General features: G+C 54.4%; 41 protein-coding genes and 1 rRNA gene. 7 read left to right on the top strand and 35 right to left on the bottom strand.

Annotation, left to right across the window (positions count from 1 at the left end; genetic code table 11):
• The 8 genes from ACQ4N8_RS19075 to ACQ4N8_RS19040 form a co-directional block, all read right to left on the bottom strand.
• Window positions 1-82 (bottom strand): 16S ribosomal RNA (locus ACQ4N8_RS19075); the annotation flags it as partial.
• Window positions 83-421: 339 nt separating this feature from the next.
• Window positions 422-1,609, bottom strand: a complete 1,188-nt coding sequence (locus tag ACQ4N8_RS19070) for an MFS transporter (RefSeq protein WP_430705938.1) — start codon at window positions 1,607-1,609, stop codon at window positions 422-424.
• Between the two features lie 201 nt (window positions 1,610-1,810).
• Window positions 1,811-3,310: an ABC transporter substrate-binding protein gene (locus ACQ4N8_RS19065; protein ID WP_430705937.1), complete on the bottom strand. Its 1,500-nt coding sequence runs from the start codon at window positions 3,308-3,310 to the stop codon at window positions 1,811-1,813.
• Between the two features lie 284 nt (window positions 3,311-3,594).
• Window positions 3,595-4,962 (bottom strand): radical SAM protein, encoded by a 1,368-nt coding sequence (locus ACQ4N8_RS19060; RefSeq protein ID WP_430705936.1) that lies wholly within the window; start codon window positions 4,960-4,962, stop codon window positions 3,595-3,597.
• 248 nt (window positions 4,963-5,210) lie between these two features.
• On the bottom strand, window positions 5,211-7,229 hold the full coding sequence (gene ligA / locus ACQ4N8_RS19055; protein WP_430705935.1) for an NAD-dependent DNA ligase LigA: 2,019 nt from the start codon (window positions 7,227-7,229) through the stop codon (window positions 5,211-5,213).
• Between the two features lie 1,102 nt (window positions 7,230-8,331).
• Entirely contained in the window at window positions 8,332-10,710 is a 2,379-nt protein-coding gene (gene pcrA / locus ACQ4N8_RS19050) for a DNA helicase PcrA (RefSeq protein WP_430705934.1), read from the bottom strand.
• A gap of 518 nt (window positions 10,711-11,228) precedes the next feature.
• A complete protein-coding gene (locus tag ACQ4N8_RS19045; protein ID WP_430705933.1) occupies window positions 11,229-11,927 on the bottom strand; it encodes a heptaprenylglyceryl phosphate synthase in 699 nt (232 codons plus the stop codon).
• A gap of 288 nt (window positions 11,928-12,215) precedes the next feature.
• Complete coding sequence (locus tag ACQ4N8_RS19040; protein WP_430705932.1) at window positions 12,216-13,097, bottom strand: phosphatidylinositol-specific phospholipase C/glycerophosphodiester phosphodiesterase family protein; 882 nt, start codon at window positions 13,095-13,097, stop codon at window positions 12,216-12,218.
• A gap of 202 nt (window positions 13,098-13,299) precedes the next feature.
• Between ACQ4N8_RS19040 and ACQ4N8_RS19035 the strand changes: the two genes are divergently transcribed.
• Complete coding sequence (locus ACQ4N8_RS19035; RefSeq protein ID WP_430705931.1) at window positions 13,300-14,433, top strand: acyltransferase; 1,134 nt, start codon at window positions 13,300-13,302, stop codon at window positions 14,431-14,433.
• A 41-nt stretch (window positions 14,434-14,474) separates the two neighbouring features.
• Here ACQ4N8_RS19035 and rfbD read toward each other — a convergent pair whose 3' ends face one another.
• The 6 genes from rfbD to ACQ4N8_RS19005 all read right to left on the bottom strand — a co-directional run bounded on the left by rfbD (window position 14,475) and on the right by ACQ4N8_RS19005 (window position 19,061).
• Window positions 14,475-15,350: a dTDP-4-dehydrorhamnose reductase gene (rfbD, locus tag ACQ4N8_RS19030; protein WP_430705930.1), complete on the bottom strand. Its 876-nt coding sequence runs from the start codon at window positions 15,348-15,350 to the stop codon at window positions 14,475-14,477.
• Window positions 15,347-16,369: a dTDP-glucose 4,6-dehydratase gene (gene rfbB, locus ACQ4N8_RS19025; RefSeq protein WP_430705929.1), complete on the bottom strand. Its 1,023-nt coding sequence runs from the start codon at window positions 16,367-16,369 to the stop codon at window positions 15,347-15,349. Before rfbB ends, rfbD begins: the two co-directional genes overlap by 4 nt.
• A 13-nt stretch (window positions 16,370-16,382) precedes the next feature.
• A complete protein-coding gene (gene rfbC, locus ACQ4N8_RS19020; RefSeq protein ID WP_430705928.1) occupies window positions 16,383-16,931 on the bottom strand; it encodes a dTDP-4-dehydrorhamnose 3,5-epimerase in 549 nt (182 codons plus the stop codon).
• 215 nt (window positions 16,932-17,146) lie between these two features.
• Entirely contained in the window at window positions 17,147-18,022 is an 876-nt protein-coding gene (gene galU, locus ACQ4N8_RS19015) for a UTP--glucose-1-phosphate uridylyltransferase GalU (RefSeq protein WP_430705927.1), read from the bottom strand.
• Window positions 18,023-18,197: 175 nt separating this feature from the next.
• Window positions 18,198-18,392, bottom strand: coding sequence for a hypothetical protein (locus tag ACQ4N8_RS19010; RefSeq protein WP_430705926.1), 195 nt, complete (start codon window positions 18,390-18,392; stop codon window positions 18,198-18,200).
• Between the two features lie 354 nt (window positions 18,393-18,746).
• Window positions 18,747-19,061 carry a hypothetical protein gene (locus ACQ4N8_RS19005; protein WP_430705925.1) on the bottom strand — a complete coding sequence of 105 codons (315 nt, stop codon included), beginning with the start codon at window positions 19,059-19,061 and terminating at the stop codon, window positions 18,747-18,749.
• 52 nt (window positions 19,062-19,113) lie between these two features.
• On the opposite strand from ACQ4N8_RS19005, the gene ACQ4N8_RS19000 reads away from it, so the two are divergent.
• Window positions 19,114-19,413, top strand: a complete 300-nt coding sequence (locus ACQ4N8_RS19000; RefSeq protein WP_430705924.1) for a DUF6809 family protein — start codon at window positions 19,114-19,116, stop codon at window positions 19,411-19,413.
• 469 nt (window positions 19,414-19,882) lie between these two features.
• A complete protein-coding gene (gene fucO, locus ACQ4N8_RS18995; RefSeq protein ID WP_430705923.1) occupies window positions 19,883-21,034 on the top strand; it encodes a lactaldehyde reductase in 1,152 nt (383 codons plus the stop codon).
• A gap of 704 nt (window positions 21,035-21,738) precedes the next feature.
• On the opposite strand, the gene ACQ4N8_RS18990 is transcribed toward fucO, so the two are convergent.
• From ACQ4N8_RS18990 to ACQ4N8_RS18920, 15 genes are all read right to left on the bottom strand, one after another.
• Complete coding sequence (locus ACQ4N8_RS18990; RefSeq protein WP_430705922.1) at window positions 21,739-22,404, bottom strand: hypothetical protein; 666 nt, start codon at window positions 22,402-22,404, stop codon at window positions 21,739-21,741.
• Between the two features lie 26 nt (window positions 22,405-22,430).
• Entirely contained in the window at window positions 22,431-22,715 is a 285-nt protein-coding gene (locus ACQ4N8_RS18985; protein WP_430705921.1) for a hypothetical protein, read from the bottom strand.
• 105 nt (window positions 22,716-22,820) lie between these two features.
• A complete protein-coding gene (locus tag ACQ4N8_RS18980) occupies window positions 22,821-23,816 on the bottom strand; it encodes a Gfo/Idh/MocA family protein (RefSeq protein ID WP_430705920.1) in 996 nt (331 codons plus the stop codon).
• Window positions 23,817-23,872: 56 nt separating this feature from the next.
• Window positions 23,873-24,934, bottom strand: a complete 1,062-nt coding sequence (locus ACQ4N8_RS18975; RefSeq protein ID WP_430705919.1) for a Gfo/Idh/MocA family protein — start codon at window positions 24,932-24,934, stop codon at window positions 23,873-23,875.
• A 33-nt stretch (window positions 24,935-24,967) separates the two neighbouring features.
• Complete coding sequence (locus ACQ4N8_RS18970) at window positions 24,968-25,858, bottom strand: carbohydrate ABC transporter permease (RefSeq protein ID WP_430705918.1); 891 nt, start codon at window positions 25,856-25,858, stop codon at window positions 24,968-24,970.
• Window positions 25,858-26,763, bottom strand: a complete 906-nt coding sequence (locus tag ACQ4N8_RS18965) for an ABC transporter permease (RefSeq protein WP_430705917.1) — start codon at window positions 26,761-26,763, stop codon at window positions 25,858-25,860. The genes ACQ4N8_RS18970 and ACQ4N8_RS18965 overlap by 1 nt, the downstream gene beginning before the upstream one ends.
• Window positions 26,764-26,776: 13 nt before the next feature.
• Window positions 26,777-28,351: an extracellular solute-binding protein gene (locus tag ACQ4N8_RS18960; protein ID WP_430705916.1), complete on the bottom strand. Its 1,575-nt coding sequence runs from the start codon at window positions 28,349-28,351 to the stop codon at window positions 26,777-26,779.
• A 254-nt stretch (window positions 28,352-28,605) separates the two neighbouring features.
• Window positions 28,606-30,690, bottom strand: coding sequence for a helix-turn-helix domain-containing protein (locus ACQ4N8_RS18955; RefSeq protein WP_430705915.1), 2,085 nt, complete (start codon window positions 30,688-30,690; stop codon window positions 28,606-28,608).
• A 94-nt stretch (window positions 30,691-30,784) separates the two neighbouring features.
• Window positions 30,785-32,194: an MBL fold metallo-hydrolase gene (locus ACQ4N8_RS18950; RefSeq protein ID WP_430705914.1), complete on the bottom strand. Its 1,410-nt coding sequence runs from the start codon at window positions 32,192-32,194 to the stop codon at window positions 30,785-30,787.
• 20 nt (window positions 32,195-32,214) lie between these two features.
• The gene (locus ACQ4N8_RS18945; RefSeq protein ID WP_430705913.1) at window positions 32,215-33,621 is read right to left on the bottom strand and encodes an ABC transporter substrate-binding protein; all 1,407 of its coding nucleotides are present in this window, start codon (window positions 33,619-33,621) and stop codon (window positions 32,215-32,217) included.
• Between the two features lie 380 nt (window positions 33,622-34,001).
• Window positions 34,002-34,862 carry a carbohydrate ABC transporter permease gene (locus ACQ4N8_RS18940; protein WP_430705912.1) on the bottom strand — a complete coding sequence of 287 codons (861 nt, stop codon included), beginning with the start codon at window positions 34,860-34,862 and terminating at the stop codon, window positions 34,002-34,004.
• Entirely contained in the window at window positions 34,862-35,761 is a 900-nt protein-coding gene (locus ACQ4N8_RS18935; protein ID WP_430705911.1) for a carbohydrate ABC transporter permease, read from the bottom strand. The genes ACQ4N8_RS18940 and ACQ4N8_RS18935 overlap by 1 nt, the downstream gene beginning before the upstream one ends.
• A 662-nt stretch (window positions 35,762-36,423) precedes the next feature.
• Window positions 36,424-38,976, bottom strand: coding sequence for a DUF3656 domain-containing U32 family peptidase (locus ACQ4N8_RS18930; protein ID WP_430705910.1), 2,553 nt, complete (start codon window positions 38,974-38,976; stop codon window positions 36,424-36,426).
• Window positions 38,977-39,411: 435 nt separating this feature from the next.
• Window positions 39,412-40,071, bottom strand: a complete 660-nt coding sequence (locus ACQ4N8_RS18925; RefSeq protein WP_430705909.1) for a deoxynucleoside kinase — start codon at window positions 40,069-40,071, stop codon at window positions 39,412-39,414.
• Window positions 40,072-40,074: 3 nt separating this feature from the next.
• Window positions 40,075-40,695 carry a deoxynucleoside kinase gene (locus tag ACQ4N8_RS18920; protein WP_430705908.1) on the bottom strand — a complete coding sequence of 207 codons (621 nt, stop codon included), beginning with the start codon at window positions 40,693-40,695 and terminating at the stop codon, window positions 40,075-40,077.
• 213 nt (window positions 40,696-40,908) lie between these two features.
• Between ACQ4N8_RS18920 and ACQ4N8_RS18915 the strand changes: the two genes are divergently transcribed.
• Window positions 40,909-41,454: an AbrB/MazE/SpoVT family DNA-binding domain-containing protein gene (locus ACQ4N8_RS18915; protein WP_430705907.1), complete on the top strand. Its 546-nt coding sequence runs from the start codon at window positions 40,909-40,911 to the stop codon at window positions 41,452-41,454.
• Window positions 41,455-41,506: 52 nt separating this feature from the next.
• Here the strand turns inward: ACQ4N8_RS18915 and ACQ4N8_RS18910 are convergent, their stop codons facing one another.
• The 3 genes from ACQ4N8_RS18910 to ACQ4N8_RS18900 form a co-directional block, all read right to left on the bottom strand.
• Window positions 41,507-43,810 carry a DUF5704 domain-containing protein gene (locus ACQ4N8_RS18910; RefSeq protein ID WP_430705906.1) on the bottom strand — a complete coding sequence of 768 codons (2,304 nt, stop codon included), beginning with the start codon at window positions 43,808-43,810 and terminating at the stop codon, window positions 41,507-41,509.
• A 961-nt stretch (window positions 43,811-44,771) separates the two neighbouring features.
• On the bottom strand, window positions 44,772-45,680 hold the full coding sequence (locus ACQ4N8_RS18905) for a copper amine oxidase N-terminal domain-containing protein (RefSeq protein WP_430705939.1): 909 nt from the start codon (window positions 45,678-45,680) through the stop codon (window positions 44,772-44,774).
• 385 nt (window positions 45,681-46,065) lie between these two features.
• Window positions 46,066-46,275, bottom strand: a complete 210-nt coding sequence (locus tag ACQ4N8_RS18900; RefSeq protein ID WP_430705905.1) for a hypothetical protein — start codon at window positions 46,273-46,275, stop codon at window positions 46,066-46,068.
• 353 nt (window positions 46,276-46,628) lie between these two features.
• On the opposite strand from ACQ4N8_RS18900, the gene ACQ4N8_RS18895 reads away from it, so the two are divergent.
• Entirely contained in the window at window positions 46,629-48,266 is a 1,638-nt protein-coding gene (locus ACQ4N8_RS18895; protein ID WP_430705904.1) for a nitrite/sulfite reductase, read from the top strand.
• A 195-nt stretch (window positions 48,267-48,461) separates the two neighbouring features.
• On the opposite strand, the gene ACQ4N8_RS18890 is transcribed toward ACQ4N8_RS18895, so the two are convergent.
• The 3 genes from ACQ4N8_RS18890 to uvrB form a co-directional block, all read right to left on the bottom strand.
• A complete protein-coding gene (locus tag ACQ4N8_RS18890; RefSeq protein WP_430705903.1) occupies window positions 48,462-48,575 on the bottom strand; it encodes a putative holin-like toxin in 114 nt (37 codons plus the stop codon).
• 151 nt (window positions 48,576-48,726) lie between these two features.
• Window positions 48,727-51,606 (bottom strand): excinuclease ABC subunit UvrA, encoded by a 2,880-nt coding sequence (uvrA, locus tag ACQ4N8_RS18885; protein ID WP_430705902.1) that lies wholly within the window; start codon window positions 51,604-51,606, stop codon window positions 48,727-48,729.
• 337 nt (window positions 51,607-51,943) lie between these two features.
• On the bottom strand, window positions 51,944-53,938 hold the full coding sequence (uvrB, locus tag ACQ4N8_RS18880; RefSeq protein ID WP_430705901.1) for an excinuclease ABC subunit UvrB: 1,995 nt from the start codon (window positions 53,936-53,938) through the stop codon (window positions 51,944-51,946).
• Between the two features lie 262 nt (window positions 53,939-54,200).
• Between uvrB and ACQ4N8_RS18875 the strand changes: the two genes are divergently transcribed.
• Together ACQ4N8_RS18875 and ACQ4N8_RS18870 are read left to right on the top strand one after the other, a co-directional pair.
• Window positions 54,201-55,031, top strand: a complete 831-nt coding sequence (locus ACQ4N8_RS18875) for a flagellar motor protein (protein ID WP_430705900.1) — start codon at window positions 54,201-54,203, stop codon at window positions 55,029-55,031.
• Entirely contained in the window at window positions 55,028-55,903 is an 876-nt protein-coding gene (locus ACQ4N8_RS18870) for a flagellar motor protein MotB (protein ID WP_430705899.1), read from the top strand. Before ACQ4N8_RS18875 ends, ACQ4N8_RS18870 begins: the two co-directional genes overlap by 4 nt.
• Window positions 55,904-56,524: the final 621 nt, after the last annotated feature.

Raw genomic sequence — 56,524 nt, 5'->3', positions numbered from 1 at the left:
CGAAGGAATAACTCCGCTCGACTTGCATGTATTAGGCACGCCGCCAGCGTTCGTCCTGAGCCAGGATCAAACTCTCCAATAAAGGCCGGATGACGAATCATCCGATTTATTCGAAAGAGCGATTAGCTCATTCAATGCTGACGATTCATAATAAATCGTTCAAAATTATTGACGTGTTCCATTTGTTCAGTTTTCAAAGAACTTGCTTGCTTCCTTCGACATTCGCTGATTCATCAGTTTTTGTCGAACAGTTATTTATTATACTCATCAAGTCGAATCATGTCAACTTCTTTTTCGACTTTCCCGCACGCATTTCAACAGGATATCGTCCGAAGCGACAAATAATAATTTATCACGTCGGCGGTCTTTTTGCAATATGAATGTTTTTCCAAAGAATACAGAAAGGAAAATAGTCCGCGTATTACGGATAAACCGTCTTCTTCTCACGTTCCCTGCGCAGCATTTGCCATGCTCCAAGGGAAAAACACGAGATCAGAAGAAAGCCTGCAGCCAAACGAAGCGCGATATCATAATCTCCTGTTACCGCACTGATCCCGGAGGACCCCGCTACCACCCCCAAGGAGAAAAATGCATAAAACATCCCAAACGCCTTCCCCTTATTTTCTGGACTGACATTGCCTACGAGCAAGGCGTTTAATGACGGAAACAATAATGCAAACCCCAAACCGTAAACCGCCATGACGGCAAACATTCCCGCCTGGTTCCGCACAACCGAAAGAGCCAACAACGATAGCAGGACCGTTGCGCCGCCCATCAGGCTTAATCGCAGCGGCGATACCCGATCAAAGAGACGATTGCTCGGCAGCACGAACAAGCAGATGGCTACGATTCCGAATACGCTGAGCATCATGCCTGCGGTTTGAGGCGGAAAACCAAGCGCTTCCGCTTTTAAAGGAAGACTGAACGTGAGCGTTCCCATTGCAAACATCAGCGCAAAAGCCCCGTAATAAGCCCGTGCCGCCGATTTATTCCGGATGGAAGTGAGGAATGCAGCCCATTCGCTGCCGGATCCGGTCGAGGCGGTTTTGTCGGCAATCCCTCCGCCTTCCCGAGGCGCAACAAATAGCACCAGCAGTCCACCCAGCGCCAACAAGGCCGAGGTCGCCATGAATAATGCATCCAATCCGGAGCTTGCTTTTAAAACACCCGCTGCCGCAGGACCTATGATGGCCGAAACGCCCACCGCCGCTCCTGAAAGCGCCATGGATTGTCCTTGCCGCCGATCCGAAGCATAATGCGACACTAGAGTAAACGCGCTTGGCACCAATAACCCGCCGGACAGGCCATGCAGGATTCGCACCGTCAAGAGCTGGCCCGGCTGGCGCACGCCAACGTAAAGCAGGATAATCCCGGCCGTCAGCACCAGACCGAGGATTAGGATCGACCTCCCGCCGAACCGGTCAATCCAAATGCCGGCGAGCAGGTTCCCTAACATATTGGTCAGCGAATACAGGCCCACCGCAAGCCCGATCTGAAAAGAATCGGCGCCAAGACTCTGGGCGAACGGACCCATCACCGGCAATTGAACGAACAGATCCAAAAAACAAATCATCACGATGCCATTCAGAAACCACTTTCTTCCCGACACTCCCCCATCTCCCATCCCGTTTTCGACTAGCTTACCCGCGGCCCGGCCCGAAAAACCTTCTGAAGATTATACGACAAAACCGTTTCGCCAAGCATTCCATTTTCTCATCAAATATGGCGAACCCGCGAATTTTTGATTATCGGCAAAAAAAAGGCGACTCACGCCGGAGGCGCGAATCAACCCTTTCTTGCTTAGCTCTCGTTATTCTCCCGAGGAGTCCGTCGAGCCCACAGCGGCATCTGAAGAGCCGGCATCCGTTGCGGTTCCATCGGTTGCAGCACCGTCCGTACCGGAATCCGCCTTGCCCCCCTCCGAATCCTTCGGTTTGGCCGCTTCTTCTTTCACCGCTTTGTCCAGGATGGCCTGAGCTTCGTCCTGAACGGTTTGCAGCGCCTCGTCGATCGACTTCTTCTTCTCTTGAGCCAACTTCAACTCCCGATCCATGACCGGCTGGTATTGGCTATAGAAATCTTGCGGGATTTTCTCATAGTTATTGTTAAGGTCGTTGTTCAGCTTCGGCTTCAGCTTGTAAAACGCCTCCAAGTTGACGCCGTTATATTCCCTGGAAATCCCCATACGGGACAGCAGTCCATTGTTCAACGATCTCGATTTGACTTTGGCGAATTCCTCGCTATTGATGAATTTGATGAAATCCCAGGCCGCATCCGCATTAGGCGAGTTCGCCCGGATCCCGAAGATATCATTAAAATAAATGTCCCGGGACGATTCCGGATCGCCCGGATCCACCGGCCCCGCGGCTACGCCGATTTGAAACGGCTTGTAATCCTTGAGTGAGTCTTGGGCCTGCTTCAGGTTTTGCAGCAGATAAACACCATCGATGGTCATCGCCATCCGCCCCATCACAAACACCTGACTTTGATAGTATTCCTCCATCGTTCCGCCTTGAAAGCCGTCGCCTTCGGGATTATAAACCGCTCCGGAATCGAGAGCATCCATGGCCAGCTTGTACGCTTGCTTCCAGGAGTCCGTATTGACCGTCACCTTCATCGTGTCCGGATTCAAAAACTGCAAGCCTTGGGACGAAGCGATCGACGAAGCCAGGTTCTCCATCGACATGCCGTACTGCCTGCCAAAGCCATAGACGCGGCTATCCTTATCCCCGTCCACCGGGAACCGGCGGGCCAGATCAAGGAGCTCCTGCCAGGTCATCCCGTCATGCGGAACCTCTATCCCATATTTGGCGAACAGATCGGCATTGTAAAAAATCGCGTTTCCGTAAAACGTCGGCGACAGGCCATACAGCTTGCCTCCGCCTTTTTCCTTCAGCATTTGCATCAGCGCCGGATAAATGGTTTCGGTATCGTACTTATCCCGCTCGATCAACGTATCCAACTCCATCAATTTCCCATCTGTCACGTACTTCTCATAATTGGACGAGTTCAAAACCACCACGTCCGGCTGCTCTTTCTCGATAAAATCGTCGAAGGCTTTCTCCGGATCAAAATCTTTGTCTCCCTGACTATTGTAGATGCTGTTCGTGCTGACCACTTCGATGGCTACATTCGGATGCTGAATGGCAAACAAATCCCCGTATTCCTGATAAAAATAGTTTTCGTCCATAAACATAATTTTCAGACTGGAGCTCTCCTCGTTATTCTGAGCCGGGCGGCTTGCGCAGCCCGCGAATAACAGCCCGCTGAGCATAATCAGCAGCCCCTTGCGTAACCATTTCCCCCTCATCTTTACCTCCAACATGAATATTTTTTAATGATGGCTTCAATTGGATAAACGTTCAAGAATGAGAGATAGTTTCTTTTTCTATAAAAAAAGCCAATCCGCCCAGCATTGTCATGCTGTTAGGGATTGACTTTTTCGGGCGAGCGACGCCGGTTCGATTAACTCAAATTGCCCGGAACCGATTTGGAAACCCGGCCGGTTTTCACAAGTGCAGCCTGGGCCGCGGATCGAATCACCTTCATGCAAAATCACCTCCTTCGCTTGGTTTATCGCCATCGGATCATCTATTATCCTTCTATGCCGGCACCCCATACCGCTTCTTCACGCTGGGTCTGCAGCCAAATCGTTCGCAGCGTCTTTTTGATTTGACGTTTCTCGTAAGAGCAAGGCCAGTTTCCCGTCCGCATACGATACAGCGGGCAGTGGTTCCCTTGGCAGGAAGGCCGGAAGAAGCACGCTTGGCATTTCTCGTCCGCCTCCTCGCCGGAGGTCGTCCACAGGGCCAGCTTGTCGTAGTCCAGGTCCATGGTGCCATCCTCGTAAATCCGCCCCAGCCGGTTGTTGTCCTGTTCAAGCGCCACCGAGCATTTATACAGCAAGCCGTCCGAACCGACGATTAAAGAATTCGGCTTTGCGGCATAACAAACCGCCCCCGTCGGCAGCAAAATATCCGAGATGAAGGAGCTGACCGTCAAGCCTTCGGCAATCGCCTGCTCGTTGAAATCCCAAATGCTGCGATCCTTCGTGCGCTCGTCGCACACCGGCAGGTTCAAATCGTTTTCGCCACCCATGCAGCCGACCGGACGAAAATACACTTTAAAGCGCGGATCGTCGCCGAACAAGTCGCGAAGCACCGGAATAAACCGGGATACGACCTCCAGATTGCTATTGTCGAAGTTCACGCGCAAATTGACCTCAAACGGGCGATCCACCTGTTTCAAAGACAGCAAATTGTCCACGATGGTCCGATAAGTCCCGCCACCGCCGTTAAGCCCGCGCCGGGCGTCGTGCACGTCGCCTTCCCCGTCCAGCGTTACCATGAACCGCTCTACGCGAAGATCCAGCATCTGCTCGAACCGCTCGCGCGTCAAATAGTAACCGTTGGTCGCCATTTCCGCGCCGTACGCCGCCCCGCTTCGTTCGCAAGCCGCCATAAACGAACGGGATAACCGTTCGATGATGTGCGGGACGAGCAGCGGCTCGCCGCCGTGCCAACTGATGGTCAACTGCTTCAATGTACGGGCGCGTTCTTCCATATAAGCCTCCAGACCGCGCATGACCTCCTCGCGCATCGAAGCGCGCGGGAACGACTCATAGCAGTAATTGCAGCGGAAATTGCAGGCTTCCGTCACGAGCAGCACTAAATGCATGGCGTCCTGCGCATGCATCGACTGGTGAAGGAACAAGGCCCGGCGCAGTTCGTCCGTCTCCGCGGGAACGAGAAATCCGTGTTCTATCAGCGAGTCGTACAGCGGTGGAGCCGGCTCGGGAACGGGCGCGGCCGGGGACAGCCACTCCTGGACCTGCTTCCGTTCTGTCGGCGAACAGGCAACGATCGCTCCCGTATAGCTGTTATACAGCATCAGGCCGCGGTCATCCGTTTCGCTTTGCGCATTAAAGCGCGAAGGCTTCCACTGTAACGCATCGTGATTCATGGGTATCCATCCTTTGTGTCGAAATTCAAATACGCGGACGCTCCGGTCCACTGACCTATCATGAGGAAAACTCTTCCGCCTTTCCATGATCCCCGTCACTTTGGGGCTGAAAAATTCGCAAACGAAAACAGGCTAACCCGCTTTTCAAGCGGATCAGCCTGTTCATCTTCGTATAGCCCTTAAAGTCGGTCGCGAGACAATACCGCAAGCTCGGGCTGCTCGCCTCCCTCGCTACGCGTTGCTTCGGATCAGCCGTTTTCGTTCAGCAGCCGGACCAATTCGTCCTCGTCTTCAATGACGGGAATGCCCAGCTCCTGCGCTTTGGCCAGTTTGCTGCCGGCCTTCTCGCCGGCGATGACGAGATCGGTTTTCTTCGACACGCTGCCGGTTACCTTGGCGCCGAGCGCCTCAAGGCGGGCGGTTGCCTCGTCCCGGCTGAGCTGATGCAGCGTCCCGGTGAGCACGACGGTTTTGCCGGAGAAGAAGGAATCGGTCACCGGGGCCGCCGGTTTATCCGGAGCCTTCGGCGCGACGCCTTGGCCAGTCATCTTCCGGATGCTTTCCTGCTGGAACGGGTCGGCGAAGAACGACACGATGCTATCGGCTACGATGCCGCCGATGTCCGGCAGGGTCGTCAGCTCTTCGATCGTCGCGGCCATCACTGCTTCCAGGCTGCCGAAGTAATCGGCGAGCACCTTGGTCGTCGATTTGCCGGTGTTCGGGATGCCCAGCGCAAACAGGAAGGAGGCCAGGTCGCGCCCCTTGCTCTGCTCGAGGGCCTCGAGCAGATTGTTCGCCTTCTTCTCGCCGAAGCGCTCGAGCTTGATCAGGTCGTCGAACGACAGCGTGTACAGATCGGCCGGCTCATGCACGTCCAGTTCGTCATGGAGCTGCTCGGCGGTTTTTTCGCTGAACGTCTCGATGTCCATCGCGTCCCGGGAAGCAAAGTGCGTAATCCGGGCTACGATCTGCGGCTTGCAGCCCAGCCGGTTGTTGCAGAACAGATGCGCGCCGCGCTGCTCCAGCGGGGTGCCGCAAGCGGGGCAAACCTCGGGATAAACGATCTCGCCGCCGTCCTGCTCGTCGGTCACTTTCCCGAGAATCTCCGGAATGACATCGTTGGAGCGGCGAATGAACACGCGGGTCCCCAGGGCGAACTTCAGGTTTTTGCGCTCGATATCGCCAACGTTGTTCAGCGTGCAGTTTTGTACGGTTACGCCTGCCAGCTCGACGGCTTCGACTTTGGCCAGAGGCGTGATTTTACCAGTTCGGCCGACGTTCCAGGAGACGGATTCGAGAATCGTCGTTGTCTCCTCGGCTTCGAACTTGAAGGCGACCGCCCAGCGCGGGAATTTGTCGGTGTACCCGAGAACCTCGCGCGTGCGCATATCGGTGATTTTGATAACGGCCCCGTCGATAAGGTAATCGAGCGAAGCGCGGTGCTCCACGATTTGCTGCAGCTCTTGCATTACTCCGTCAAAGCTCTCGTGATACGTAACGTAAGGGTTGACTTTGAACCGGTTGTCCCTAAGGAAGGCCATCATTTCCCGGTGATCCTGGAATTGGACGTTGTCCGAGTACCCTACGTTATAGAAAAAAGCACTCAGCTTCCGCTCCGCCGTCGTGCGCGGATTCAGGTTGCGCAAGGCGCCGGCGGCGGCGTTGCGGGCATTTTTCAGCGGCTCGGCGGCCGTTTCGTTGTATTTGGCCAACACGGACAAATTCATGATGCCTTCGCCCTGCACTTCGATGGTGCCCTCCCGGTACGGGATGCTTAGCGGCACGGATTTAATCGTTTTCACCTGGGCCAAAATACCTTCGCCCACCACCCCGTTTCCGCGGGTTGAGGCTTGCACCAGCTTGCCGTCGGTGTACGTGAGATTCAACGTCAGTCCGTCAAATTTCAATTCGACCACATACGTCGGCGCAGGCAAAGGGGTATCTGGGTTTTTGCCGTTGTAATCGGCGATCAGCTTCAGGGCCCGATTGTTCCAGGTTTGCAACTGCTCCTCGTTTTGCGCTTTGTCGAGGCTCCATAACGGAGCCAAATGGCGATGGGGCTTGAAACCTTGCAGCAGCTCACCGCCCACCCTCAGGGTCGGGGAATCCGGGAGGGTAATCCCCGTCTCCGTTTCCAGCGCGGTCAATTCATCGTACAGCCGGTCGTACTCCTTGTCGCTGATCAGCGGCTCATCCAAGGTGTAATAATGATAGTTGTACCGGTTGAGCTGCTCTACGAGCTGCTCCATTTTTTGCATTGCATCCATGCAGGGACAACCCTCCTTTGTAGGTATAAAAGCGGAGAGAACCGGAAGGGTTCGCTCCGTTGTCGAGAACGGAATTCTGCGCACGGACGCAGCGTTGGATCATGCGATGCGATTCGCCAGATGGGCGGAGTTTGCCATAGCGCGATGTAAAGGCAGTGCCCATTGGATGGCGCTGCTTGGCGAACTAAGGCGAACCCGCGACCAGAAAAGACGGATTACAGCGCAGGCGCCAGCTGCAAATTAACGTCGTTTCGCAACGAGACGGCTGATCGCGAGTCGTTGGCGCCTACGCCCATCGTGTCAATTGAGGGCGGACCCGCCGACGGTCGCGTCAACCTCGCCAACCGTCCGTTAATTCCGCCAACCGTTGCGTCAACCCCGCTGACCGCCACAACAATTCGCCTGTGGCGTGAATAAGGGTACTTTTGGGCCCTATTGGCCCGGATTGGTTTATTTTATGGACAATAAGGGTATAAAATGGCCTTATTTTTGAGAAAGCAACAAAAAACCGGCCATAATAGCGACTTCTGAGAAAAATAAGGGCATAAATGTCCCTTATTTTAAGAAATTTATGCGTACTTCCGTAAATAAGGCCATAAAAGTCCTCTATTTTAGATAGTGAAGTGAGGAGATAGCAAGGGATCGCACGGCATTTCACATAAAAAGATAAATTCTATATAGTAATAGACGCTGATATCCACACTATAAATTCATGTTACCAGAATATGATCAATATCGTATAGCGCTTCATACAGCTATTCATGCTGAGACGGATATATCAATTATCACCCAAATTGTTGAATCCAAAAAGCAAAATCATAGTTAGTCCGCCTAAAAATTCCCGCTACCTTCCACCGTTCCCGGGATCGTCGTAAATATACGCGCATAGCCACGCCGGATGTCGCGAGGACATGCGATGCGGCGTGCTGATAGATGAACGGTAAGGCGGGTGGAGAGACAGACGGGCAAATGATAGCGTGCACCTGAAAGACGAGCGTCCGATAGGCATGCATCCGAAAGGCGTGCGGCTGGAGAGGCGGGAAGAAAAAGCGGTGCCGCCCCTCCATCGCGTAGAGCCTGATCGAGCCGCGATGCTCGCCCGTTATTCGCCGTCGGTCACCTTGGCGATCGGCGCGAACCCGGCCAGCAGTCGCTTGACGCCCACCGGGGCCGGAAAAGCGATCTGCAGCTCCGTGTCGTTGCCGGAGCCCTTGATGGCAACGACCGTGCCCACGCCCCACTTGGCGTGGGCGACCTTGTCCCCGGCGGCGAACTCGCCGGGGCTCGCCGGTTTGGCGGCCGGTCCCCCCGGCACGCCGGTGGTCACGGTAACGCCGCTCCGCCCCGGAGCGGCGCTACCGCGCCCGGCCGGTCCACTCGGCGCAGCCGCGGACCGACCCCCCGGGCCTTCGGCCGCCCCGCGGTGGCCGAAGTTGCCCTCGCCGCCGGCGCTGCCGAAGCCGCGGCCGCTGTACGCGCCGCCGGCACCAACGCCGCGGCCGTAGCGGTCGCGGGGCACGCGCCCGCCGTCCTCCTTGAGTTCCTCGGGGATTTCGTCGAGGAACCGGGACGGCGGGTTCGCCGTCGTGCGCCCGAACAGCGTGCGCATCTGCGCGCACGAGAGGAACAGCTTCTCCTCCGCGCGGGTGATGCCCACATACGCGAGCCGGCGTTCTTCCTCCAGCTCCTCGTTATCCAAGAACGCGCGGCTGTGCGGGAACACGCCCTCTTCCATGCCGACGATGAACACCACCGGGAACTCCAGGCCCTTGGCGCTGTGCATCGTCATCAGGACGACGGCATCGTCGTTCGGCTTCTCGGCATCGGCGTTATCGTTCATGCTGTCGATGTCGGCGATCAACGCCAGGTCGGTCAGGAAGGAAACCAGCGATTTGTCTTCGTTATTATTTTCGAACTCCATCGTCACGGACAGGAACTCGTCGATGTTCTCCAACCGCGAACGGGATTCGAGCGTATTTTCGTTTTGCAGCTCCAACCGGTATTGGGTCATTTCCAGCAATTTCTCGGTCAGTTCCGTCACGGACAAATATTCGACCATTTGATGGAGACCGGCAATCATGTCGTAAAACTCCACCAAAGCATTGCGCGTGCGCCCCGCAAACCCGAGATCGTCCACCGTCGCCAGCACCCGGTAAATCGACGTTCCCCGTTGCGCCGCGGCGTCCGCCAGCTTCCCTACCGTCGTGTCGCCGATGCCGCGCTTCGGCACGTTGATCACCCGCGTCAAGCTGATATCGTCGTCCGGATTGGACAACAGGCGTAAGTAAGCCAGAAGATCCTTGATTTCTTTGCGGTCATAGAACTTGATGCCGCCGACGATTTGGTACGGGATATCCGACTTGATCAGGATTTCCTCGATCACCCGCGACTGGGCGTTAGTCCGGTACAGGATGGCGTGATCGCGGTACGTCCGCCCTTTTTTGATGTCATTCTGAATTTCCGAGGTCACGAAATACCCCTCGTCATGCTCCGAATCCGCCCGGTACACCTTGATCTTGTCGCCGTCGCCTTTGTCGGTCCACAGCTTTTTTGGCTTGCGGCCGGTATTTTGGCCGATGACCTCGTTCGCCGCGTTCAGGATCGTCGAGGTGGAGCGGTAGTTTTGCTCGAGGAGAATCGTGTTGGCCTCGGGATAGTCCTTTTCGAAATTCAGGATGTTGCTGATGTCCGCCCCGCGCCAGCGGTAAATCGACTGGTCGCTGTCGCCGACCACGCAGATCCGGTGATGCTTGTCCGCCAACATCTTGCACAGCATGTACTGTGCGCGGTTCGTATCCTGGTATTCGTCGACATGGATGTAAGCGAATTTTTTCTGATAAAAATCCAGCACTTCCGGCGTTTCTTTGAACAGCTCGATCGTCTTCATGATCAGGTCGTCGAAGTCGAGCGAATTGTTCTGGCGCAGCCGTTTCTGATACATGGCATACACTTTGGCCACGATGCCTTCGAAATAATCGCCGACCTTTTGCTCGTACTGCTGCGGGGTGACGAGTTCGTTCTTCGCCGTGCTGATCATCGACTGCACCGCTTTCGGCTCGAATTTCTTCGTGTCGATGTTCTGGTCCTTCATGCAGTTCCGGATGACGGACAACTGGTCCGTGGAATCAAGGATGGAGAAGTTGGAGCTGAACCCGATCCGCTCGATGTCCCGCCGCAAAATGCGCACGCACATGGAGTGGAACGTGGATACCCAAATATCGCGCCCCTCCGCCCCGCCAACCAGCCGGGAGACCCGGTCCTGCATTTCGCGGGCGGCTTTGTTCGTAAACGTTATGGCGAGGATCGCCCACGGCGGCGCTTTGCGCGTCGCGATCAGGTAAGCGATGCGGTGCGTCAGCACGCGCGTCTTGCCGCTGCCCGCGCCGGCCATGATCAACAGCGGCCCTTCCGTCGTCTCCACGGCTTTCCTTTGCTGGGGGTTCAGGCGGCTGACCGCCTCTTGTATGTTAACAGGTTGCATCTAACATGCTCCTTCCTTTTCCTTCAGCTTATTACTATCAAAAGGCGGCTCCAGACCGTTCCCGCGCCGCAGTGATCGGGTGCCTTGCCGCTGCCTTACTCTACCGCTTACACCTGTCCGCGTACCGCAGTTACCAACACCGTTTACCGCTTCCGTTACTCACGTACTTGCAACTTCGCCCAGAGTGCGCAGCTCTAACGGACTCCAGGGGCGTTATTTGCCTATTTCCCGAGTATTTCCTGGCGTAACGGACTCAGGCGACGCTATTCCGCTCCGAACGAAGCTATTGGCCTGATTCAACGTCAATAACGTCATCTCAGTCCGTTACAATTTGCGGCTCCCCGTTTTTTCGTAATATAAGGTCTCTGGTGTCCGTTAGCCCCCAAGTTCTGATTCAACGTACAGATCCGGGTGACCTTGGCGCTAAATTGAGATAAACCTAGCGACATAATTCGACGCCGCCCCCCTGTTGTAGCAGCAGCTACTCATAGCGATGATAACAACAGGAGCCCTCACCGTTATTTGCTATGCGCCCTTACGGCCCCTACCGTCTCAAGCGCCTGCTCTAATCGGTCATATATTGCATTGCCGACGACGACCGTATCGCAAACGGCGGCCGCGCGGCGCGCCGACTCGGCATCAGCAATGCCCCCGCCGTAAAATAAACGCGCTTGACCCAACGTTCGCCGTACGTCCGATACCAGTTCAAGATCGCCGGCCGTGCCGCTGTACTCCAAGTATACGATGGGCAACTGCAACAACCGGTCGGCCACCTGGGCATACGCCCGGGCTTCCGCGGACTCCAGCCTAGCATTCGCTTCGGTCACCTTGGCGACGGTGGCATCCGGGTTAAGAACGATGTATCCCTCCGGAATCAGCAGCTCCCACGGAATCAAGTACCCGTACTGTTCGATCGCCCGGGCATGCTGCCCGATGATCCAGTCCGGGTGTCCGGCGTTTAGCACGACCGGGATCATATACAGATCAAACCCCGGCACCACCGCTTCCAGTTCGGACACTTCCAACACGCAGGGGACCTCAAAGCGGCGTACGCGCGAGAGCAGCTCCACCGTATTCTCATAAGTCACGCCGCTCGACCCGCCGATCATGATCGCGTCCGTCCCGGACAGACACAACGCTTCCAGCGCCCGTTCGTCCAAAGGCCGGTCCGGGTCCAGTTTAAACACATGCCGCCAGGATGCTATCCTATCTTTCAACGTGAATTCCTCCAACAAGTCTATGCCCGGCCAGCCGGGCGGATCTTCGATCATGGGACCGCCATTTTGGCCAAAAGGCCCGCGAAAAACGGGGCTCTGCTGCTCCGCCCCGCTCTCGTTCGTCCGCCTGATTTAAGAGAATCGATTTCCCCGAATTTCTAGCTCATTTCTAGTCTATGTTACCGCGAATATCGTGTCAATGTTCGCATCCGGGGCGAACAAAAAAAGATACGTTTCGGGCTTTCCAAAAACGTATCCGCTCCCGGCTTATCGGAATTCCGGTAATTTTTAGTTATGCCATAAAGACCGCAATCCCGTGCTTTGGGCCAGGTCCGATTCGGTTAACACGTCGGTATAAAACCCGTAGGCTCCCATCTTTTTGAACTTGGCCAGCATTTTCGGATCGTTGATCGTGTGCACGTAAGAAGCTACGCCGATCCGATTCAGCTCCCCGATCAGGTCGCGGTTCGCCCGGACGTCGGACATGGTGATGGCGGCGAGATCTTTTTCCTTGGCAAACCGCACGACCTCCTCGTCGGATTCCTGCGTTTGGTACAAGGTGAATATCACCGAGTCGAACGGATAAATCCGCTCGATCGGTTCCCACATCGCCCGGGAATAGATTTGGGGCACGACGCGCTCCAGCAGCGCGGGATTCTTCGCCATGGCCTCGCCGACGATTTGTGCGAAGATCCGCTGAATCTCCTCAGCTTTGGTCTGCTTGGTGTCGGTCACGATGTACGCGTCCGGATACCGTTCCATCAGATCCAATATATCGCCCCAATCCAGCGGGTCAAACTCCCCATTGATTTTGGCCGACTTGAATTCGGCGTGGGTCAGAACCGCGCCTCGGCGGTCCGCCTCCAGCTCGTTTTGCTGTCCGAGTTGTTTCGTAAAGCTTTCGCCCCACTCGTGGCGGGCGATCAGGCGGCCGTCGCTGCTGAGCAGCAGGTCGACCTCGAACACGCGAAAGCCTTTGTCATAGTTGTCGATAAAAGCCTCGTAACAGTTCGAATACGTCAATCCTTCGATCTCGCCCATGGCGTGCGCCACCATCCGGTGGGCCTTGAAGCCTTGCTCTTGCTGCGTCTGCGGCTTAGGCAAGCTGATCAACGCGAGGATAACCATGCCGGCGATCAGCAGTAAGTTGTAGAGTAGTTTTTGTTTCATGATGATGTTCCTACCATTATGTTGTTTATTGATAGCAAGCTTTAGCTTACTAATGATCATAACACGCCCAGATTACCAGACTAGGACAATTCATAACTATACCGGCAAAAAAAGGATCCCTGTTCACGGTTTGACAACATTCTGCTCGTCCCTTTAAGTTATAATTTATATCATATCGCAAGCGATGAAGGAGATAAGTATGTTGAAAAAAGCGAGATTGGATGAAATCGAGATCCTGCGAGGCATTGCCTTTTTGGCGGTCGTACTGCAGCATGTGATCGGAGGAATATTCTCTCAGCCGGGTTTATCCTCATCCGCTATCTTGGCGGGAACCACATTCCTGGGCCTTACCCGATTTGCGGTTCCCCTGTTTGTGTTTATTACAGGCGTGGTGCTCTTCTATAATTATGACGGCGAGCTTCATTACCGGAGTTTCTTGCGAAAGAGATTTTCCCAAGTCGTCCTCCCATACCTCGCATGGACGGTATTCTACTATGTATGGGTGAGTTTTCTCAGCGGCACGGGCCCTTCGACCACCTGGGAGGAGCTATTGAACCTTCTAAAACTAGCGCTGACCGGTCGTGCTTCCTACCATTTATGGTTTATGGTCATGATCATCCCTTTTTATCTGTTGTTTCCTCTGTTCAAGAAGCTTCTATCCAAAGAGCGAAAGCCGGTCGTTAACCTGATTGCGGCCGCGTCGGTATTGGTCGTCAATGGGTTTCTGGTCTTCGCCTTGTCCAAGGGCTGGATCGTTTCGGACCATCCTTTTCTGCAGACGCTCGTGATCGATTACCTCGACCGAAACTTCCTGTTTTGGACGTTTTATTTCGTGATGGGCGGTTTGGTAGGCTTGTATTATGACAAGTGGAAAAAAATCGTGCAAAAGACCTGGCTGATCGGCCTGTTGCTGTCAGGGGTTTGCCTTTATATGATTTATGCGAAAATAACCGGGATTCTCTCGCTTAGAGACAGAGACCTTTATCTGTATGCCGCCAACGTTAGCGCACCCTTAAGGCCTTTAATGATGGGGACGATTCTTATTCTAATCGTTTTGGCGTTCGCTTTGGCGATGGGAATAGCACGAAGATCGGGTCTGTCCGTTCCCAGCCGGATCCTCATCGCCTTCGGCCGTTATTCGTTCGGGGCTTATCTGATCCATGCTTTTGTATTGCGTTCTACGAACGAGCTTGCCAAGAGCTATCTAAGCTGGCTTAACGTGTATGGCCAAGCGGCCGTTTCGTTTGTGTTGTGCGCCGCGATCAGTTTGTTCTTATGCCTATGGATCAGTCGGATGAAGCTGACGGTCGGGGAAGCGTGGGTGGGGAAAATATAACGCCGGCTTGCGATGCTTGCTAAACAACAGCCGGCAGCGTACTAGCTCTCCCGGCTATTCTTCATTTCCTGCAAAAAGTGCCGCAGCGCCTCCCGCCAAGGCCGAAACTCGCGAAACCCGTTCGTGTGGATGGCGATATGGGCCATAACGGAATTTCGGGGCCGAGGGGCCGGTCGGGGAAATTCGTCGGTCGTACAGGGTTCAAGCCGCACCGGGTAAGCTTGCCCCCCAATTCGTTCCGCTTCATCAAAAATCGCCTCCGCAAATTCGAACCAGGTGCATTCCCCGGTATTGGAGGCATGATAGATTCCGTACTTTTCCGATTGCACCAGTTCCAGAAGGAACGCCGCCAAATCCAGGGTATAGGTCGGTGCCCCTTTTTGGTCGTTAACTACCTGAAGCATCCGTTTCTCCTCCCCGAGCTTCAGCATCGTTTTCACGAAATTATGGCCGTGAAGCCCGTAGACCCAGGAGGTACGCACGATAAAGAAAGCGCTGGACAGGCATTGAACAAGCATTTCTCCCGCCCGCTTCGTTTTCCCGTACATGCTTTGAGGATTGGTGTTATCATACTCTTGATAAGGCGACGTTGAGGTCCCGTCAAAAACATAGTCCGTGCTGATATAGCAAAACTTGGCTTTGACCTGTTCGGCGGCAACGACCATATTCCGCGTCCCGACCGCGTTTACGGCATACGCTTGCTCGACATCGCTTTCCGCTTGATCGACGGCAGTGTAAGCGGCGCAGTGAATAACTGCATCGGGGCTGCATTCCTGCATGCGTTCCAGGCACAGATCATGATCGGTAATGTCCAGTGTAACCCTGTCGCTGCCAACTACCTCATGACCGGCCTTGCGAAAAAGACAAACGATTTCTTTGCCCAATTGCCCCTCGGCACCGGTAACGAATATTTTCATTGGGCGTCACCCAACCGGTTCCCATACTGCTTAGCGTAGTATTCCCGGTACGCCCCGGACTGAATGCGGGTCCACCACTCCGAGTGATCGAGGTACCAGCGGATCGTCTCCTGAATCCCCGTTTCAAAGGAATGTTTCGGCTTCCAACCTAATTCGGCCATCGTTTTCGCGGGATCGATGCCGTACCGGCGATCATGCCCAGGCCGATCCTGGACAAATGCGATCAAGGACTCTGGTTTGCCGAGTTGCGCCAAAATCGTCCGTACGATATGCAGATTGGTCCGTTCGTTATTTCCGCCGATGTTGTACACTTCCCCATTGCGTCCCTTATGGATGACCAGGTCGATCGCGCTGCAATGATCTTCGACGTACAACCAATCCCGCACATTCAGCCCGTCGCCGTATACCGGCAGCGTTTCGTCGGCCAAAGCCTTGGAAATCACCAGCGGGATCAGCTTCTCCGGAAATTGGTAAGGTCCGTAGTTGTTGGAGCAGCGCGTAATGTTTACCGGCAACCCATAGGTTTCGTGGTAGGCTCGCACCAACAAGTCTCCCCCCGCTTTGCTCGCGGAGTACGGGCTGTTCGGGGCCAGGGCCGTCTTCTCGGTGAATAATCCCGTATCGCCCAGCGTTCCGTATACCTCGTCCGTAGAAATCTGGATGAATTTTGTAACCCCGTGTTTATGGGCCGCGTTCAGCAATACCTGAGTCCCCAGCACATTCGTTCTCACGAATACGTCCGGCTCCAGAATACTGCGGTCTACATGCGATTCCGCCGCAAAATTGACAACCACGTCAATGTTTTGGCTCAGGAGCTTCTCCATCGTTAAGGCATCGGTGATGTCGGCTTTTATAAATGTATGGTTCGGGTGATTTTCAATCGATTTCAGGTTCTCCAGATTTCCCGCGTAAGTCAACGCATCCACATTGACGATCCGGTAATCGGGGTGCTGCCTGAGCATGTACATGACAAAGTTGCTGCCGATAAATCCGGCACCGCCTGTTACAAGCAATTTCATGGGAAAAGTCCTCCTAATCGAAATTCAATTCCGCTTCCGCCAATGTCGGATGACGCCGGTCTTTCTCCGAAAGCAGCGGGTCGCTGGCCGGCCAGTCGATACCTAAGGCCGGATCGTTCCATAATATGCCGCGGTCATGTTCCGGAGAGTAGCATTCGTCCACTTTGTATAGAACTTGGGTATTCGGAGCAAGGGTACAAAACCCATGGGCAAATCCTTTCGGCACCAACAACTGCCGTTTGTTGTACTCGCTAAGAATAACGCCGACCCATTGTCCAAAAGTCGGCGAGCTTCGGCGAATATCCAGGATGACATCGTAAACGGCCCCCGCTATCACCCGAACCAGCTTCGTTTGCGCCTTGGGGTTCAATTGATAATGCAGCCCCCGAAGCACTCCCGGTTCGGCTGACAATGATTGATTGTCTTGCATAAACAGATAGCGTATACCTAGTTGCTCTAGCTCGTTTTTATTGAAGCTCTCCATAAAAAAACCCCGGTGATCCCCATGGACCGCCGGCTCCAGCAATTTAGCGCCATCTAACTTAAGCGAAGTTAACTTCATACCTAATGCGCCCCCCATGAACGGCTTAGTCTCATCGCTTCATCGATAGAAACAATCTTCCCCGGCTATGCTCTTCGTTCAATATATGCATTAACGTTCCCCGTGGTTGCCGTTTCGCGGGGGACACAGTTTGAAATCAACGTATAACTATAGGGAGCGCAAAAAAAGGCCCCTCCAAGGGAGAGGCCGTCATGCCTGAAGAGGAAGACTGCTGCCTATTGCCCGGCAGTATCCGTTAAATCCTTCATATACTTGATGAGTTCGTCGCGCAGCTCCGGGTTTTCCAAGGCGTAATGGATCGTCGTCTTGATGAAGCCCAATTTCTCGCCGACATCATGCCGTTCGCCTTCGAAATGATAGGCTAGGACCCGTTCGGTCTCACCGAGTCTCGAGATGGCGTCGGTCAACTGGATTTCTCCATTCACGCCGACCCGTTGGTTCTCCAGGATATCAAAAATGGCCGGGGTCAAAATATATCGGCCCATGATCGCCAAATTCGACGGCGCCGTGCCGGTTTTCGGTTTCTCTACCAATTGGTTGGCCAGATACACGCGGTCCCGGATGGCGGTAGGATCCACGATTCCGTAACGGGAAACTTCGTCCCAACCTACCGGCTGAACGCCAACGATCGAAGCCTGATGCTCGTCGTAAACATCGATCATTTGCTTGAGGCACGGCACGCCCGATTCAACGATGTCGTCACCGAGCAGAACCGCGAACGGTTCATCGCCTATGAACTTGCGCGCGCACCAGATGGCATGGCCGAGGCCCTTGGGTTCTTTTTGCCGGATATAATGGATATCCGCCATCTCCGACGATTTGCGAACCTCTTCAAGCAATTGGAATTTCCCTTTTTCGTTCAGGTTATATTCGAGCTCGAAGGAGGTGTCGAAGTGATCCTCGATCGCACGCTTGCCTTTCCCCGTCACAATGATAATATCCTCAATGCCGGAAGCGACGGCTTCCTCCACGATATATTGAATCGTCGGCTTGTCGACGATGGGCAGCATTTCCTTGGGCATCGCCTTCGTTGCCGGCAGAAACCGTGTGCCGAGACCAGCTGCGGGAATAATCGCTTTGCGAATTTTCATGAAAGAGTCTCCTCGTTCGAAGAATAGGTTTGTTGGAGACATTATATCATAACGGTACGATAAAATAGAGCGGCCAATCTGGAGGTAACCGGGGAAAAAGGCTCGCATTGCAACAAAAAACCGCCAGCCGGTTCATCTCCGGACAAGCGGTTTCATCTATCGGACCATTGGGTAGTCACTGGATCCAGAATTTCCGCAACGTGAAGCGTTTAGGTTCTTCCTCGTTACGGATCCGATTGCCCGGTTCTGGGGTGTGCAGGAAACGTTCGGTGCCGAATTCAATTTTGCGATACTCCTGTTCGCCGTCAATTTCCAGCCGTCCATGGCCCCGGGTTACGACCGATTGCATCTCGAGGAATCCTTCAAACATCACTTTCACCCTCCTAAGGTTTTGTGAGCGATACTTCCCGCCTGCTTCTCCATTGAAATGGCTTTGAAGCGTTGGTTGAATGAGCTTCTTGAGGTATGCCTCTTGAACTGTTAGGACCGCTCTACAACTCGTTTGGTTACGCTTTCATTATAGCATATCAACGATTCTTTTATAACCGATAAAGAACGGTTATCACCCCTTTCGGCCCCCTGTTCACAAAGCCTCCACAAGTTGTCTTCCACAGAAAAACGGGTGTCTTTGCAGGGCGAAATCCGGTAGGTATCGTTCGTTGAGAGCATTCATTTCGCTTCTTTTTTCTTCAATAATCTGGAATATTTTTATTGACTTTACGTGTCACAAAATATAAGATTTACTTGTGTGGCACAGAAAGTGAGGTGATGAACGCTGAGTCCACGAACAGGACGGCCAAAAGCAGAAAAACCCAAGAAATACATCTTCAAGGCGCGTTTCGATGAAGATACGCACGATGCCTTGACTGCTTATTGCGACAAGCATCATATCACCATCACCGAAGCGATCCGGCAGGGAATCAAGCTGCTTTTGTCCGCAGAACAAAAATAAAAGGAAGCGGCGCATCTCGCAAAAGAACGACGCCACTTCCCACAAGGCAACCGCCCCAAAAGGCAGGATGCATAAATATCCTATCATGTGCAATCTATCCTTTCAAGGCGCTGCCTCTCAAATAACGAGGAGGATGAGTATGCCAAGCATTTTGGAAGAGTTGTATGCCGGAAATATTTTGCCGGATGAAGTGATCGTTTCCCGTGATCCGAATTACCGCCCGGTTTGCCGGCAAATCTACGAATTAACCGAATACTGGCGTAAGAAACTGACCGAAGACGAGTTCTGTGAACTGGAACAACTAATGGACCTGCATGCGCAGGCCAACTTCATGCATACCACGGCGGTATTTACGCACGGCTTCAGACTTGGCGCGGCCATCCTGGCGGAAGTGTTCGCCGGAAAAGAGGAGCTTGTCCGGCAATCCTCGACGCTTTAAAGGGGAAGCGTCAGAAATCGCACTTCTGTTTCCAGCCTAGACCTGCATGGGGAGTTCAGTCCGCCCTAAAGCGACTTAGCTCCCCTTTTTTGTTGTCCCTAACCGCCACAAAACAAAATAAATACACATTTGTATTGTTGTTTTATGTTGATTTACCAACCCCTAAAGATTATGATGAAGACAAACGAAGCTGCCGCAACCTGACCTGCTATCCCGGGCAAACCCGTTGTTCTATATATAATTTGAACTAAAGAAAGGAACGGAAAGAGGCAAAAGGTGAAATGATTCTGAAGAAGCGGAGCGTTCGCCTTTGTGAGCGGATTTCTACCTTATCTGAATTTAGCAAATCAGAGAAATCTGCGACTGCCACCATCCGTACAATCATTAGTTCAATCTATATAGGACAGAACGGCAGTGGATTGGCAGTTTTATTCAAGTGAATATTTTCACATTTAAGGAGGACATGAACATGAGCCAACGGATGATTTTGAATGAGACGTCTTATTTCGGAGCCGGGGCCATCGCTAACATCGTCAATGAGGTAAAAGGCCGGCATTGGGGCAAAGCCCTGGTGGTTACGGACAAGGATCTGGTGAAATACAACGTCGTCTCCAAAGTCACGGAACTGCTCGACAAGCACGGATTAGCCTATTCCGTATTCGACGAAACGGTAGCGAATCCCACCATTGAAGTGGTGCAAAAAGGACTTCGCGCTTATGCGGCGGCGGAAGCGGATTATCTCATCGCGATCGGCGGCGGATCGCCGATCGATACGGCCAAGGCGATCGGCATCATTATCAACAATCCCGAATACGCCGACGTACGCAGCCTGGAGGGCGCGGTAGCCACGGCCAACCGTTCCGTGCCGATCATCGCCGTACCGACGACGGCCGGCACGGCGGCGGAGGTCACGATCAATTACGTCATCACCGATGCCGAAAATAAACGCAAATTCGTCTGCGTGGACCCTCATGACATACCGGTCGTGGCCATCGTTGACTCCGACATGATGAGCTCCATGCCGAGAAGCCTGACCGCCGCTACCGGCATGGATGCCTTAACCCATGCCATCGAAGGGTATATCACCAAAGCGGCTTGGGAGCTGACCGACATGCTGCACATCAAAGCCATCGAGGTCATCTCCCGCTCCCTGCGCGGCGCTGTGAACAACGAGTCGAAAGGGCGCGAGGACATGGCGCTGGGCCAATATATTGCCGGCATGGGCTTTTCCAACGTGGGACTTGGGCTGGTTCATGGCATGGCCCATCCGCTGGGGGCTTTCTACGATACGCCGCATGGGGTGGCCAACGCGATCCTGTTGCCTTCCATCATGGCTTACAACGCCGACTTCACCGGCGAAAAGTACCGCGACATCGCCAAAGCCATGGGCGTGCAGGGGACAGAGACCATGAGCATACAGGAGGGGCGCAACGCCGCGGTTGCAGCCGTGCGGCAATTATCGCTGGACGTTGGCATCCCGGCTCATCTTCGCGAGGTCGGCGTGCGCGAGGACGATATCCCTTCCCTTGCCCGCTCCGCGTTCGAAGACGTCTGCACGGGCGGCAACCCGCGGAACACGTCGATCGCCGAGATCGAGCAGTTGTATAAGGCAATTTATTAAGCCGATTGGAACTTTCCGGCAATAGCAAAGGGAGCCTGCAACCGTGATAATAGCGGTGGACTCCCCAGCAAAAAAATTTCGCGACCGTGTAAATTTCATTTTGTTTGTGATACAATGAAATTAATTATGAAGGAGCCGTGCTTGCAGCGCACGGCCCCGGGCAATAGCCGCTTTTAAGGGCGGTAGGCTTTTATTGGAATGGCAGCAAATAGACCGATTCCTTTGCCGAGGGCGGTCTATTTGCGTTTATGGAAAGAAAGTATCGGGACAATTAAAGTTCAAGTTCAAAAAGTCAGGTTTTCAGGATCGAGAAGGTTGGATGAAGCTAGGGACTGAGTAGCGCAGCGTAGACGGATCTACGTGAGCAACGGAAGGCCCGGCTGAATTCAAGATTCGACGTCGAACTCTCTTCATGAACGGCTTCGTCATGGGAAGATGACTTTTTGAACAACCTCTAGTGTCGCAAATGAGATCATTAGCGTTAACGCTTGATAAACTTCCACCTGGCATCCCTCCCTTCTATGAGAATGAGAGGTAGCCGACCGCCCTTGCAAGCCTATTCTATTGCTTGTCTAAAATTATACCATAACATTGTAAAAGTATGGGATTGGGGTTACCTCAAATCTCTTATCTACGATAAAACGGGAGCCAGGTGGCGGGCGATACGCCGCCGCTTGACTCCCAAGGAACATCACTCCCAAATCTCACCCGCGCCCTTCCCGCTCGCGCAGCTCCGCCAGCCGCTCCTCGATGCGCCGTGGGATTTCCTCGCGCAATTGTGGCCACGGCACAAACTGCTCCGGCGGCAGGCGGTACTCCGCAAACTCCATCGAAGGCGTAAAGCCGTACCGCATCAACTCCGCGTTCACCAACCGGTCTTTTTCCTCATCCGACGCATACACCCCGTCGAACGCTCCGGTTACGATCAGCCCGCGTTTGGGGGCTTCCGGCTTGGTGCATTCCATTAAATCCGGGAGCAAGTAGAACATGTCCGGATCGGGCAGAAAAGCATGCTTGCCCGGCTGGGAATACAGCCGCACCTGCGTGCCGTCCAGATTGCGGCGATCCCGCAGCAGGCTTTTGAAATACCAGCCGTGAAAGCTGGCGTCGCAGTCCAGAACGCTCCCGTCCTGCCCCACATACACCCAGACATGCTCCAGCTCGTACAGATGCTGAATATCGTAATCCCAGTAGATGGCATATTCGATCACATACTTTAGTCCGGGCTGCCCGAAATCGAAGCGGCGGCGGAACGATGGCGATGCCCCGGCCTCCTCCAGTACCGTAACCCCCGTACGCACGGGAAAAAACGGCTCTTTTTTATCAAAAAAAAGATAAGGCGCGTATTTCAAAACCAATTCCCTATTCATGCTCTTTCTCCCTTTCCGCTGCCGATCTATTGGGTAATGCTCCGGTGGCTCTCGTGAATATCGTCTGGGCTGCAGCTTGCTTTCAATTCATACACCTTGATAGGAGCCGCATCGATCACGTCCAGAAACGGGTCAAACGCCTCCCGGATTCCGCTGTGCACATAGGGACAGTGATGGTCCGACAAACCGATCGTCTCATGAATATGCACGCCGACGATCGCCGAACGCACCTGCGGCAAATCCCGGCGGTTGTCGTACAAGCCCATCCGCTCCATCATCATGGCATGGCCGATGTCATACCATAAGCCCACGGGCGCGCCCCGCAACTCCCGGATCAACTCCCCGGCTTCCGACAGAGTAGGTGTTCCAGCAAGTTGAAAACGCGTATTCTCCCTTATCGTGAACGTAATCCATGGTCAGCTCCCGATCTCGTTTAAATCGTAAGCCCGCTTCGACGACGCCGAGCGGTACGCGGCTTCCATCAGCCGCGTTAAATCCACGGCCAAATCAATGTTTTCCCGCGCCGTCGTCCCGTTTTGAATATGGGAAATCCACTGCTCGAACGAAGACGGGAGCGGAGACGGCTGCTTCCATTCCCGGATCACAGGTTCGCCCAGCCTTGTACTCGCTACAATCACCTTGCCGTCCTGGGCATTGAACCACAAGCTCCCTTCCGTTCCGTGGGCTTCAATGACGAGCGGGGAAAAGCGGCTGACGAAACCGGCCTCCACCATGCCAAGCGCCCCGTTGCCGTACCGCAGCACGGCGACCGCATTGTCTTCGACAGCCCGGCCGGTGACGCTCCCAAAGCTGGCGCTGACGCTTTCGGGCATGCCGAGGAGCAGGCGGGCCAAATACATCGGATGGCAGCCGAGATCAATCATGGCCCCGCCGCCGGTCTGCTCCGGATCGTAAAAATACGGAGGCAGTCCGTCCTCGGACAACGCTCCTTTATGCGCCAAACGAATTCGCACCAATGTTAGCTCGCCCAGCACCCCTTCCGCGATCGCCTGCCGAATCGCTTGGGCAAACGGCGTATTCATGCGCGGCAGCGAAACCGTAAGCTTCACTCCGGCCTTCTCCACCGCGTCCACAATCTCGCCGCATTCGCGGCTGGTCGGCGCCAGCACCTTCTCGGTAAAAATATGCTTGCCCGCCTGCGCTGCCGCGACCATCACGTCACGATGCATCGCAGTCGGTGCGTCAACGACCACACCGTCGATATCTTCCCGGTCCAGTAGCTCCGGCAGGTTCTCGAAGAAAGGAATCCCCCGGGCTTCCGCCTCCCTCCGTCCGCGCTCCGCATCTTCATCCCACAAGGCGGCGATCTCCACCTCCGGATGCTCCGCCGCCTGGCGCGCATAATCTTTGGCATGGACATGCCAGAAACTTAACAAAGCTAATCTGATCATCGGTTGCCTCATCCTTTCTTTTCGCTGAACACCGGGACGTTAATTCCGCACCGGCTTTAATTGAAATAGACCGCTTTGCCGGTCGCGCTCGACTCGTAAATGGCCTCGACGATTTCCGATACGACACAAGCCTGCTCCGGCGTTACGAGCGGCTCCTTGTCCTGCAGGACGGCTTCGATCCACAAGCGGATTTCCTTCTCCTGCATGCTTTCCATGCCCTTGGTATTGAACTGCACCGGATGCTCGTACAACTGGCCGTACTTCTCTCCATTCAGGCGGAGCGTGTCCTTCACATCCGCCCCGCCTTCGGTGCCGCACAGCGTGTACACGGCCTGCTTCTCCTCCAGCGTGTTCAGCGCCCAGGAGGATTCCAGCATGACGGTAGCGCCGTTCTTCATGACGATCATGCCGAAGGCCGAATCCTCGACCTCAAATTGCTTCGGGTCCCACGGGCCCCAGGAATTGACGGCATTCTCTCGCTGCGACAGCTTGTGATAAGCGGTGCCCAACACGACCTGCGGCTCGTAATTGTTCATCAGCCACAAGGTCAGGTCGAGCGCATGAGTGCCGATATCGATCAGCGGGCCGCCTCCCTGCTTCTCCCGGCTTAGGAAGACGCCCCAGGTCGGCACCCCGCGTCTGCGGACGGCATGCGCCTTGGCGAAATAAATGTCGCCCAGATCTCCGTTCTCGCAGGCCTGCTTTAAATAAAGGCTGTCGATGCGGAAGCGGTTGTTGTACCCGATCGTCAGCTTCTTTCCCGTGCGGCGCGCCGTTTCCGCCATCCGGCGGGCGTCGGCGGCCGACTTGGCCATCGGCTTTTCGCACATCACATGCTTGCCCGCTTCCAGCGCGGCGATGGAGATTTCCGCATGGGCATCGTTGGGCGTGCATACATGCACGACATCGATGGACGGCTCCGCCAGCAAATCGCGGTAATCGGCATACACCTTGGCGCCCGGGGCACCGAATTGATCGGCCGCCTGCCGCGAACGCTCGGGGAGCACATCGTAGAAGCCGCAGATTTCCACCTGATCCAGCTTGCTTAATGCCGGCAAATGTTTGCTGTTTGCGATACCCCCGCATCCAATAATGGCTACTTTCAACTTGTCAACCATTTTTCATAACCTCCATAAGTTCAATGTATAAAACTACTCCTTGATCGCCCCGACCATCACGCCCGAGATAAAATATTTCTGCAGCCAGGGATAGACGATCAGGATCGGCACCGTGGCAAACATAATGCTAGCCGCCTTCATGCTTTCCGGCAGGACCGCCGCGAAAGCGTCGCTTTCCTGCACGCTCAAATCATTCAGCATGCCGCCCGAGACGATTTGATACAGTTTAAGCTGAATCGGATACAGCTGCGGGTCCGTGATATAGAGCAGCGAATCCATAAACCCGTTCCACCGGCCCACCGCATAGAACAGGCTGAGCGTCGCCAGAGCCGGCATGGACAACGGCAGGACAATGGTCAGCAGGGTCCGGAAATGGCTGCTCCCGTCCATCTCCGCCGCCTCGGTCAACCCTTTGGGAAGCGAAGAGAAGAAAGACATCAGAATAATCAGAAAAAAGGGATTGATCAGCACCGGCAAAATCAGCGACCACAGATTGTTGGTCAGATGCAGCCCTTTGACCAGCAAATATTCCGGAATCACGCCTCCGCTGAAAAACATCGTAACGACGATCAGCACCATAAGCAGCTTTCTCCCGCGGATCGGTTTCGTCAGCGGATAAGCGGCGAACACCGTCATCAACATCGAAAACGCCGTGTACGCGCAGGTCAGGACGATCGAAAGGACCAGCGACCGCAGCATCGCGTTGTCCTGAAACACTTTGCGGTACGCCTCCATATTGAGGTCAACGGGAATAAGACTGACCCTCCCCGATAAAATAGCCTGGCTGGAGCTTAACGAAACGGAAGCGATATGCAGGAAGGGCGCCAAACACAAGGCGACAAACAAAAGCAGGCAAGCCGTGTTGACGGCGGCAAACATCCGGCCTCCACCCTTCCGCAGAACTAATGCGCGCAACGTATCCATCAGAAGATTCCTTTTTCCGTTATTTTTTTGGAAATAGCGTTGGCCGACAGCAGAAAGACCAGTCCGACCACCGCTTGAAAAAAGCCGACGGCCGTGGCCAGGGAGAACTGCATGCCTTCCATGCCGGCCTTGTAAACAAAGGTGCTGAGCACCTCGGAAAAGTCTTTCACGATCACGTTTCCGATCACGTACGGCCGGTCGAAGCCGATCTGCACGATTTCACCGATCTTCAGAATGAGCAAGACGATCATCGTTGTCCGGATCCCGGGCAGGGTGACATGCCGCATTTGCTGAAATCGGCCGGCGCCGTCCACGGCGGCCGCTTCATACAGGTCCTTGTTGACGCCGGCGATGGCGGCGAGGTAAATGATCGTGCCCCAGCCGGCGCTTTGCCAAACGCCCGCCGCCAAATACGTGATGAGCCAGTAATACTTGTCCGTCAGAAACGGAACCGGATCAAGGTCAAACCGGGCAAGCAGCAGGTTAATGATTCCCGAATCCGTGGCGAACACCTGGTACATGATGCCGCCCAGAATAATCCAGGATATGAAATGCGGCAAATACAGAATCGTCTGCGAAATTCGTTTGAACCAGCGGCTCCGCACCTCGTTCAGCATCAGCGCCAGCACGATCGGAGCCGGAAAGGAAACCAGCAGATCGAGCAAATTCAGCATAAACGTATTTCTCAGGGCGGTATAAAAGCCCGGCATCCGGAACACTTCCGCGAACACGTCCAGACCGACCCAGGGACTGCCCGCTACGCCCTGAAACAGATTGAAATCCTTGAACGCGATCGTCACCCCGTACATGGGGCCATACTTGAACAGCACAAAGTAAATCAGCGGCAACACGAGCAGCGCGTACAGCTGCCAATGGCGAAGGACATAAACGGCCGTCTTTTTCAATGGAGCCACTCCGTTACTTCTTCATGGCCTTGTAGGCTTCGGTCCGTTCCTCCAAGATCGCCTGGCCGCCGCTGTTCATGTAGTCCTCCAGCATGCTGTTGTAAACTTGATCAAACTGCTCGGGTTTCGCCATTACGCTTTTCACGAAGATATCCGTATACTTGTCGTACAGCGCGCTCACGTATTTCAGCTCGGCCTGAATCGGCTGCTCGAAGTTGGCGTAATCGATCGGGTCGGTCTCGGAGATTTCATAAGCCCGTTTCATATCCTCGCGGAACGGCTCGGGAACCGTCGCCGCCACCGCTGCCCGGTTCTTCTCCGCGCTGCCGAAATCCTGTCCGATCGTGATCATGGCGATATCGGCGGAATTGTATAGCCTGTTGCCGGTTTCCTCGGATTCGATCCGTTCCGGCAGCTCGTTCGCCAGCTTGTAATCCCGGCCTTCCTCGCCGTTAAACACGCTGAACATCACGGCTTCCTGCGCCAGCCAGTCCAAATATTGGATCGCTTCCGCGCCGCGTTCGCTCCCCGCCGGAATCATCAGGTAAAACCCGGTCGGTACATACTTCGGCTTCAAGTGTTTTCCCGACTTGTTCGTAAACGGATCGGCCGGTACGAGCCGGGCTCCGGAAATGTTCTGGGACAACACCTTGGCTACTCCCGGATTGTCCAGGTACGTTTTGCCCACGTCCTCAGTGTACATGCCGACCCTGCCGTTCATGACGTCCTGAAGCATCGTTTTCCCGTCTTTATCCAGCGCGAAGTCCGGGCTGATCAGGCCCTCGTTGTACAGCTTGTTGGCAAACTGCACGGCTTCCTTATGTCCGGGCAGCAGGAGCGGATACCCGATCTTCTGGGATAAGGTATACCGTTCTTCTTCCGTCATCCCGTCGTCGATAAACGACCACACCAGCGGTTCGATCGAAGCGGCCGTGAGCGAAAAGCCGTAAGGAATGACTTTACCGCCGGTCCCGCCCGGATCCTTCTCTTTAAAAGCCTTCAGCGTCTCGTACACCTCTTCGGTCGTTTGCGGCATCGGCAGATTCAGCTTGTCCAGCCAATCCTGGCGGATGATGGCGGAGTATTTGCCGGTGAACACCCGCCGGCCAGGAATGGAGTATTGCACCCCTTCCACCTTGCCGTAATCGAGCGATTCGCCCAGATACTTTTTCAGATTAGGGCCGTATTCATCCACGAGCGCGGTGATATCCATCAGCCCGCCCTGCTTGGCGTAATTGTAGGGAAGCAGGTTGTCCGTCGACGCGAACACAATATCCGGGGCATCGTTGCCGGCCATCATCACATTCAGCTTCTCCGTGGCGTCGGAACGCGGAATCGGCACGTATTCCACCTTAATGCCGTTCGGGTCGCCGAATTCCTTCTGCACCCAGTTCGTCAAATAGTTGTTCGTTGCCGTGGAGCCCGCCGGTGAATTTCCCCGATCAAAAATAGCCACCCGAAGCGTAACCATGCCCGCCCCCGCAGAACCGCCCGTTTCCGTCCCGCCCCCGGCGTTCTGTCCGCAGCCGGCCAGCACACTGCCCAAAACGAGCATCGACATCGTGAACCTCAACCATTTCCTGTTCATTCCACACCTCTTTGTACAGAAATTAGTCCGGGCGTTGGCCCGTCCAATTCAGTTATAGGGGTCCGAAACCAATCCGGCAATTTACAAGATTCAGCGCGGGCAACCAAAAGGAAGATCACCGTTCCGGCGCGCCTTTCCAGGCTGTGAGCATACCATTTTCCGCCGATCCTACAAAAAGGAAAAAGCCCCGGAAAACCCTATCTTTTAGCCATAGATCGGATTTTTCGGGGCCGCCCCTTGCGGGCACACTGATTTTATTGCATCTGCTTGCGGTAATCCCCAGGCGACATGCCCAGTATTTTCTTGAAAATTCGCCCAAACGAGATCGCGTGGTTATATCCGACATGCAGCGAGATTTCGTGAATCGGCTTGGTTGTTTCTTTCAGCATTCGTTTTGCCCGTTCAATGCGCAAAGCGATTAAAAAATCGACGAATTTGACGCCGAACTCCTCTTTAAACAACTGGCTGGCGTATTTTCCGTGGATGCCGAACCGTTCGCCGATCAATTCCAGCGACATCTCCGGGTTGGTGAAGTTCTCTTCGATAAACCGGCGAATGTCATAAACCAGGCTCCGTTGATCCTTCGTCTCGAGCAACACCGCATATTCCGCAAACAGTTCGGCGAACCGGTTGTTAAAACATCCGCGCAGCTCGGCCATGGTTTCCGCTTCCTGCAGGGCAACGCTCAAGCCGGGAAACACGGCCCGGTTCCAGCAGGCACCCACTTCAGCCGGCAATTCCTCCATCTCCCGGGCAAACCGGTAGATCATATAATTCAGCAATTGCAGCACTTGCTCGCGCTTCACCACGAAACCTTCCAAAAGCCCGAACAGCTTGGCCAAACTATACTCCCAGGCGGGATTTACGACCCGGAACTGATGGATGAAATCCTCAATGTGCCGAAAATACTGCGGATCGACGACGATTTCGTTCTCCTGGATTTGCCCGTAAATCAGAACGCGGTTTCCGCCGAGGGACATTTTGTATTGCAGTGCAGCCAGAGCCTCCGTGAAGGATCGCTTGACGTCCGCCGGGTCCGGAGCGGGTCCGCCGACGCTAATCGTGATCGTGAAGCCTAGCTCTTGTGGCGCCCGCGCCCGGACATCGTCCAACAAAGCGTAAATCTCCCCGACGTCCGTGGCCCGCTCCCGCAGCGCGTTCACCATTACGGCCAGCCTGTCGCCCGAGATCCATTCCGCCCAAATTTCATGCGCAGCACGGTCTCCGGCGTTTTGGGCCGCCTCCTGCAACCGGCCCTTCAGGTAGTGGATTTCCTCTTTGTCATGTTGCAAAAATTGCGAATACTGATCGATTTGCGCAACGGCCAGCAGCCGCGGTATGCCTGATTCCTTCATTCCAGGCCAAGCCGAAGGCGATGGTACGTCCTTTAATGGAGCCGACTGCTCGTCGTTAAGCAGTTCCAGGAAGAAATGCTTGCGAAGCAGCCGCTCGTTGTCCGCACGCTGCCTCTCTTTCTCCGCCCGGCGATGCCGTACCGCAAGCCCAAGGTTGGCGGACGACAAAATTAGAACGAGTGCCGCTAGAGCACTGGGGAGAATCAGGACGGAACGCTTTCCGGCCAAAGGCACGCCGTTCACACCACTGTTCAGACTCCAGCCCGTATAGGCCGAATGGACGGAGGAAATCACGTTGTTCGGCCACGGCCCCGCCTCTTTCGGGAGCAACGGTTGCCCTTCCCGGTCCGTAATTTGCCATAAGGCGTTATCCTGGGTTTTACGTTTGCCGATGCTTTCCAGCAGCGGATCCACCTTGACGTTCAAGACGATCAGCCCTTCGTTCCGATAATACGGCATCGCGCTTTTGGCGATGGAAATCACTTGTTCCTGCGGCTCAACCAGCGGAACTTTCGAAAACGACCTTACGGCCGACCAGTTCGCGCTAGGTCCCTGACGCGCCGCTTCCAACGCGAAAAGCCGATCGGGAAAAACCTCGATCGGCACCGCGTAGCCGGCGGTAATCACCTTCCGGTCCTCCGCGCGGTATAAATAAAGCGAATGGATCAGGGAATTGCTTTTCACGATGCGGAAAATTTCGCCGGAAGCCCTGTAGTTGATAAAATCCGCTCGGAACGGGTTGTTTTCAAAAAAATCGTAGATCGCCTCATTATCCATCATTTGATCGGCCAGCAGCCGCTCCATATTTTTCAGCGTCGCCTGCGTGGCGTCCAGCGATTTGGCGGCAAAAAGCTTGTTGTCCCGCTCAGCCTCGCTCGCCGAAAGGGAGAAACCGAGCAAGACAGCCAGAGCCAATGCGGATGAAATCAGCAAATAAACGGATAAGCGGGGCGAACGCAGCCGGCGGTACCCTGGATTATTCATCATCTTCATCCTCCCCGGTCAAGTTAAAGTACGATGATCCTTTTACTTTAACAACCGGATGTAAAATACAGTTCGGTTTTACTTGAACGTTGGATTAAATGATGACAAGCCGGCCTTTTTCAAAACAATACGTCTTCCCGTATTCGGGAAGCAGGCGAATCCCCGACGATAGCTCCAAGTGTTCCGGATGGAGGCTGTGCAGCGGAATAAACCAGTCCGCTCCGATCCGGTCGCCGACAAACCTCAGGTGCTCGGGCGTCGCGTGGCCGGAAGCGCCGATATACTTGTAGTTCAGGCCGATCCGCCGCAGCAGGTCGCGCATTGCGGCATAATCGGGATCGTAAGCGCCAAGCGGCGCTCCGTTGGAGTGAATATACACGCCGCCTTCCGTTCGCAGCCGCAGCAGTTCCAGTAACCGGGCGAAGCTGTTCTGCAGCGCATACCGCTCCGGGGCTGCGTTGATGTCGGCGAGCGAAATCGGGATGCCGCCTGCGGCCGGAGCCTCCATCGGAGCTTCCAATTGGGTTTCCAATTGAGTTCCCAACTGGGCTTCCGATTGAGCTTCCGACAGCACGGCTACGTTGTCCCGCCCGGTGAGCGAACGCAGCAGGAAAGCCGTCTCCGGCTCCAATACCGGCGTCCGTCCGGCCGCAACCGCCGCCGTGCACAACGCTTCCACGCGCTCGATGTTCCGGTGGTACATGTTGAAAACCGCCAAGCCGGGCGCTTCCCGCATCGCCGCCGCGGCCCGCTCCGCCATATGGCCTTCCGTGGCTTGGTTCCCGCCGCTGTCGGCATCGCTTTCGGCCTCCCCATCCTCCGTCAGGCCGATCGTCGTCCCCTCGATGATCAACGCATGCACCCGGCGCCGTTTCGCCTCCTCGGCCATTTCCGTCGTCCATTCCGGATGTTGCCCGTTCAGGCGGAAATCGCCTGAATACAGCAGCCGGACGTCCGGCGTCTCCACCAGGAAGGCGCAAGAGCCGGCGACATCATGGTCGACCCGCAACGGCGTGACGCTAATCTCGCCGCAAGCCGTCGGTCGGTCATAGGCGAAAGAATCAAACGTCCGTCCGGAAGGATTCGGCACGCCTTCCCCGATCCTCTCCAACGCTTCGTACAAGCGCAGGCTTTCCTTGGACATCAGAACGGGCACCGACGGATCGACCATCCCGATCAGGGCCATATGATCCAGATGCAGATGGGAGATTAGCACCGCCGGGTGGAGATCGCTGCGACCTGCCGGGCGCAGATCGCTCTCTGCCGCAAGCAGCGATGTTTCAACATACAGCCCGTCCAGCGGCGGCAGCACGCCCAGGCGCAGAAAGTCGGCCACCGGGTCGGCGAGCCCGGCCAGGCCGCGCTCCAGCAGATTTGCCGCCGGGCTGAAGCTACGGCCGAAATCGAAGACGATCCGGCTTTGCCCGTGCTCCACCGTGACGATGGTTCCGCCGATCGTCCGCAGACCAGCCCAAAAGCGGAGGCGCGTATGAGGCTTATTCATGAGGAAAGCACCTCCGTAAGTTATGGCTTCAGGCTATCCAGTGCGGCTTGTTCGGCGCTCGCCAGCCCTTCTTTGAACGATTTCTGTCCGTGCAGCACCTCGTCGATTTGCTTCGACACATCGGTGCGCAATTGGTTGTAACCGTCCAGATGCGGCTCGCCGAAAGCCGAGTCAAACTGCTGCGACGCCGCCTTTTGTTCGGGATGCTCCGCGATGAAGTCCATCCACGCGCCGTCCTCCAGCGCCGAACCCCGCACCGGCACATATCCGGTTTCCTTGGCCCACTGAATCGTCGATTCCTTGGAGATCAGGAATTTTCCGAACTCCCAGGCCGCGAGTTTTTGCTCCGGCACGGCGCTTTGGAACACAATCACGTTCGTGCCTTGAAACGGAGAGGCGGCAGCTTTGTCCTTCGGCAATGGGGCGGTCGACCATTTGAATTTGCCGTTCACCGCGCTGCCTACAAAGGAAGTGCCGGCGGAAGAGCCTATATACATCGCGACGTCCCCGCGACCAAACGGATCGGACATATAACCGTCTTCACCGGCCAAACGTCCCGTTTTGGTCGTGACAATCAAATCGTACAGATAGCCAAGCGCCTTTTCGCCCTCCGGCGAATGGAACGCAACTTGGCCGCCATCGGTCACGTATTCGCCGCCCGCCTGTTTGACATAAGTGGCCAAATTGCCGGATACCGAATTTTCGAAACCGATGCCGACGACTTTTTTGCCGTTGATGCCGGTCGTCAGCTTGGCCGCAGCCGTTTTCACTTCATCCCAGGTGGTCGGGACGGCAAGCTTGAATTGATCCAGATAGTCCTGGTTGTAGTACAGCACCTCCGTACTTTTGTTGAAGGGCACGCCGTACAGCTTCTCATCCCAGGTGTTGTCGTCCCTAAAAGCCTGGACGATATCGGCCTGGTCCTCGGCGCTCAGGCCCACTTTGGCGTCGTTGATATAAGTCGTCAGGTCCTCGATCAGATCGTTCGCTACATATTCGGTTTGCCAGTTGGAATAGGCCTGAGACATCGTCGGCGAAGTTTTCGCTTTCGCCGCAGCCATCAGCTTCTGGGATAAATCGTCGTAGCTGCCCTGGGCCACCAGCTTCACCGTAATATTAGGGTTCTGGTTGTGAAATTCGTCGGCCAGTTGCTGCAGCACCTCTTCCAAATGGCCGGACATCGCGTGCCAGAACTCGACCGTCACCGGCTGATCGAGCGTGATGGATCCGGGACCGGCTTCCGCACTCCCTTCCTCCCCGTTCGCTGCATTTCCTCCGGCTCCGGTATTGCCGGAATTAGCGGCAGTGGCGGTTTGATTCCCCGCGGCATTGCCCGTACTTGCCGGGTTGGCTCCTCCTCCGCAAGCTGTAACGGCAATCATGATCAAACAAAGCATAAAGACAGAAATCAGCTTTTTTTGCAACATGGTTTCTCCTCGCTTTCGTTTTTTGACCGTTTCACACGGCGTTCGTTCCGACAGGGCATGGGCCATCTTTCATCCTTTTCGCGGCTCTTCTCCGGCCACCACCACCTTTAAGAGGTAATTCAAGTATCTTTTGAAGACATGGCCCGTTTTCAATCACGCCCAGTACCTTGACCCATTCAAATGAACGGTTTGCATGAAAAATCGTATAAAAACCTCATAAATAGGGTTTTTCCATAAAAATTCGTATGTTTTTTCATACAAAAAGTCCAAATGTACGCCGGGTAGGGCGCTATTTGTACGATTTATCGTATAACTCGAGCTGAGGGCAGGTTATTGGAGACGTTTTGTACGAAATTTCTTACAGCTTGCCCAACAACGCCTCAGCCCTTGATTCCCGTGCGGGCAATGCCCTCAACCACGTACTTTTGCATTGACAGGTAAAGCGCGATCATCGGCAGGATGATCATCGACGAGGCGGCCATCAGCAGCTCGTAGTTTTTGCCGGTATCGTACACAAATGCGGTCAGGCCCACCGGCAGGGTGCGCATTTCCGCCGAGTTGGTCACGATGAGCGGCCACAGGAACGCGTTCCAACTGCCGATCACTTTGATCAGCCCGCTGGTGATGATGACCGGCCCCGCCAACGGCACCATGATGCGCCACAAATAGGTGAAGTCGCCGCTGCCGTCGATCCGGGCCGCCGCATACAACTCTTCCGGAATGCCAAGGAAATACTGCCGGAACAAAAAGATCGCAAACACGCTGGCCGTCCAGGGAACGATAAGCGCTTCGTAACGATCGATCCAGCCGAGCTCGGTCAAGGTCACGAAATTCGGCGTCAGCAGGATTTCCCCGGGGATCATCATGGTGGCGAGCAGCAAGGAAAACAACAGCTCCCGGCCATAAAAACGCAGCTGCGCGAAAGCAAACGCGGCCAGGATGGAGGTAATCAATTCGCCCAGCGTGCTGAGCAGCGTAACGATCATGCTATTGAGCAAATAACGCCCGAAAGGGGCCGCCTCCCAGGCAACGCGGTAATTTCCCCATTTCCAGCTGGGCGGGATCCATTGCGGCGGCAGCATCACCACTTCGTCCGGCGTCTTGAGCGAAGTCGTGATCATCCAGTAGAAAGGCAGAATCATCGTCAAGCCGCCTAGGACAAGCACCGCATAGATCAACGCGCGCCGGGCCGTACGGAAGACGGATGGCGGAAAGAGACGCGCTTTTTGAGGCTTCCGCATCAATAATGCACCTTCTTTCTGCCGGCATAAAATTGCAAGGCCGTGATCAGCGCGATCACAATAAACATCAGATAGGACGACGCCGCGGCCAGGCCGAAATCCCATTCGGCGTAAAACTTGCGGAAGACGTAAAACACGATCGTCAGCGCGCTGTCGGCCGGCCCCGCTTTCCCGCCTCCGCCGCCGAACAGGGCGTACACTTCGTCAAACACCTTGAACGATGAAATGACCGAAACGACGGCGACGAAAAAAGTCGTCGGCGACAGCAGCGGCAGCACGATGTGCCAAAGCCTCCGCGCGTAATTCGCCCCGTCGATGCTGGCGGCCTGCTCGTATTGCTTGTCGATCGTTTGCAAGCCCGCCAGAAAGATGATGATGTTGTACCCGAGACTTTTCCAGATGGACATCAGCACAAGCGCCGGAATCGAAAGCTGCGGCGTGTTCAGCCAGGAAACGGGACTGATGCCCAGCCCGCCGAGAAAATAGTTGAGAATGCCGTAATCCCGGTGGTAAATCCACTGCCAGACGACGGCAACGGCCACCAGCGAAGTGACATACGGCAAAAAATAAACGGTTCGGAACAGGCCGCGAAACCGAATGTTGGCGTTCAGCATCAGCGCGATCAGCAGGGATATCACTACGGATACGGGCACAACCCCAACGACGAACAGCAGTGTGTTGCGCATGGCCAGCCAAAAGTCGGGATCGTGCAGTGCCTCTGCATAATTGCCCCATCCGGTGGCGTAAACGATATCCTTGAAATAGTCGTACTCCGTATAAAAGCTGAGCTCCAGCGACTTGAACAGCGGATAAACCGTAAACACCCCAATAACCGCAAATGCGGGCAGCAAATACAACAGCGCCTTCAACGTACTGCGAACCGTCGGCCGTTGATTCATCGCTTTACAGCCCCTCCCTTCTTAAAATAGCCGGCCCCTTCAGTGGACCAGCATTTCATCATAAGGGATATGTATTATCCGGGCGTCAATCCATTGTTAAATTTGTTCAACGGGAAGATCGTCCCGGGAATTGGTCATAAGGTGTGTGTAGAAGTCGCGGCAAGAAACGCGGAAGGGCGTTGAAAGCTTGAGGACGGGGAAGGCCGGGGGGTTGGGCGACTGATAAACACTCGCTGTACGGACGCTTTGCATGATTATCCCGTTTGATCAGATAGCTAAGAAACAGACAAGCCCGTGAGAAAGAAAATAATTGGTGGAGAAGCGGATAGGTTCGAGATAATCAGATAGGCCCGCACCGTTCAAGCGTCTCCATGAAGGCCTTGCTCGCTGCGATAACGGCTGCTGAAGGGTTGAAGATCCGTTCCTGCATTGACTTTCCCATATCCGCTCGCCCCCGAATCAAAAATAGCCCCACCCACCAACTCCTGCCGCCTGAACGAAAGGGATAATCGTGCAAAGCAGCATGCAGGACAACAAGGCACGAAGCACGAACCCTACAGACAGCTACCTCAAACCGGATTTTCGCCTATCGACATTGACCGATATCATCGCAAAAAAAAGAGCCCCGCGCGGCAAAACCGCCGCAAAGGCTCCCTTTCTATTTATTTCACCAGTTGTCCGCGCGTGACGCCGAGCTGGTTGGTCGCTTTCAGCGTTTTCCACACCTGGGTGCCGCTGATTTCGCCGCGCAATGCACGGTTGTAGAGGTCGATGACCTCGTGCACCTGCTCCGGCGTTTCCTCCAGGAATTCGACCCGATAGCTCGATACGCCCGACTCGAGGAAATGGCTCAAATATTCCGCGCCGGATTGCTCGATCGCGTTGTACACCGTATTGCGGCAGCCTTCGTCCACGCGGACGGGATGGGACATGCCGATCCGGTCCTGCAGCGAGGCGCGGTGCTCCTCGCACGGCCGGCCGCAGTTGGTGTAGTCGGTGCCTTCGCTCAGGAAGGTGCAGTACACGCAATGCTCGGTATGGAACATCGGCAAATGCTGATGGATGACGATCTCCATGTCCGCCGTTGGACTGACCTGGAGCAAATCGACCATCTGCTGGATGTTCAGGTCATACGACGGGGTGACGACGTCGCAACCCGCTTCCAGGAACAGCTCGGCCGTTTTGTGGTTGGCGATGTTCAGCGAGAAATCGCCGATCAGCCGCGGATGCGCGGCCGACGGGTTCTCCTGCCGGTGGCGCAGGTAGTAATACAGCGCCCCGGTATTGCGCACCAGCACCGCGTCTGGCTGGAGACGCAGGATGTTGTTGTGGTAGCCGTTTTCGCCCGGCATATGGATGCGCGGCGTGGCCAGCGCGATTCTGGCGCCGGCTGCGCGAACGGCGTCCACCGCTGCCGGGAACTGCTTGATAAACTCGAAGTCGGCGTAAATCATCGATACGCCGGCTTCCAGCGCAGCCTGCACCTGCGGCAGGCTGCGGCACAGCGCGGTGAGCTGCGCCCCGCCGCGCTTCACGGGCGCTGCAGGCCCCCGCGCGAAGCGGGAGGCCTGCGGCGCCGGCGACGCCCCGCCCGCGGCAGGGGCGTCCGGGGCTGCCGCCCGCGTCCACACGGGCGGCTTCGGCCGCTCGGCGGCGAGCAGCTCCACCGCGCGCCGGCGGATGCCGTTCAACTCTCGCATCGGCAGGATTACGTCGCCATAGAGCTCCGCATCCAGCTTCTCGAGCTGGAACACCGTGCCGCCGAGACGCCCGAACTGCTCTTCGAGCAGCGCCGCGTCCATCGGCCGTTTTTGCGCGACCTCGAGCTCCAGCTCCGAGTCGACTTGCACCGTCGTGCCCTTCTGCACGTCCGTCCAGAAGGTCGACAGCAGCCCGCCGGCGTGGCCCGCAGCCCGCACATGCACCGGGAACACGCGGTACGGCTTCTCCGTCTCGTACGTCTGGCGCAGCCGTTTGTCGAGCGCCGGATCGCTCGTTTTCCATACGCGGTCGCCGACATGCACGCGGCGCAAATCCACGTCGTTGCGTCCCGGCACGATGTCGACGATCCAGCCTTCGCCGGTTTCGCCCTCCTGCTTCACGCCTTGGCGTCGCAGATCGTAGACGCGGCCGCCTTCTTCTTTTTTCGTCGGATCCCCGGCATCGAACACGATCCCGTCTCCCCGCTTCAGCGGCGCTTCCAGCTTGCAGACCACGCCGTCCCGCAGCACTTTTTCGACGCGGCCGAGATACACGCCCCGGCTTTTCGGAAAGGTTCCTTCGACCAGCTTCTTATTGTTCGTGCCCTCCAGGAAGCCATGCGTAAATCCGCGCGAAAAGCTTTGCTGCAGCTCGCGGATCTCCTCCTTGGATGGCCGCGTGTGATCGCCCTCAAAATAAAGGTCGATCGCCTTGCGATATTTGCTTACCACATTCGCAACATACTCCGGGCTTTTCATCCGCCCTTCGATTTTAAAAGAGGTCACGCCCGCCTCGATCAGCTCCGGCATAATGTCGATCGCCGCCAAATCCTTTGGCGACAGCAGATAGGCCACATCGCCCATCGGCTTCTGCTCTCCGTCGACCATCAGGTCGTACGGCAGCCGGCACGCCTGCGCGCATTCGCCGCGGTTCGCCGAACGGCCGCCCCACATTTCCGAGGTCAGGCATTGACCGGAGTACGAGACGCATAGCGCCCCGTGCACAAAAACCTCCATCGGCAGCTTCGCCTGCTCCCCGATGACTTTAATCTGCTTCAGGTTGTTTTCCCGGCCCAGCACCACGCGCTCCATATTCCACGGCTTCACGAACTCCACCGCCTCCGGCGAAGTGATCGTCATCTGCGTCGATCCGTGAATCGGAAAGTCCGGCGACAGCTCCCGGATCAGCTTCACCAGCCCCAGGTCCTGCACGATCACTGCGTCCACGCCGCCATGAATGCACGCCTCGATCAACTCCTGCGCGTCCCGCAGCTCGTCCTCGAACACGAGAATGTTGAAGGTCAGAAACCCTTTGACCCCATAGCTGTGCAAAAAAGCCATGATTTCCGGCAGCTCGTCCATGCGGAAATTGTTCGCCCGGGCCCGGGCATTAAACTTCTCCACGCCGAAAAACACCGCGTCCGCCCCGTTCGCCACCGCCGCCCGCATGCAATCCCAGTCGCCGGCCGGCGCCAGCAGCTCCACGTCCTGTCTCGTTAATACTGTCGTGCTCATATATTCCTCCCAAGCCGGTTCTGCCGGCGTATCCATCTCACAAAAGTTCAAAATTGAATCATCCAACTTAACTATTCTAGCAGACATTGTTGGCGTACTCTAGCTTTTCCATCCATTCGCAAGGAAAAACCTGGCTTCAATAGGACTGGCGGCACGAAGGGCTGTAATAGGCACGCACAAGGCGGTATGACGTATTTAGGCAGATTATATTTCGATGGATAGGGGAAGGACGCTGCTTCGCTCACGGAAAACAGCCGATAGGAGAGGCGACTCCCATCGGCCGAATGATTTTGAATGAATCTGAGGAAACGGCTCAGCGGACAGATACCCCATAAAATAGAACAAATAGCGCCATAAATGTCCTCTACTTCAAGTCAAATGAGCGATATCACCGAAATAGCGCCATATTTTTCCCTTATGTTCCGGAACATTCCGTCAGATTTGCCGCGCCCGCGAAGCCTGGACGATCGCCGCCGCCTGGCGGATGATTTCGTCCAGCGAGGACTCGTCCGTCGCGTCGTATTCGTCGATATTCAATCGCAGCACGGGGCAAGCGTGAAACCCGTCGATCCATTTGGCGTATCGCTCGTGCATATGCTCCCAATAGGACACGTCGGTCTGAATTTCCATTTCCCGGCCCCGCAGCCGGATGCGGTTTAAAATCGACGATAAATCGCCTTCCAAATAGATCAGGACGTCCGGGTGCGGAAAATACGGCGTCATCACCATCGCCTCAAACAGGCTGGTGTACGTTTCGTAATCGGTTTTGGACATCGTGCCCTGGTCGGCGTGCATTTTGGCAAAAATACCGGTATCCTCGTAAATCGACCGGTCCTGCACAAAGCCGCCGCCCGCTTCGACGATCGCTTTTTGCTCCTTAAACCGCTCGGCCAAAAAGTAAATTTGCAGATGGAAGCTCCATCTTTCAAAATCGTGATAAAACTTCTCCAAATAAGGATTCTGATCGACCTTCTCCATTGAAGTGCGGAAGCCGAGCCGAGCCGCCAATGCGGCGGTCAGCGTGGACTTGCCGACGCCCACGGTGCCCGCTACCGTGATCAAGGCGTCTTGGGGAATGTTGAATTCTTGCTTCATCGGTTATAAATGCTCCTTTATCTCGGCAATGATTTGCTCAAAATGATCCGGGTGCTCGACAAAGTCCAGCTCATTGCCGTCAACCGTGATGATAACCGTTTCCGGTTCATGCATTTTAATGTAGGTAATCGCCGCCTCGTAATCCTCGATCAACCCCTCCAAATAGCCGGCGTCGAAGTTTTGCTCGAATGGGCGGCCGCGTTTTTCGATCCTTTGCAGCAAGGTCGCAAGATCCGCCTTGATGTACACGATAAAGTTGGGCTTTGGCAAATCGTCGGTCAGCAGATGATAAATCTGCCGGTATTTGTCCAACTTACCCCCGTTCAGCGTGCGCTGGGCAAAAATCAAGTTTTTATAGATATGGTAATCCGATACGACCGGCCGGCGCTGGGACACATAATGCTTCGCCGCATCCTCCAGTTGCTTATACCGGTTACACAAGAAGAACATTTCCAGTTGAAAGCTCCATTCCTCGATATTCTGATAGAACTTGTCCAGGAACGGATTTTCCTCCACGATCTCCTTCAGGAGCGCAAAATCAAACCGCTCGGCGAGCATCGTGGCCAGGGTGGTTTTACCGGCTCCTATCGCGCCCTCCACGGCAATAAAAGGACTTTGTTGCATAACTCGATGTTCCTCCCGCATCTCACTTATCTGAAAATAGACTAGAACATTGTATCATAGAACCGGCGCAGCAGCTTTTTCAATTTGAGAAAAGTCATGCAACAAGCATCCGAACCATAAGGAAAATAAGGGTAATCTGGTTGGGGTTTACAGGATTTTTTTGGCTTCATATCGAATTATAGTGCAATATGAAAATAATTTGGAGGTGGCCTTATGAAAAGTACAGGGATCGTTCGGATGTTAGACGAGTTGGGTCGTATCGTGTTGCCCATTGAATTAAGACGGGTGTTGAAAATCGTGGAAAAAGACCCTATGGAGTTTTTCATTGACCCTGACTCCGAATGGATCATGGTCCGCAAATATCAGACGCAAGTCTGCATGTTCTGTCAATCGATGGACAGGCTGGTCTATTTTCGCGAGAAATTTATTTGCCAGTCGTGCATACGGGATATTCGGCTTCAGGTGAACCCTGAATTGGACCTACGGGAATCCGCGACGGGAATGGAAGAGGTTTCGACAGCCGCAGAAGACAAACTTGCCGGTGATTCCAAAGGCAACGCCACTTCGAGAAAACCAGGCCGAAGATACGGCAAGGCTTATGAACGGCTTCTCGAAGCAATGCGTACCTACCCCAACGGCACACAAACCGAATGGGCACGGTTGGTAGGAGTATCCCAGAGCCGGGTGAGTCAAATCCTCCGGGAAATGAAGCAGGCGGCTCCAAGCGAGAAATCTCCTAATAACGTTCGCCCTATCTAAAAAAAGAACTCCTCCCCCAAATACTGGAGAAAGGAGCAGTGCATCAAACTATTTAATGCGTCACCAGGGAACGGAAATCATCCCGGCTCGACAAATCCGCGTGATAAAACACGACGTCCCCGTCCAGCAGCGTAAAATGCCGCCCGTAAGGGTCGGTCACATTCCGCGCATATCCTTCCATTCCGTACCACTGGTTCATCAGCGGCGCATGAACGTATTGGAGGTAGGGCTTGCTTGCCTCCCCGTTGCGCACCGTTTCGATATTGAAATTGACGACAATATACCCGTTTTTCAAAAAGATCGCCGATCGGTCGGTTAATCCCCCATGCGTCCTGCCATACTCGGCCACGTTCGTTCCCGCCGCCACGGCATACAGTTCCGCGGGCAAGCTGTATTCCCCGTACCATTTTTGCACTGCGGCATTTACCCGGGCAGGATCGACGCCGCCGGGAATCCCCGACTTCGGCCCGATCAGCGTCCGCACGGTTTCCGGCAATCTCAGCAGGCTCAGGCTCCCGATGGGCGTTTTTTGCGTCGCCTGCTTGTTGATGTAGTTTTGCACGAACTGGCTGCGCCCGATCCCGGCCACCTGATTAAACGTGTAGTCGTGATCGTACTTGAACAACGCCGTATCGGTCAGTTCCTCTTCCGGCACGTTCCGCAGCCGCTCGTTCAAAATCACATAACGCTGCACCTTGTCCGAAGGCGAGCCGATCCGCACATAGCTTCGGCTGCCGGTATGGTAATACAAATCGGCGGGTTGTCGTTTCCCATCCACCGCATCGACAAAATAAAACGAAGGCGTAATGACGATCTGATCCTGCGGCCCGTACATATTGCCTTTCGTTTTCAGGTCGAACTTGAAATGGTACCCCGTTTTAATGACGCCATTTTTGTATAGGGGATGGCTCCCCGGACGAATCGGCAGCGTAAATGGCGCGGGATTCCCCTTGGGCTCTCCATCGATGCCGTTTAGCCCTACCCAATAAGCAGCGCCCGTTGGCGTCCGGCTTCCCGCGGCCGTTCGAAACACGGTTTCCCAGTTGTAATCGGCGATATCCGTCACCCTGAAATCATAGACCCGCCCGATCGCATCCACCGGCACGGTATCATAGGCAATGTGGTTGGCGAGATTGAGGTTGGCGTTCGTCTGCTCCGCAGCTCCGGAAGGCGCATTATGGGCAATCGTCCGAAACTCGATATCGTAAAACCCTTCATCCACCCAGACCGGAAGAAAAAAGGCAAACGACTCCCTCGCCTTATCCACCTCGATCCAGGTATGTTTCGGATAAAAAGTCGTCCTCGTCCCGTCGTACGCATCAAACGGGAAACGCACCTGCTTGCTGCCGATATACTTGAGGTAATTTCGGTTCCCGTAACCGAGATAATTCGTATGCTGGCCGCTGTTGGGCATTTGAATTGTAAAAGGCCGATCCAAGATGATGGCGGACCGCCCTGCCGCCGGGTTCGTTTTTTGATTATGGGCGCGGTCGTCGGAGACGCCGGGGTAGATCACCACGGGCGTATGCACCGTCACCGAATTGATGCCGTAGATGGGAAAAGACTTGTCCCCGCCGCCGTTGATGTTCCCGGCCATGATACCGTAAGCGATCGTCCCGCTGCTGGGTTGATCCGCCTTGTTCGTTTTACTGATCGGAACGACATGCCCCGGACTATACAGCACATTGTTGGAGATTGGAGGAGCCACGGGGATCTGACCGGGTCTTTGCCCCGCACGTTCGGCCTGCGAGCCGTTCATGATGGTATGGCCGTTAAACGTAAGCGTATCGTTATTGACTTTAACTTCGTCGACAGCGTCCTCCGCGTAGGATTTCAGGTTTTCCCCACTGACGTCAGGCTTGGTCTTTCCTCCCGACTTGCTGCCCGGCGGAGCTTCTACCGGATTTGACGGCGCTGGCGGCGTGAACCCGCCGGATCGGGCAGTGGCGTAACTCGGAGGCGAATATCCGCTCGGCTGAATCCGTATGCCGTTCCCCTCAAAAGCGTAGTTCCCCAATGCCGCCTCGTTGATTTTGTACACTTCCAAATTATCGATCACCCAAAACGAGTATTTGCGTTCGATCGAATACGACTTCGTCACGGTCTCCGTTTCCGTTTGCGGATCAGGGATCTCACGGGGTTTTCCATCCGGCCCGGTCTCCGTTTTTTTCGGATCCCAAGTTAACTCGTAATCCCGGTTCACCGTCATATCGAACGTGCACGTCCCGCTCATTTCCACGAAGCGGTTTTGGGTCAAATAGCTTTTCGCCAAGACGTTCCCGTACAAGCTTTCCGAGGTGGGGATTCCGTCCAGTACATTAAACCGCTCCCCGCCCCGACTATCCGCCCGAATCACGGCGTTTGCGCCGGGATCATTCAGCGGAGCGTTAATGACGCTCCCGGGGGTTGGCTGCGTACATTGAGGATCTTGCGGGATATCGTCGCCCTTTTTCTCGTAGTAGTAATTGATGTAGTAATCAAAGCCGCCTATGTATGGGTCAAGTGGATACGGTTCGCCTTTTTCGATGATTCCCCCACTCGGAGGGCCTGTCGTACTTTTTTTCCACCCCTGGTATTCATATTTTGTTGTTCCCGGCGTGGGAGGAAACTCATATCTCTGATCTTTTATTAATGGTTTTTCATAATCTTTAAATCCATCAATTCCATTAAGTGATTTCCCATCAGTAGTATAGTGTTTAAAGACGGCCTTTCCGCCCTCTGGCTCCAACTCAATGGTAAGCATTGAAGGGAAATAGTAACGGTAGCCTAGAACGCCTGGATCTAGTCCCCCACCACCTTCTTCGGTTATGTCCTTACCAGCATTGTCTGGCTGAGTTGTTGTTAAAGTACCTGATACCTGTACCTTAAAAGAAACTGAACTGGTACCAATACCTGTCAAGGAGCCTGATCGAACAGAACTAAAATTGTTACTCATATATTTTGTGGTTTCATCCCAATCCATTGAGTTGTACCGAGACGTATTCCAAATATCTAAACCATTATCCCAATCACCAGGAGCTTTGAATCTAGCTACCTGTACACTTTTTATTTTGCGTTCCGGAAAGTCAAAAGAATAAGGAAAAGTTATGTTTACTGATCCACCCGGATTACCATCGCCTGTCCAGGTCTTCCCGTCCGATCTGCGCCAAATATCCGAACTAAATAAGGCAACGAAATAATATTTGTTAGGGTCGTTTTTGTCTTGAGTCGTTGGTAATGTACTGGCTGCATCCACCTTTGGAGGAAGTGCAATGCTGCTTAATAATATTAGGGAAGCCAACACGGTCATAAAAATTTTTTTCACCCATGCCATCCCCCTATTTGAACGGGTTCTCAATGACGGTTAAAGCATTGGAAGACATAGCTACCACAATATAATCCACCTGTGCTAACCTGAATTTTTCAAAATTCAGATCTATATCCACATCATGACCACTTTTAACGGCATAGGTCACAGTACGAGTTTTATCCGGATGAGTTACTGAAAGGCTTTCTCTTGGGTCTCTTTTTCGAGCATCAAATTTAGAACCAAGGAAAACCAATATAGGACTACCGTTAGAAGCATGCATTCTCAACCCTTCAATAGTTCCCTGCTTGACGGGCCATAGATCATAAATAACCCGATCTCCAATCTTTAAGGGAAGTTGATCTGCTTTAATTACATTTACCGTTTTGTACTCTACTTCCTCTGCACTTGTTAGAACCCAAACATGTTCACCAATCAGCTTTGTAAACTCATAAACAGGTACATTCTTCACCCCTGCTTCTTCCGGAGTAGGGATATCTTTTTTACCAATCCACACCCAATTCCCCACCTGATCCCAACTCACGCTTTCGCCCAGATTCTCACTCACAAAACGTAAAGGCACATAAGTCCGCCCCTTCACAGCTTTTGCTTTCGTGTCCATGTTCACTTTCTTACCGTCGACCGTAGCCACCTCACTGCCTAAAGTCAGGGCGATGGTTTTGTCTCCTTTTTTGTAAGTAACGGTCTGTCCGGAGAACCCCACTTCAGCCCCCAAAGCCTCCCCAACCCCGCGTAACGGCACTTGGACTCGACCGTTTTCAGACACGGGTTCTCCACCCTGAAATTTGATTTTTCTCCCATCGACCAACACGGCCAACTTGGGCCCACCAGTTATAACAGCATCAGCTCTAACTGCACTTGCGGGAATTGCCTGAATTGCCCCAAGTGAAATTACTCCACTTAACAACACCATGATCATTTTCTTCAACCCAATCACTCCTATGTATTGATGATTGCTCCATTTCCAATTCAACCGGCATACCAAGAAAGCTCCGGCCAGCACCAGCAAAGCAAGCGCAGTATTCAACTTGTACAGACTTCACCCCATTAAGAAAAAATAGGTATCTTTACTATTTCGCCCCATCTTCGCCCGAGCCTCCTTCCATCTTGCTTTTTTTGTGAAAATCATCCATTTGAGCAAATAAAAAAACACACCCCGCCATCGTTTACGATGCCAAGGTGTGCTTCACCTGTTTTCCATTATAGGATACTTCCGGAAAAATGAAAAGGCACCCCGTTCCAGCCTAAGGAACACGGCGCCTTGGTATTTCATGTGATGAAGTATGTAGCGTCCGCTTTGGCGGTTAACTGAACCAAGCCTTGATCATGATAGCATCCGAGGCTAAAAAGACCAACAGGCTGATGATTCCGAACCCGATGGCAAACAAGTTTTTCTTCGGGCGTTGGATCAACAGGCGTACCACGCCGATAAAAATAATGATCGTAAACAAAATCATAAAAATATCGAAACCGTTATACGTCGTTGTCGTTTCTCCCGCTGCTGCGAGCAACATCGCGAAACCCCCTCTTGAAATCCACGAAATTACATATCTTCTTCTATGTTATCTTCCCTCCACGCCGGATGCAAGTGGAAAGACAAAAAAATGTCAAAAAAATTACGGGAAATCAACATCTCCCACTGCATTTACCCTACATTTTATGCGTTATTTCCTTGACACATACATTATCATTAGTTCTTTAGCAATCCATAAAGAAGTTTGATACTCGTATTTGCCATTCTTTATTTACGCTATTTTGCATCTGTGGTAACATGAATATACTTATATCATAGTTTTTTAGTCGGAATTACGAGGCCGGATTCGATCAGGGTTCGTTTACTTAAAGCAGCATTTTAGGAGGGGAAACGATGGCTTATGAACCGATTTGGACCGCTGAACCGGAGAAACTAAACAAGTTCGAGTTCGTCAAACTGGAAAAAGACGGGTTGGATGTCATTCGCACAATCATTGAGGAGTACGCGGAGAAGGGTTACGATTCTATTTCCGCCGACGACATGGATCGTTTCAAGTGGGCCGGCGTGTATCAGCAAAAACCGAAGGATGGCCATTTCATGATGCGCGTGCGCATCAACAGCGGGGTCATGACCACGCCACAAGCGCGGGCTTTGGCGGATATCGCCCGGCTATACGGTCGCGATCTCGTCGACGTGACTACTCGCCAGGCCATTCAATTTCACTGGCTGCGCGTAGAACATTTGCCGGATATTTTTAGCCGGTTGGAAGCCGTCGGCTTGTATTCGTTCGAAGCATGCGGCGACTGCCCGCGGACCATTGTGGGTAACCCGCTGGCCGGTATCGACAAAGACGAACTGATCGACACGACCGACATCGTTGAAGAGGTGAATCGCTTTTTCCTGCTGAACCGCGATTTCTCCAACTTGCCGCGCAAATACAAAATGTCGATCTCGGCCAATACCTATAACAACGCCCAAGCCGAAATCAACGACCTCTCGTTCACGCCCGCGGTAAAAGTGGTCGATGGCCAAGAGGTGATCGGTTTCCATGCGATGGTTGGCGGCGGTTTGTCCGCAAAACCTCATTTGGCCAAGCCGCTTGATATCTTCGTCCGGCCGGAGGAAGTGCTGAAGGTGGCGATCGGCGTAACGACGATTTTCCGCGATTACGGTTACCGGGAAAAACGCCATCATGCCCGCCTGAAATTCCTCGTCGCCGATTGGGGACCGGAAAAATTCAAAGACAAGCTGATCGAACTGGTCGGCGATCTGCCTACCCGCGGAGAAGATAAAACCGTCGGCTGGCAAGCGGCTTATTTCGACGGCGTGCATCCGCAAAAACAGGAAGGCCTTAACTATATCGGTCTCAATGTACCGGTTGGCCGTTTAGACGCCGATGAACTGGTGCAGTTGGCCGATGTGGCCGACCAATACGGCGAAGGTAAAATCCGTACCACGATGTCGCAAAATATTCTGCTGAGCGGCGTTCCGGACGAAAAGCTGGAGGAGGCGCTGAAAGCTCCGGTGCTGCAGCGTCTGACGCCGAATCCGAACCATTTTATTAGCCGTACCGTGTCCTGCACAGGCAATGAATTTTGCAATCTCGCCATCGTGGAGACCAAGCGCCGCGCGGTGGAAGTAGCCGAATACCTGGACCAGCACGTGGAGTTGGATGAAAAAGTCCGTATCCACTTCATCGGGTGCCCGAATGCCTGCGGTCAAAAGCATATCGCCGACATCGGCCTGCAAGGCTCGTTGGTCAAAACGCCCGAGGGCATGGTCGACGCTTTCGACATTGCGGTGGGCGGCACTTTGGGAGGCGGCCAAAACGGACCGCAGGCCCAGTTTAACCAAGGCCTGAAAGGCCGCGTAAAGGGCGATCAGGTTGCCCAAGTGCTGGAACAGCTCCTGTTGTTCTACAAAGAAAACCGCTCCGTCGCCGAGTCCTTCCATGACTTCGTAAATCGCGTGGGCGTTCCGGCCTTCCAAGAGAAGCTGAGCGGCATATTAGAGGCGGGCATTGCCTCGTAAACAAAGCGAACGCCCGAAATCGCTTAATTCATTTTAAATCCGGCAAGATTTGTGATATTATGGGAATTAGAAGGATACATTAAAAAAGAGCGGAGATGCGGGAACATCTCCACTCGGCAACAGCCGCTTTTAAGGGCGGTAGGCTGTCAAAGGTTTTGTCTATCGAAATAGATCGTTACCTTGTTGGGGGGCGGTCTATTTCTTTTTGTTTTGGTTCAATGCGATGACGATCGTAACGATCAGCCCAATTAGCGCGACATGAAACGCTCCAAAACTAATCATTAACGTCAAGGCATCCTTAACCTCCACAGGCATCACCTCCTTTGCAGGAGACTAGCCGACCGCCCTTTATAGCCATTCTGTTGTTAGGTTAATTATACCATATATGGAATATGATATATAACAAAAAAACAGTCCTTTAGCTATCGATTGCTGGAGGACTGTTTTTCATCTATCTTATTTACACCACTTCGCGGTTCTGCACTTCTACTTCTTCCAGCTCCGCCGTACGCTTCGCATCGCGCTTCAGGATCGGTGCCAGGTAACGGCCGGTGTAGGATTCTTCGACCTTTACGATGTCTTCCGGCGAGCCGGTGGCAATCACCGTGCCGCCTCCCGTTCCGCCTTCCGGTCCCAGATCGATCAGGTAGTCCGCCGTTTTGATCACATCCAAATTATGTTCGATCACCAGCACGGTTTCTCCCGAATCGACGAGGCGATGGAGTACCGTCAGTAGCCGATCGATGTCGTCGACATGCAAACCGGTCGTCGGTTCATCCAAAATGTAGATCGTTTTGCCGGTACTGCGGCGATACAGCTCGGAGGCCAACTTCACGCGCTGCGCTTCCCCGCCGGACAACGTCGTTGCCGGTTGGCCCAGGTTCACGTAGCCCAAGCCTACGTCCAGCAGCGTTTGCAGCTTGCGGTGAATCTTCGGAATGTTTTGGAAGAAGTCTGTCGCATCCTCGATCGTCATCTCGAGCACATCGGCAATGCTCTTGTTCTTATATTTGACCTCCAGCGTCTCCCGGTTATAACGTTTGCCTTTGCATACCTCGCAAGGCACATAGACGTCCGGCAGGAAGTGCATTTCGATTTTGATGATCCCGTCGCCGCGGCAGGCCTCGCAACGCCCGCCTTTGATGTTGAAGCTGAAACGGCCCTTCTTGTAGCCCCGCACCTTCGCTTCGGTCGTCTGCGAGAACAGGTCGCGGATATCGTCAAATACGCCGGTGTACGTAGCAGGGTTGGAACGCGGCGTGCGCCCGATCGGCGACTGGTCGATATCGATGACCTTATCGACATGCTCCAAGCCCTTGATCTCCTTGTATTGTCCCGGACGGACTCTCGCTCTGTTCAAATCGCGCGCCAGCGTTTTGTACAGAATTTCGTTCACGAGCGTCGATTTCCCCGAACCGGAAACCCCCGTAACCGCCGTAAACACGCCGATCGGGAATTTCACGTTAATGTTCTTTAAGTTATTCTCCTTGGCGCCTTTGACCTCCAACCAACGTCCATTCGGCTTGCGACGGGTAAGCGGAACCGGAATGAATTTCTTGCCGCTTAAATATTGGCCGGTCAGCGAACGCGGATCGTTCATGATCTCCTGCGGCGTTCCTTGCGAGATGACCTGGCCGCCGTGAATCCCCGCTCCCGGTCCGATATCGATAATATAGTCGGCCGCCATCATCGTATCCTCGTCGTGCTCGACGACGATCAGCGTATTGCCGAGATCGCGCATATGCCCCAAGGTGGCGATCAAACGGTCGTTATCCCGTTGATGCAGCCCGATGCTGGGCTCGTCGAGAATGTACAACACGCCCATCAAGCTCGAGCCGATCTGCGTGGCCAACCGGATACGTTGGGCTTCCCCGCCGGACAACGTACCGGCCGCGCGGCTAAGCGTCAGGTATTCGAGTCCGACATTCACCAGGAAACCAAGTCGGCTGTTAATTTCCTTCATGATCATATGGGCAATGGCGGCTTCTTTTTCGCTGAGCACCAGTCCCTCGAAGAACTTCATCGCTTCCCCGATCGACAACGACGTCACGTACGCCATGTTCTGATCGTTGACGGTAACGGCGAGAACCTCTTTCTTCAGACGATGACCATGGCAGCTGCCGCAAGGCTTCGAGCCCATAAATTCCTCGATGAACTCGCGGATGCCATCCGAGGCGGTCTCCCGGTAGCGGCGTTCCAGATTGGGAATGATCCCTTCGAATGTCACGTACGCGTCTTTGCTCATGCCGAAATCATTTTCGTAACGGAAGCGGATTTTCGTATCTCCCGTCCCGTATAGCAGCTTGTCCATTTGCTCCTTCGTCAGTTCGGAAACCGGGACATCCTGCGGGATGCCGTAGTGCTCGCAAACCGACTTCAAAAATTGCGGATAGTAGTTGGAGGTGCTGCCGGCCCAAGCTTCAAAAGCGCCTTCCTCAATCGTTTTGGACGGATTCGAAACGAGCAGGTCCGGGTCGATGATCATCTTCACGCCCAGTCCGTCGCATTCCGGGCAAGCCCCGAACGGGCTGTTGAACGAAAACATTCGCGGCGACAGCTCATCAAGGCTGAATCCGCAGATCGGGCAGGCAAAGTTGGAGCTGAATCGCAGCTCCTCCTGACCGATGATATCGACGAGAATTTGCCCGCCGGACATTTTAAGAGCCGTCTCGATGGAGTCCGCCAGGCGAGTGCGAGCGTCCTCCTTCACCACGATCCGGTCAACGATGACCTCGATGGAGTGCTTTTTGTTCTTCTCGAGCTCGATATTCTCCGAAAGATCCCGCTGTTCTCCGTCGACCCGGACGCGCACGAAGCCCTGCTTGGCGATTTCGCTGAACAGACTTTTGTGCTCGCCCTTTTTCCCGGAGACGACCGGGGCCAGGATTTGCAATCTCGTCCGCTCGGGATACTGCATGATGCGGTCAACCATCTGCTCGACCGTCTGGGAGGTAATTTCGATGCCATGTTCCGGGCAATGCGGATGGCCTACCCGGGCAAAGAGCAGCCGAAGATAATCGTAAATTTCCGTCACGGTGCCTACCGTGGAACGGGGATTGCGGCTGGTCGTCTTCTGGTCGATGGAAATCGCCGGAGACAAGCCTTCGATCGAGTCCACGTCCGGTTTCTCCATCTGCCCCAAAAACTGCCGGGCATACGCCGACAGCGACTCGACGTAACGGCGTTGCCCTTCGGCATAAATCGTATCGAAGGCGAGCGAGGACTTACCTGAGCCGCTCAGCCCCGTCAGCACGACGAATTTGTCGCGCGGGATCGTAATGTTGATGTTCTTTAAATTGTGGGCCCGTGCGCCCTTGATTACGATATTCTCACTAGCCAACGGTTTCATCTCCCTTTATATAGGTTGTTTAAAAATCAGCTTCCCATCACGAAGCAACTCATAGGAGCGGATTCGGCGTCGAATCTTGAACTCAGCCGGGACTTCCGTTGCTCACGTAGATCTGTCTACGCTCCGCTACTCACTCCCTAGCTTCATCCAACCTTCTCGGTGCTGAAAAGCCTATTTTTGAACCTTTATTTAATATAGTTTGTTTAAAAACGACTTCCCATTGATCACGAACTTATGAACTTCTATCTCTAGCTAGCAGAACGCCAGCAGAATGATTTAAACATGGCCGGTCTATCCTAACGGACCGTAGTGATGCGATTTGCCCTTTTTACTCCGCCCTGAGCTCCATGACGGCATCGCGAAGCTCGGCGGCGCGTTCGAACTGCAGGTTCTTCGCGGCTTCCTTCATCTCCGCTTCGAGGCGGCCGATCATCGCTTCGCGGTCGCGTTTGGACATCTTCGCCTTGGCCGCATCGGCCAGGTAATCGCTCTTGCTCTCCGCTACCTTGGTCGCTTCGATAACGTCGCGTACCTTCTTCTTGATGGTCTGCGGCGTGATTCCGTGCTTCTCATTATACGCGATCTGAATGGTGCGCCGCCGCTCGGTTTCTTTGATCGCCTTATCCATTGACTCGGTAATGTTATCCCCGTACATCAGTACCCGGCCTTCCGAGTTCCGGGCGGCCCGCCCGATCGTCTGGATCAGCGAGCGCTCCGACCGCAGGAACCCTTCCTTGTCGGCGTCCAAAATCGCCACGAGCGACACCTCGGGCAAATCCAGGCCTTCCCGCAGCAGGTTGATTCCGATCAACACATGGAACGTGCCCAGCCGCAGGTCGCGCAAAATGCTCATCCGCTCCAGCGTCTTGATATCCGAATGCAGATACCTGACTTTGATGCCGATTTCTTTGAGATAGTCGGTCAAATCCTCGGACATCTTCTTCGTCAGCGTCGTCACGAGCACGCGTTCGTCTTTGGCGATGCGGTCGCGGATCTCTCCGATCAGATCATCGATTTGCCCCTTCGTCGGCCGTACCTCGATCACCGGATCAAGCAGCCCCGTCGGACGGATGATCTGCTGCACCATCGTGTTGCAATGCTCCAGTTCGTACGGACCCGGCGTCGCCGATACGTAAATCAGCTGTTTGGCCTTGCCTTCGAACTCCTCGAAACGGAGCGGCCGGTTGTCCAGCGCCGACGGGAGGCGGAAGCCATGATCCACCAGCACGTTTTTGCGCGCCTGGTCACCGTTGTACATCGCCCGGATCTGCGGCAGCGTCACGTGGGATTCGTCTATGACGACCAGCATATCGTCGGGAAAATAGTCCAGCAGCGTATACGGCGTCGCCCCGCGCTCGCGGAAGGTCAGCGGTCCGGAATAGTTCTCGATCCCGGAGCAGAAGCCGACTTCCTTCATCATTTCGATATCGTACCGCGTCCGCTGCTCCAGCCGCTGGGCTTCCAGAAGCTTGCCCTGAGCGCGGAACAACTCCAGCCGTTCTTCCAGCTCGCGTTCGATGTTGCCGATCGCTACACGCATCGTCTCCTCCTGCGTGACGAAGTGAGATGCCGGGAAAATCGCTACATGTTCCCGCTCGCCGATCAATTCGCCGGTCAATACGTCGATTTCCGTGATCCGTTCGATCTCGTCGCCAAAAAACTCCACGCGCATCGCATGTTCGCTGTTCGATGCCGGAAAAATCTCCAGCACGTCCCCGCGCACCCGAAACGTGCCGCGTACGAAGTTGATATCGTTCCGTTGATATTGGATATCCACCAGCCGGCTCAAAATCTGGTTCCTCGGCTTCTCCATCCCTACCCGCAGTGACAGCACCAAGTTCCGGTACTCCTCCGGCGAACCGAGGCCGTAGATGCACGACACGCTCGCCACGATGATGACGTCCCGCCGCTCGAACAACGCGCTCGTCGCCGAGTGCCGCAGCTTATCGATCTCTTCGTTGATGCTGGAATCTTTCTCAATGTAGGTATCGGAGGAAGGAATATAGGCTTCCGGTTGATAGTAGTCGTAGTAACTGACGAAGTAGTCTACCGAGTTGTTGGGGAAAAATTCTCTGAACTCGCTGGCCAGCTGAGCCGCCAACGTTTTGTTATGAGCGATGATGAGGGTAGGTCTGCCAAGCTTCGCGATCGTTTGGGCGATCGTAAACGTTTTTCCTGTCCCTGTTGCACCGAGCAGCGTTTGGTGTCTTTTTCCGGCCAGCACGCCCTCAACCAATTCGTCTATGGCTCCCGGCTGATCCCCCTGCGGGGTGAACTCGGAGATGAGCTCAAATTTATTATTGCTGAATACTATTTCACTCATTGTCCAACATCACCCTATCGTCTAAAATGGAATGGAATACTAGAAGAGTCTCCGGCAGACATCTTATATAATGAAAGAGACTTTTCGCCTCAACCTATTGCGTATTATCTAGGATCGGTCATGATTACCATGAATAAACCACGCGTCAATCGAAAGATCCTTCCTAAATTTATCAAAATAGGAATGGGTGTTCCCATGTATTATACCTTTTTCATCCTTCAGATGCAAACGGTAAGTCGAGAATAGGAGTTGTACATTTTCCATGGATATTGCAACGTTGTTGGGCATCATTATCGGACTGGCCGCCCTGATCGGCGGTTTTTTGTGGGAAGGCGGAGAATTGGCGGGATTGATGCAGATTACCGCCGCCTTAATCGTATTCGGCGGTACGCTCGCCGCGGTGCTGATCAGCTTCCCGGTGGCCAAACTGCGACAGGTGCCGCATGCGCTGGCCCTTGCGTTTATGTCGAAAACCCCGGCTCCGGATGACATCATCGAGGATGTGGTCAGCATGTCTTCGATCGCCCGCCGCGAGGGAGTATTGGCCCTGGAGAAAAAAGCGGCCGAGCATCGCAACCCTTTTCTGCGGGAGGGCATCCAGCTCGTCGTCGACGGAACCGACCGCAGCATGGTCCAGCAAATTATGGAGCTGGAAATCGATGCCGTGGCCAAGAAATATGAAGGCTACGCCAAAATTTTCGAATCCGCCGGCGGCTATGCCCCGACGATGGGGATTATCGGCACGGTGATGGGCCTGATTCACGTGCTCGGCAGCCTGTCCGAACCAACCGCGCTGGGCCCGTCGATCGCGCTCGCTTTTACCGCGACCTTGTATGGGGTTGCCAGCGCCAACCTGATTTTTCTCCCGATCGCGTCCAAGATCAAGGCGCGCAGCGAGGACGAAGTGGATCGCATGGATATGATGCTGGAAGGCATTTTGTCGATTCAAAACGGGGATCATCCCCTCCTGGTACGCCGCAAGCTGGAGTCGTATACCGCCGATACCAAACGCCTCCTCCCGGCTGCGGAACCTGAGGCTGAGCTAGGACCGAACACAAGCTTCCGTTCCGGTTCCGGGGAAAACGAAATATGAGACCATCAAGCAACCAGAGCAAGAATAGCGCTCCGGAGCAGCGGGTGCGCGAACGGCGCAGACGCCGGTCGGAGCGCCATGACACGAAGGACCGTTGGATGATCACGTATGCGGATTTGATTACGCTATTGCTGATTTTTTTCGTGGTGATGTATGCGATGAGCCGTTTGGACGTGGAAAAATACGAAGTCGTCACCGCCTCCCTGCAGCAGACGTTCAAAAGCGGGGATTCCCTGCTTGAGCTGGGCAGCGGGATTACCGGAACGGAGGATCGTTACAGCCATAAGAATCCGCCCGCTTCGGCCGAGAACGGCAGCAAGCAAGGCGAAGGCGCAGGCACTACGGGGCAGGCCGACAGCTCCGGACAAGCCCCCCTGACCGAGCGGGAGCTGGCTTTTCGCCGGCAGGAGGAAGAGCTCGCCAATCTGATGAAGCTGATTGAAGCGTATATCAAAGACAATCGCCTGGAGGACCAGATCCGGGTCGCCGATTTGCCGAAGGGCATCTCGATCACGTTAAGCGACCGCTTCCTGTTCGATACCGGCAAAGCCGGCCTGAAAAGCGGCTCGGCCAAAACGCTCGCCAAGCTTGCCAGCCTGTTCCGCCAGCTCGACACGGTGATCAGCATCGAAGGCCATACGGACAGTTTGCCGATCGTTTACTCGTCGGAGTTCAAGGACAACTGGGAGCTGTCGGGGGCAAGAGCGCTGTCGGTGCTGCGGTATTTCATCGATCAAGAGAAGCTTGATCCGCAGCACTTCCAATATGCCGGCTACGCCGACACCCGCCCGGCCGCCGACAACGCCACCGCCGAGAGCCGGCAAAAAAACCGCCGCGTGGAAATCACCGTGCTGCGCCAGCTGCAGCAGTAGGTCGATCCCCTAGGGGCTACTCGGGCTGGAGCCAGCCCGACTTGGCCGGGAATTGGCGGTTTATAGCCGTAGGTTGATGACGAGTATTGTTGCGGGCTGTTGATGGCGGACGTTGATACGGATGATGATGCGGACGATGATGCGAACGATGATGCGAACGATGATGGCGCTATAGCGAGAGGTTTGAAGCTGTTAGCTGTTAGCGGTGCTGATTTTTGCAAACTCCAGCTCTAACGGACTGAGATGACGCTAATCGCTATTTCCCGTCCTATTTCCCAGGCTTAATGAATAGTCAGGTACGCATGTCTGCTGATCGGTTGGGCTTGTTGCATACGCTGCTCCGATCGTGATTAGGCTACGATTTACTGTCAAGATCACGATTATGGTTGCGATTATGGTTGCGATCTATCATGATTTCGATCTTGATCACGATCACGATGTAACGGACCGTATAACCCTTATCACCGGCAAATAGGGCATTTCGCTCTGGATGGGGCCAAATAAGCGCATCTGAGTCCGTTACAGCTATCCGAAGCCATAGGCGTTGCATTAAACCCAACAAGATACCCGATGTGCATAAAGGCAGGCCAAGGCGTGGCGGTCAATAGGGTTCGAGTCTTG

Origin of the sequence: Paenibacillus macerans, assembly GCF_050565405.1 — a bacterium.
GTDB classification, from domain to species: domain Bacteria; phylum Bacillota; class Bacilli; order Paenibacillales; family Paenibacillaceae; genus Fontibacillus; species Fontibacillus macerans_B.
Note: the sequence above shows the minus strand (reverse complement) of the source record. Positions and strands in the feature narration are given on the sequence as shown.

What these genes read in the sequence shown, in the direction of transcription:
- ACQ4N8_RS19065 (WP_430705937.1), bottom strand. Translation starts at nt 3,310, where the DNA reads ATGAGGGGGAAATGGTTACGCAAGGGGCTGCTGATTATGCTCAGCGGG.
- ACQ4N8_RS19060 (WP_430705936.1), bottom strand. Translation starts at nt 4,962, where the DNA reads ATGAATCACGATGCGTTACAGTGGAAGCCTTCGCGCTTTAATGCGCAA.
- ligA (WP_430705935.1), bottom strand. Translation starts at nt 7,229, where the DNA reads ATGGATGCAATGCAAAAAATGGAGCAGCTCGTAGAGCAGCTCAACCGG.
- pcrA (WP_430705934.1), bottom strand. Translation starts at nt 10,710, where the DNA reads ATGCAACCTGTTAACATACAAGAGGCGGTCAGCCGCCTGAACCCCCAG.
- ACQ4N8_RS19040 (WP_430705932.1), bottom strand. Translation starts at nt 13,097, where the DNA reads ATGAAACAAAAACTACTCTACAACTTACTGCTGATCGCCGGCATGGTT.
- rfbD (WP_430705930.1), bottom strand. Translation starts at nt 15,350, where the DNA reads ATGAAAATATTCGTTACCGGTGCCGAGGGGCAATTGGGCAAAGAAATC.
- rfbB (WP_430705929.1), bottom strand. Translation starts at nt 16,369, where the DNA reads ATGAAATTGCTTGTAACAGGCGGTGCCGGATTTATCGGCAGCAACTTT.
- rfbC (WP_430705928.1), bottom strand. Translation starts at nt 16,931, where the DNA reads ATGAAGTTAACTTCGCTTAAGTTAGATGGCGCTAAATTGCTGGAGCCG.
- galU (WP_430705927.1), bottom strand. Translation starts at nt 18,022, where the DNA reads ATGAAAATTCGCAAAGCGATTATTCCCGCAGCTGGTCTCGGCACACGG.
- ACQ4N8_RS19010 (WP_430705926.1), bottom strand. Translation starts at nt 18,392, where the DNA reads ATGTTTGAAGGATTCCTCGAGATGCAATCGGTCGTAACCCGGGGCCAT.
- ACQ4N8_RS19005 (WP_430705925.1), bottom strand. Translation starts at nt 19,061, where the DNA reads ATGATAGGATATTTATGCATCCTGCCTTTTGGGGCGGTTGCCTTGTGG.
- ACQ4N8_RS19000 (WP_430705924.1), top strand. Translation starts at nt 19,114, where the DNA reads ATGCCAAGCATTTTGGAAGAGTTGTATGCCGGAAATATTTTGCCGGAT.
- fucO (WP_430705923.1), top strand. Translation starts at nt 19,883, where the DNA reads ATGAGCCAACGGATGATTTTGAATGAGACGTCTTATTTCGGAGCCGGG.
- ACQ4N8_RS18990 (WP_430705922.1), bottom strand. Translation starts at nt 22,404, where the DNA reads ATGAATAGGGAATTGGTTTTGAAATACGCGCCTTATCTTTTTTTTGAT.
- ACQ4N8_RS18980 (WP_430705920.1), bottom strand. Translation starts at nt 23,816, where the DNA reads ATGATCAGATTAGCTTTGTTAAGTTTCTGGCATGTCCATGCCAAAGAT.
- ACQ4N8_RS18975 (WP_430705919.1), bottom strand. Translation starts at nt 24,934, where the DNA reads ATGGTTGACAAGTTGAAAGTAGCCATTATTGGATGCGGGGGTATCGCA.
- ACQ4N8_RS18970 (WP_430705918.1), bottom strand. Translation starts at nt 25,858, where the DNA reads ATGGATACGTTGCGCGCATTAGTTCTGCGGAAGGGTGGAGGCCGGATG.
- ACQ4N8_RS18960 (WP_430705916.1), bottom strand. Translation starts at nt 28,351, where the DNA reads ATGAACAGGAAATGGTTGAGGTTCACGATGTCGATGCTCGTTTTGGGC.
- ACQ4N8_RS18955 (WP_430705915.1), bottom strand. Translation starts at nt 30,690, where the DNA reads ATGAATAATCCAGGGTACCGCCGGCTGCGTTCGCCCCGCTTATCCGTT.
- ACQ4N8_RS18950 (WP_430705914.1), bottom strand. Translation starts at nt 32,194, where the DNA reads ATGAATAAGCCTCATACGCGCCTCCGCTTTTGGGCTGGTCTGCGGACG.
- ACQ4N8_RS18945 (WP_430705913.1), bottom strand. Translation starts at nt 33,621, where the DNA reads ATGTTGCAAAAAAAGCTGATTTCTGTCTTTATGCTTTGTTTGATCATG.
- ACQ4N8_RS18940 (WP_430705912.1), bottom strand. Translation starts at nt 34,862, where the DNA reads ATGCGGAAGCCTCAAAAAGCGCGTCTCTTTCCGCCATCCGTCTTCCGT.
- ACQ4N8_RS18935 (WP_430705911.1), bottom strand. Translation starts at nt 35,761, where the DNA reads ATGAATCAACGGCCGACGGTTCGCAGTACGTTGAAGGCGCTGTTGTAT.
- ACQ4N8_RS18930 (WP_430705910.1), bottom strand. Translation starts at nt 38,976, where the DNA reads ATGAGCACGACAGTATTAACGAGACAGGACGTGGAGCTGCTGGCGCCG.
- ACQ4N8_RS18925 (WP_430705909.1), bottom strand. Translation starts at nt 40,071, where the DNA reads ATGAAGCAAGAATTCAACATTCCCCAAGACGCCTTGATCACGGTAGCG.
- ACQ4N8_RS18920 (WP_430705908.1), bottom strand. Translation starts at nt 40,695, where the DNA reads ATGCAACAAAGTCCTTTTATTGCCGTGGAGGGCGCGATAGGAGCCGGT.
- ACQ4N8_RS18915 (WP_430705907.1), top strand. Translation starts at nt 40,909, where the DNA reads ATGAAAAGTACAGGGATCGTTCGGATGTTAGACGAGTTGGGTCGTATC.
- ACQ4N8_RS18905 (WP_430705939.1), bottom strand. Translation starts at nt 45,680, where the DNA reads ATGATCATGGTGTTGTTAAGTGGAGTAATTTCACTTGGGGCAATTCAG.
- ACQ4N8_RS18900 (WP_430705905.1), bottom strand. Translation starts at nt 46,275, where the DNA reads ATGTTGCTCGCAGCAGCGGGAGAAACGACAACGACGTATAACGGTTTC.
- ACQ4N8_RS18895 (WP_430705904.1), top strand. Translation starts at nt 46,629, where the DNA reads ATGGCTTATGAACCGATTTGGACCGCTGAACCGGAGAAACTAAACAAG.
- uvrB (WP_430705901.1), bottom strand. Translation starts at nt 53,938, where the DNA reads ATGAGTGAAATAGTATTCAGCAATAATAAATTTGAGCTCATCTCCGAG.
- ACQ4N8_RS18875 (WP_430705900.1), top strand. Translation starts at nt 54,201, where the DNA reads ATGGATATTGCAACGTTGTTGGGCATCATTATCGGACTGGCCGCCCTG.
- ACQ4N8_RS18870 (WP_430705899.1), top strand. Translation starts at nt 55,028, where the DNA reads ATGAGACCATCAAGCAACCAGAGCAAGAATAGCGCTCCGGAGCAGCGG.